The sequence below is a fragment of the Mycobacterium pinniadriaticum genome (assembly GCF_026242045.1).
Taxonomy (GTDB): Bacteria; Actinomycetota; Actinomycetes; order Mycobacteriales; family Mycobacteriaceae; genus Mycobacterium; species Mycobacterium pinniadriaticum.
The window spans coordinates 1-57,003 of sequence record NZ_JAPJDO010000023.1; the positions used below are offsets into that span (position 1 = coordinate 1).

Annotated in this window: 52 protein-coding genes and 1 pseudogene (1 of these 53 only partly in view); 27 read left to right on the forward strand and 26 right to left on the reverse strand. The window is 67.5% G+C overall.

The annotated features are described in order from the left end of the window. Positions 1-153: 153 nt before the first annotated feature. Both ORI27_RS21795 and ORI27_RS21800 read right to left on the reverse strand, forming a co-directional pair. Positions 154-1,383: an amidohydrolase family protein gene (locus tag ORI27_RS21795; protein ID WP_265999214.1), complete on the reverse strand. Its 1,230-nt coding sequence runs from the start codon at positions 1,381-1,383 to the stop codon at positions 154-156. 116 nt (positions 1,384-1,499) lie between these two features. Beyond that, entirely contained in the window at positions 1,500-2,120 is a 621-nt protein-coding gene (locus ORI27_RS21800) for a TetR/AcrR family transcriptional regulator (protein WP_265999213.1), read from the reverse strand. A 76-nt stretch (positions 2,121-2,196) separates the two neighbouring features. Between ORI27_RS21800 and ORI27_RS21805 the strand changes: the two genes are divergently transcribed. Beyond that, positions 2,197-3,087 carry an acyl-CoA thioesterase gene (locus tag ORI27_RS21805; RefSeq protein WP_265999212.1) on the forward strand — a complete coding sequence of 297 codons (891 nt, stop codon included), beginning with the start codon at positions 2,197-2,199 and terminating at the stop codon, positions 3,085-3,087. A gap of 5 nt (positions 3,088-3,092) precedes the next feature. Beyond that, positions 3,093-3,755 (forward strand): DUF427 domain-containing protein, encoded by a 663-nt coding sequence (locus tag ORI27_RS21810; RefSeq protein WP_265999211.1) that lies wholly within the window; start codon positions 3,093-3,095, stop codon positions 3,753-3,755. Here the strand turns inward: ORI27_RS21810 and ypfJ are convergent. Continuing rightward, positions 3,752-4,633, reverse strand: coding sequence for a KPN_02809 family neutral zinc metallopeptidase (ypfJ, locus tag ORI27_RS21815; protein WP_265999210.1), 882 nt, complete (start codon positions 4,631-4,633; stop codon positions 3,752-3,754). The genes ORI27_RS21810 and ypfJ overlap by 4 nt on opposite strands. Positions 4,634-4,705: 72 nt before the next feature. On the opposite strand from ypfJ, the gene ORI27_RS21820 reads away from it, so the two are divergent. Next, positions 4,706-6,184 carry a carboxylesterase/lipase family protein gene (locus tag ORI27_RS21820; protein WP_265999209.1) on the forward strand — a complete coding sequence of 493 codons (1,479 nt, stop codon included), beginning with the start codon at positions 4,706-4,708 and terminating at the stop codon, positions 6,182-6,184. On the opposite strand, the gene ORI27_RS21825 is transcribed toward ORI27_RS21820, so the two are convergent. Then, positions 6,178-6,672, reverse strand: a complete 495-nt coding sequence (locus ORI27_RS21825) for an SRPBCC family protein (RefSeq protein WP_265999228.1) — start codon at positions 6,670-6,672, stop codon at positions 6,178-6,180. The genes ORI27_RS21820 and ORI27_RS21825 overlap by 7 nt on opposite strands. A gap of 116 nt (positions 6,673-6,788) precedes the next feature. On the opposite strand from ORI27_RS21825, the gene aspS reads away from it, so the two are divergent. Both aspS and ORI27_RS21835 read left to right on the forward strand, forming a co-directional pair. Further along, the gene (gene aspS, locus ORI27_RS21830; RefSeq protein WP_265999208.1) at positions 6,789-8,567 is read left to right on the forward strand and encodes an aspartate--tRNA ligase; all 1,779 of its coding nucleotides are present in this window, start codon (positions 6,789-6,791) and stop codon (positions 8,565-8,567) included. Then, on the forward strand, positions 8,564-8,992 hold the full coding sequence (locus tag ORI27_RS21835; RefSeq protein WP_265999207.1) for a nitroreductase family deazaflavin-dependent oxidoreductase: 429 nt from the start codon (positions 8,564-8,566) through the stop codon (positions 8,990-8,992). The genes aspS and ORI27_RS21835 overlap by 4 nt, the downstream gene beginning before the upstream one ends. Positions 8,993-9,049: 57 nt before the next feature. Here ORI27_RS21835 and ORI27_RS21840 read toward each other — a convergent pair whose 3' ends face one another. Continuing rightward, a complete protein-coding gene (locus ORI27_RS21840) occupies positions 9,050-10,234 on the reverse strand; it encodes a thiolase family protein (RefSeq protein ID WP_265999206.1) in 1,185 nt (394 codons plus the stop codon). A gap of 94 nt (positions 10,235-10,328) precedes the next feature. Between ORI27_RS21840 and ORI27_RS21845 the strand changes: the two genes are divergently transcribed. The 4 genes from ORI27_RS21845 (at position 10,329) to ORI27_RS21860 (ending at position 15,783) form a co-directional block, all read left to right on the forward strand. Continuing rightward, the gene (locus ORI27_RS21845) at positions 10,329-10,823 is read left to right on the forward strand and encodes a winged helix-turn-helix transcriptional regulator (RefSeq protein WP_265999205.1); all 495 of its coding nucleotides are present in this window, start codon (positions 10,329-10,331) and stop codon (positions 10,821-10,823) included. Positions 10,824-10,848: 25 nt separating this feature from the next. After that, a complete protein-coding gene (locus ORI27_RS21850) occupies positions 10,849-12,180 on the forward strand; it encodes a condensation domain-containing protein (RefSeq protein ID WP_265999204.1) in 1,332 nt (443 codons plus the stop codon). Positions 12,181-12,460: 280 nt separating this feature from the next. Beyond that, a complete protein-coding gene (locus tag ORI27_RS21855) occupies positions 12,461-12,889 on the forward strand; it encodes an MmpS family transport accessory protein (protein ID WP_265999227.1) in 429 nt (142 codons plus the stop codon). After that, entirely contained in the window at positions 12,886-15,783 is a 2,898-nt protein-coding gene (locus ORI27_RS21860; protein ID WP_265999203.1) for an MMPL/RND family transporter, read from the forward strand. The genes ORI27_RS21855 and ORI27_RS21860 overlap by 4 nt, the downstream gene beginning before the upstream one ends. A gap of 10 nt (positions 15,784-15,793) precedes the next feature. Here ORI27_RS21860 and ORI27_RS21865 read toward each other — a convergent pair whose 3' ends face one another. Further along, positions 15,794-16,096, reverse strand: a complete 303-nt coding sequence (locus ORI27_RS21865; protein WP_265999202.1) for a hypothetical protein — start codon at positions 16,094-16,096, stop codon at positions 15,794-15,796. A 277-nt stretch (positions 16,097-16,373) separates the two neighbouring features. Further along, positions 16,374-16,622: a hypothetical protein gene (locus ORI27_RS21870; protein WP_265999201.1), complete on the reverse strand. Its 249-nt coding sequence runs from the start codon at positions 16,620-16,622 to the stop codon at positions 16,374-16,376. Positions 16,623-16,745: 123 nt separating this feature from the next. On the opposite strand from ORI27_RS21870, the gene ORI27_RS21875 reads away from it, so the two are divergent. The 4 genes from ORI27_RS21875 to ORI27_RS21890 all read left to right on the forward strand — a co-directional run bounded on the left by ORI27_RS21875 (position 16,746) and on the right by ORI27_RS21890 (position 24,844). Continuing rightward, a complete protein-coding gene (locus tag ORI27_RS21875; protein ID WP_265999200.1) occupies positions 16,746-20,093 on the forward strand; it encodes a transglutaminase family protein in 3,348 nt (1,115 codons plus the stop codon). 176 nt (positions 20,094-20,269) lie between these two features. Then, the gene (locus tag ORI27_RS21880) at positions 20,270-22,861 is read left to right on the forward strand and encodes a circularly permuted type 2 ATP-grasp protein (protein ID WP_265999224.1); all 2,592 of its coding nucleotides are present in this window, start codon (positions 20,270-20,272) and stop codon (positions 22,859-22,861) included. Positions 22,862-22,881: 20 nt separating this feature from the next. Beyond that, positions 22,882-23,790, forward strand: coding sequence for a transglutaminase family protein (locus tag ORI27_RS21885; protein WP_265999223.1), 909 nt, complete (start codon positions 22,882-22,884; stop codon positions 23,788-23,790). Next, positions 23,783-24,844: a zinc-binding metallopeptidase family protein gene (locus ORI27_RS21890; protein WP_265999199.1), complete on the forward strand. Its 1,062-nt coding sequence runs from the start codon at positions 23,783-23,785 to the stop codon at positions 24,842-24,844. The genes ORI27_RS21885 and ORI27_RS21890 overlap by 8 nt, the downstream gene beginning before the upstream one ends. Here ORI27_RS21890 and ORI27_RS21895 read toward each other — a convergent pair. Genes ORI27_RS21895 through ORI27_RS21905 form a run of 3 tightly spaced genes read right to left on the reverse strand, consistent with a single transcriptional unit; the run spans position 24,831 to position 27,599 of the window. Then, positions 24,831-25,859: an SDR family oxidoreductase gene (locus ORI27_RS21895; protein WP_265999198.1), complete on the reverse strand. Its 1,029-nt coding sequence runs from the start codon at positions 25,857-25,859 to the stop codon at positions 24,831-24,833. The genes ORI27_RS21890 and ORI27_RS21895 overlap by 14 nt on opposite strands. Beyond that, on the reverse strand, positions 25,852-26,319 hold the full coding sequence (locus tag ORI27_RS21900) for a MerR family transcriptional regulator (protein WP_265999197.1): 468 nt from the start codon (positions 26,317-26,319) through the stop codon (positions 25,852-25,854). The genes ORI27_RS21895 and ORI27_RS21900 overlap by 8 nt, the downstream gene beginning before the upstream one ends. A gap of 47 nt (positions 26,320-26,366) precedes the next feature. Then, a complete protein-coding gene (locus ORI27_RS21905; RefSeq protein WP_265999196.1) occupies positions 26,367-27,599 on the reverse strand; it encodes a serine hydrolase domain-containing protein in 1,233 nt (410 codons plus the stop codon). Positions 27,600-27,684: 85 nt separating this feature from the next. On the opposite strand from ORI27_RS21905, the gene ORI27_RS21910 reads away from it, so the two are divergent. Continuing rightward, entirely contained in the window at positions 27,685-28,524 is an 840-nt protein-coding gene (locus ORI27_RS21910) for a DUF3097 domain-containing protein (protein WP_265999195.1), read from the forward strand. 155 nt (positions 28,525-28,679) lie between these two features. Further along, the gene (locus ORI27_RS21915) at positions 28,680-29,891 is read left to right on the forward strand and encodes an acyl-CoA dehydrogenase family protein (protein WP_265999194.1); all 1,212 of its coding nucleotides are present in this window, start codon (positions 28,680-28,682) and stop codon (positions 29,889-29,891) included. Here ORI27_RS21915 and ORI27_RS21920 read toward each other — a convergent pair whose 3' ends face one another. The 3 genes from ORI27_RS21920 to ORI27_RS21930 are packed head-to-tail and all read right to left on the reverse strand — an operon-like array spanning position 29,892 to position 32,012. Beyond that, a complete protein-coding gene (locus ORI27_RS21920) occupies positions 29,892-30,668 on the reverse strand; it encodes an SDR family NAD(P)-dependent oxidoreductase (RefSeq protein WP_265999193.1) in 777 nt (258 codons plus the stop codon). It lies immediately after the preceding gene. Then, the gene (locus ORI27_RS21925; RefSeq protein ID WP_265999192.1) at positions 30,665-31,144 is read right to left on the reverse strand and encodes a nuclear transport factor 2 family protein; all 480 of its coding nucleotides are present in this window, start codon (positions 31,142-31,144) and stop codon (positions 30,665-30,667) included. The genes ORI27_RS21920 and ORI27_RS21925 overlap by 4 nt, the downstream gene beginning before the upstream one ends. A gap of 13 nt (positions 31,145-31,157) precedes the next feature. After that, positions 31,158-32,012: an LLM class F420-dependent oxidoreductase gene (locus ORI27_RS21930; RefSeq protein ID WP_265999191.1), complete on the reverse strand. Its 855-nt coding sequence runs from the start codon at positions 32,010-32,012 to the stop codon at positions 31,158-31,160. Between the two features lie 105 nt (positions 32,013-32,117). Here ORI27_RS21930 and ORI27_RS21935 point away from each other — a divergent pair, with 105 nt between their 5' ends. Further along, positions 32,118-32,843 carry an IclR family transcriptional regulator gene (locus tag ORI27_RS21935; protein WP_265999190.1) on the forward strand — a complete coding sequence of 242 codons (726 nt, stop codon included), beginning with the start codon at positions 32,118-32,120 and terminating at the stop codon, positions 32,841-32,843. Positions 32,844-32,848: 5 nt separating this feature from the next. Here ORI27_RS21935 and ORI27_RS33195 read toward each other — a convergent pair. Continuing rightward, positions 32,849-34,203 (reverse strand): annotated as a pseudogene (locus ORI27_RS33195) (HNH endonuclease signature motif containing protein). A 67-nt stretch (positions 34,204-34,270) separates the two neighbouring features. Here ORI27_RS33195 and ORI27_RS21945 point away from each other — a divergent pair. Both ORI27_RS21945 and ORI27_RS21950 read left to right on the forward strand, forming a co-directional pair. Further along, a complete protein-coding gene (locus ORI27_RS21945; RefSeq protein ID WP_265999189.1) occupies positions 34,271-34,633 on the forward strand; it encodes an ArsR/SmtB family transcription factor in 363 nt (120 codons plus the stop codon). After that, a complete protein-coding gene (locus ORI27_RS21950) occupies positions 34,633-35,547 on the forward strand; it encodes a cation diffusion facilitator family transporter (protein WP_265999188.1) in 915 nt (304 codons plus the stop codon). Before ORI27_RS21945 ends, ORI27_RS21950 begins: the two co-directional genes overlap by 1 nt. Here ORI27_RS21950 and ORI27_RS21955 read toward each other — a convergent pair. Then, positions 35,544-36,224, reverse strand: coding sequence for a hypothetical protein (locus ORI27_RS21955; RefSeq protein WP_265999187.1), 681 nt, complete (start codon positions 36,222-36,224; stop codon positions 35,544-35,546). The two genes, ORI27_RS21950 and ORI27_RS21955, sit on opposite strands and share 4 nt — an antisense overlap. 76 nt (positions 36,225-36,300) lie before the next feature. On the opposite strand from ORI27_RS21955, the gene ORI27_RS21960 reads away from it, so the two are divergent. Beyond that, on the forward strand, positions 36,301-37,821 hold the full coding sequence (locus tag ORI27_RS21960; protein ID WP_265999186.1) for a carboxylesterase/lipase family protein: 1,521 nt from the start codon (positions 36,301-36,303) through the stop codon (positions 37,819-37,821). Between the two features lie 83 nt (positions 37,822-37,904). Further along, positions 37,905-39,890 (forward strand): DUF7064 domain-containing protein, encoded by a 1,986-nt coding sequence (locus tag ORI27_RS21965; RefSeq protein WP_265999185.1) that lies wholly within the window; start codon positions 37,905-37,907, stop codon positions 39,888-39,890. 8 nt (positions 39,891-39,898) lie between these two features. On the opposite strand, the gene ORI27_RS21970 is transcribed toward ORI27_RS21965, so the two are convergent. Then, positions 39,899-40,786, reverse strand: a complete 888-nt coding sequence (locus ORI27_RS21970) for an SCO6745 family protein (RefSeq protein WP_265999184.1) — start codon at positions 40,784-40,786, stop codon at positions 39,899-39,901. Positions 40,787-40,878: 92 nt separating this feature from the next. Here ORI27_RS21970 and ORI27_RS21975 point away from each other — a divergent pair, with 92 nt between their 5' ends. Next, complete coding sequence (locus tag ORI27_RS21975) at positions 40,879-41,637, forward strand: DUF4333 domain-containing protein (protein WP_265999183.1); 759 nt, start codon at positions 40,879-40,881, stop codon at positions 41,635-41,637. 2 nt (positions 41,638-41,639) lie between these two features. Here the strand turns inward: ORI27_RS21975 and ORI27_RS21980 are convergent, their stop codons facing one another. Further along, a complete protein-coding gene (locus ORI27_RS21980; protein ID WP_265999182.1) occupies positions 41,640-42,359 on the reverse strand; it encodes a FadR/GntR family transcriptional regulator in 720 nt (239 codons plus the stop codon). Positions 42,360-42,482: 123 nt separating this feature from the next. On the opposite strand from ORI27_RS21980, the gene ORI27_RS21985 reads away from it, so the two are divergent. Both ORI27_RS21985 and ORI27_RS21990 read left to right on the forward strand, forming a co-directional pair. Then, a complete protein-coding gene (locus ORI27_RS21985) occupies positions 42,483-42,986 on the forward strand; it encodes a gluconokinase (RefSeq protein ID WP_265999222.1) in 504 nt (167 codons plus the stop codon). Further along, complete coding sequence (locus ORI27_RS21990) at positions 42,983-44,419, forward strand: GntP family permease (protein ID WP_265999181.1); 1,437 nt, start codon at positions 42,983-42,985, stop codon at positions 44,417-44,419. The genes ORI27_RS21985 and ORI27_RS21990 overlap by 4 nt, the downstream gene beginning before the upstream one ends. A 9-nt stretch (positions 44,420-44,428) precedes the next feature. On the opposite strand, the gene ORI27_RS21995 is transcribed toward ORI27_RS21990, so the two are convergent. The 5 genes from ORI27_RS21995 to ORI27_RS22015 all read right to left on the reverse strand — a co-directional run bounded on the left by ORI27_RS21995 (position 44,429) and on the right by ORI27_RS22015 (position 48,391). After that, entirely contained in the window at positions 44,429-45,019 is a 591-nt protein-coding gene (locus ORI27_RS21995; RefSeq protein WP_265999180.1) for an RDD family protein, read from the reverse strand. 87 nt (positions 45,020-45,106) lie between these two features. Next, positions 45,107-45,841: a DoxX family protein gene (locus tag ORI27_RS22000; RefSeq protein WP_265999179.1), complete on the reverse strand. Its 735-nt coding sequence runs from the start codon at positions 45,839-45,841 to the stop codon at positions 45,107-45,109. 43 nt (positions 45,842-45,884) lie between these two features. Then, positions 45,885-46,385, reverse strand: coding sequence for a DUF6328 family protein (locus ORI27_RS22005; protein WP_265999178.1), 501 nt, complete (start codon positions 46,383-46,385; stop codon positions 45,885-45,887). Between the two features lie 47 nt (positions 46,386-46,432). Continuing rightward, complete coding sequence (locus ORI27_RS22010; RefSeq protein ID WP_265999177.1) at positions 46,433-47,677, reverse strand: mechanosensitive ion channel family protein; 1,245 nt, start codon at positions 47,675-47,677, stop codon at positions 46,433-46,435. A 141-nt stretch (positions 47,678-47,818) separates the two neighbouring features. Continuing rightward, positions 47,819-48,391 carry a TetR family transcriptional regulator gene (locus tag ORI27_RS22015; protein ID WP_265999176.1) on the reverse strand — a complete coding sequence of 191 codons (573 nt, stop codon included), beginning with the start codon at positions 48,389-48,391 and terminating at the stop codon, positions 47,819-47,821. Positions 48,392-48,473: 82 nt separating this feature from the next. Between ORI27_RS22015 and ORI27_RS22020 the strand changes: the two genes are divergently transcribed. Beyond that, positions 48,474-49,154, forward strand: a complete 681-nt coding sequence (locus ORI27_RS22020; RefSeq protein ID WP_265999175.1) for a class I SAM-dependent methyltransferase — start codon at positions 48,474-48,476, stop codon at positions 49,152-49,154. On the opposite strand, the gene ORI27_RS22025 is transcribed toward ORI27_RS22020, so the two are convergent. Genes ORI27_RS22025 through ORI27_RS22035 form a run of 3 tightly spaced genes read right to left on the reverse strand, consistent with a single transcriptional unit; the run spans position 49,144 to position 52,203 of the window. After that, positions 49,144-50,220 carry a prenyltransferase gene (locus ORI27_RS22025; RefSeq protein ID WP_265999174.1) on the reverse strand — a complete coding sequence of 359 codons (1,077 nt, stop codon included), beginning with the start codon at positions 50,218-50,220 and terminating at the stop codon, positions 49,144-49,146. The genes ORI27_RS22020 and ORI27_RS22025 overlap by 11 nt on opposite strands. Next, positions 50,204-50,935, reverse strand: coding sequence for a class I SAM-dependent methyltransferase (locus tag ORI27_RS22030; protein WP_265999173.1), 732 nt, complete (start codon positions 50,933-50,935; stop codon positions 50,204-50,206). The genes ORI27_RS22025 and ORI27_RS22030 overlap by 17 nt, the downstream gene beginning before the upstream one ends. After that, positions 50,929-52,203 carry a glycosyltransferase family 4 protein gene (locus tag ORI27_RS22035; protein ID WP_265999171.1) on the reverse strand — a complete coding sequence of 425 codons (1,275 nt, stop codon included), beginning with the start codon at positions 52,201-52,203 and terminating at the stop codon, positions 50,929-50,931. The genes ORI27_RS22030 and ORI27_RS22035 overlap by 7 nt, the downstream gene beginning before the upstream one ends. 190 nt (positions 52,204-52,393) lie before the next feature. Between ORI27_RS22035 and ORI27_RS22040 the strand changes: the two genes are divergently transcribed. Then, a complete protein-coding gene (locus ORI27_RS22040; protein ID WP_265999168.1) occupies positions 52,394-53,110 on the forward strand; it encodes an MBL fold metallo-hydrolase in 717 nt (238 codons plus the stop codon). A 260-nt stretch (positions 53,111-53,370) separates the two neighbouring features. On the opposite strand, the gene ORI27_RS22045 is transcribed toward ORI27_RS22040, so the two are convergent. Next, a complete protein-coding gene (locus tag ORI27_RS22045) occupies positions 53,371-56,331 on the reverse strand; it encodes an aminotransferase (protein WP_265999166.1) in 2,961 nt (986 codons plus the stop codon). 95 nt (positions 56,332-56,426) lie between these two features. Here ORI27_RS22045 and ORI27_RS22050 point away from each other — a divergent pair, with 95 nt between their 5' ends. Together ORI27_RS22050 and ORI27_RS22055 are read left to right on the forward strand one after the other, a co-directional pair. Then, on the forward strand, positions 56,427-56,984 hold the full coding sequence (locus ORI27_RS22050; protein WP_265999221.1) for a nicotinamidase: 558 nt from the start codon (positions 56,427-56,429) through the stop codon (positions 56,982-56,984). Next, positions 56,984-57,003, forward strand: partial view of a ketosteroid isomerase family protein gene (locus tag ORI27_RS22055; RefSeq protein ID WP_265999165.1) — the 5' portion only. The gene runs 772 nt beyond the window's last position; the window shows 20 of its 792 coding nt (coding positions 1-20); the start codon lies at positions 56,984-56,986; its stop codon lies off the right edge, out of view. The genes ORI27_RS22050 and ORI27_RS22055 overlap by 1 nt, the downstream gene beginning before the upstream one ends.

The following is a 57,003-nucleotide window of genomic DNA, read 5'->3' on the forward strand; positions in this document are numbered from 1 at the left end:
CCCCCCCCACCCCCCTGGCGGGTGGGCGCCCCCCCCCCCGCTGGTTTGGGGGTTGGCCCACGCGGGTCTTGGGGCCGCCCTGGATTACCTAACCCGGGGGCGGGGGCGGCGGTTGGGCCGGCGCGCACGTCCGTCACGACAATTCCGATCGGCTCAAGCGATGACCAGCGCCGGGACGTCGGGCTTGTGAACCGACACGTTGGGGACCTGGAACAGGTCGACCAGGTTGCCGCCCATCACCTTTCGCTGGCCCTCCTCGTCGAGCCCCTGCGCGACCAGGTCGTCGACCAGGTTGATCGGGTCGGCCAGCCCCTCCGGGTGCGGCCAGTCCGAACCGAAGATGATGCGATCGATACCGCACAGTTCGGCCATCTTCTTGAAGTCGTCCTCCCAGAACGGAGCCACGTAGACGGCGCGCCTGAAGGCCTCGATCGGGTCTTCCGGGAACTCCTGCGGCATCTTCATGTAGACGTCTTTGAACTGGTAGAACAGGTACGGAACCCAGGACGCGCCATTCTCGATGGACAGGATGCGCAGATCCGGATTGCGGGTCAGCGCGCCGTGGCACACCAGGGCGGCCATGGTGTCCTCGATCGGTCGTTTGCCCATCGCGACCATCCGGAACGCGGTCGGCTTGAACGGCAGGAACTCGTCGGCGGGCTCCCAGTCGTTGAGGTACTGGGCGTAACCGCTGTCCGAGGCGTGCATGCACACCGGGATGCCGGCCTTCACGCAGGCGTCCCAGAACGGGTCGAACTCCGGGAGTCCCATCGAACGGGTGCCGCGGAAACCGGCGACCGGGGCCGGCCGGACCAGCACCGTCTTGGCGCCGCGTTCCAGGCACCACTCCAACTCCTCGAGCGCGCGGTCGACGATGCTGAGGTTGATCACCGGCGTGGAGAAGATCCGGCCCTCGTAGTCGAAACGCCAGGTCTCATACATCCACTGGTTGAGCGCGTGGACGATGTCCAGGATCAGCTCCGGGTCGTCCTTCATCCGCTCCTCGACCAGGCTGGCCAACGTCGGGAACATGATCGTGTAGTCCAGTCCCAGGCCGTCGAGCACCTCGATGCGGGCCTCCGGGTTGCGGAAGGCGGGGATGGCCTTCATCGGCTTGCCCATCACCTCGCGGTAGCTCTTGCCGCCGCTGCCATGCCGGAAGTACTCCTCCTGGGCACCGGGCCGGGCGACGACCTCGAAGGTGGGGTTGGGGATGTAGTCGCTGATGTGGTTACGCACCACGATCTTGGTGCGCCCGTGGACGTCGATGTAGTCGATGACGCCTTTGCGGGTGTCCGGCAGGAATTGCGTCAGCGCTTCCTTGGGCTCGTAGAAGTGATTGTCCGCGTCGAACACGGGGTAGGGGAGCTCGCGCGATGGCATGTCCGCCTCCAGAGAGTCTGATTTGTCGGTAGCGGTAATGACGTTACCACGCGAATAGCCGGGTATACACATCCGTCGAAAAGAGGGTCTCTAGCTGCGCAAACAGTATGGAGTGGCTACGGAAGCAGGCCGCGCACGCAGAAGTCGTAAATGTGCGCGCCGTCGATGGGCACGCCGTTGAGTTCGGCGCCCAGGCGGCGCAGCCGCATCGCCCCGAGCACCGCCTGCATGATAAGCGCGGCGGTGGTCTCGGACTGCAGGTCCGACCGGAACGTCCCCTCGGCGATCCCGCGTTCGAGGATCTCGCCGATCAGCTGGTGCAGCGGCGACAGCACGCGGGAATACTCCCGCGGCAGGGTCTCGGCGAGGTGGTCGTTGTAGTAGGTCAGGCCGCGGTTGATGCTGTCCTGCTTGGTGGATTCGGCCGGCGTGCAGATCCGGTCGATCAGCACGCGCATCGCCTCGCCGGCGGGCAGGTCCTGGGTCTGTTTGCGCCACCGCTTGGTGGACTCGGCCATGATCGTGTCGATCAGCGCCAGCAGCAGCTCGTCCTTGGTGGTGAAGTGCTGGTAGAACGACCGCAGCGAGGTCTTCGACCGCTCGACGACCTCCAGCACGGTGAAGTCGGTGCGGCCGGTCTCGGCGAGGATCGACAGGGCCGATCGCATGAAGCGGCTCTCCCGGGAGTCCGGATCGGCGCTCAGCGCGCCCGGAGATCGTTCGTTGGCCTTGGCCATCGGGTCAGCTTATCGGTCGGGTTACAGTGACGAGAATGACGTTACCGTCTTGGAACGCGACGAGGTGAGGGAACAGATGTCTTCGAATTCCGGGGATCCCGGCCAGAACCACTGGACAGTGGCGCGCCTGCTCGATCTCTTCGACGTCCAGGCCGACGGCCAGGACCGGTTCATCGCCCCGACCGGCATCGCCGATACCGACGAGCGGCAGGTCGTCGAGGGTACCCAGGTGCTCGCTCAGGTGATCGTCGCGGCGGCAAAGCGCTTCGAGGGCAAGTCGATTCGTTCGGTGCACAGTGTGTTCGCCCGCGCCGTGCTGGTCGGACCGCCGGTGGTGCTCGACTTCGACGTCGTCTCCGAGGGCCGGTCGATGGCCAGTGCGATCGTCACCGCCTCGCAGAACGACAAGCGTTGTATGACGTTCACGGTGCTCGCCGACGTGCCGACGCCCGATGTGATCCGCCACCAGTTGCCACGCCCGGAGGTGGCCGGACCGGATGCGGCCAACGTCTGCGAAATGCCGATGGAAGGCCGGCAGGTCAAGCTCGTCGACGTGGTCGACATCAACAGTCCCGACGAGGTGGGTCCGCCCGAGGTCTTCGCGTGGCTGCACTACGAGCCCATCCCCACCCGCGACGACCTGGCCAAGGCATTGATCGCCTACTTCACCGGGCATCTGGGCATCTCGACGACCATGCGCGCCCATGCCGGCATCGGCACCGCGCAGTCGCACTTCACCGTGTCGACCGCGCCGATGACGGTCACGGTGAGTTTCCACGAGCCGGTCACCTGGACCGGCTGGTTGCTCTACACCCACGAGAGCACTCAGGTCGGCGCCGGTATGTCCTACATCCGCGGGGCGGTCCACACCGAGGAAGGCGAGCTGATCGCGTCGTTCACCCAGGACGCGTTGATCCGCCCCCTGCGGACCACCGACAGCGCCATCGCCGCCGAAGCCCGGATCTAGCTCCGATGAGCCTGGTCGCCGGACGCGGCCCACTCGGCCCGGACCGGGCCGGCTGGTTTTCGGTACCGGTGGCCGACCCGATCGTCTACGTCGAGCCCCACCCGCGTCGGGTGCAGGCGTTGCGCGGTGGGCAGTGCGTCATCGACACCGAGAACGCGCTGATGGTCCACCGCGCCGGCGCGCCGCTGAGCTACGTCTTCCCGGTCGGTGAAACCGCCGATCTGCCAACCGAACCCGAAGGCGCCGCACCGGGTTACGTACGGGTGCCGTGGGACGCGGTCGATACCTGGCTGGAGGAGGGGCGGGTCCTGGTGCACTACCCGCCCAACCCGTATCACCGGGTGGACTGCCGGCCCACCCGGCGGCGGTTGCGCGTGGAAGTCGGCGGCAGTGTCTTGGTGGATACCGACGACACCGTGATCGTATTCGAGACTGCTTTGGCGCCAAGGCTTTATGTAGCACCGACGCACGTGCGGACCGACCTGATGCACCGGACGGCGACCTCGAGCTACTGCAATTACAAAGGGTACGCGACGTACTGGGCGGCAGGTGGTGTCGAGGACGTCGCTTGGAGCTATGGCGATCCGTTGCCCGAAACATCGCCGATCGCAGGCTACTTCAGCTTCGACGCCGAGCGCGTCTCGATGACTGCCGAACTGCCCGCCTAGCCCAGATCCCTGGCCTTGAAGGTGTCGCACTGATTGGGGTCGCCGGTCTGGTAGCCGGTGGTGAACCACTTCTGGCGCTCGGCCGACGAACCATGAGTCCACTGCTCGGGGTTGACCCGCCCGGTCGCCTGCTTCTGGATCCGGTCGTCACCCACCGACGCCGCGGCCGACAGCGCATCGGCAATGTCCCTATCGGTCAACGGTTCCAGATATGTCACGTCGGTGCCGGGTTGTTTGGTGATCGCGGCGTAGTGCGCCCACACCCCGGCATAGCAGTCGGCCTGCAACTCGGTGCGCACGCCGGCCCCGCCCGCGCCCTGTGCGCCCGACTGGGCGCGGCCCAGCACGCCCAGCAGATCTTGCACATGGTGGCCGTACTCGTGGGCCACCACGTACTCCTGCGCCAATGGTCCACCGCTGGAACCGAATTGGGTCTTGAGAACCTGAAAGAAGTCGGTGTCGAAATAGGCCGTCTTATCCACCGGGCAGTAGAATGGCCCGACATCGCTGGTCGCCGGGCCGCAGCCGGTCTGCACCTGTCCCTTGAACAACACCATGTTGGGGCGGGTGTAGCCCTTGAGCAGGTTCTCCCACACGCCATCCACGGAATTGCCGGTGGCCACCACCCGACATTCGACGTAGGTGTTAGCGTCGGCGCCGGTCTTGCACTTGCTCAGGTCGTAGCCCGAGGACTGCTCGGCACCCGGCGGCAGCCCTGGTTGCTGGGGGAGCACCTGGCTCGGGTCGACCCCGAGGAACACCGCCAGCAACACCACCACCAGGCCGCCGAGGCCGCCGCCGATGGCGATGCCGCGCCCGTGGCCGCCGCCGGTAGAGGTGGTGCTGGTGTCGATCTGCATACCTTCGTTGAAGGTCATGACCACTCCTCGAGATCGACACTTCGGCGCAGGTAACCCGCGAGGCTCAGCTTGCCACACTACGATTCACTCGTGACCGTCGTCGCGGATTCGTCGACCGTGGTTCACACCTCCCTTGGGGCCGTGTGTGGCACCACCGAACACGGTGTCCGGGTCTGGCGCGGCATTCCCTACGCCGAGCAGCCCGTCGGAGAGCGCCGGTTCCGGGCGCCGATCCCGGTGCAGCCGTGGTCGGGTGTGCGCGACGCGATCGAGTACGGACCCGTGCCGCCGCAGGGCCGTTCGTTCGTCGGCGGCGGGCGTGACGATCCCAAGATCCGCGACGAGGCCTGCCTGACGCTGACCGTCTGGGCGCCCGAGACCGACGTGCCGCTGCCCGTCATGGTCTGGATCCCCGGCGGTGCTTTCGTCTACGGCGCCGGACAATTGCAGATGTACAACGGCTCGCGGCTGGCCGCCAACGGAAACGTCGTGGTGGTCAATGTGACCTATCGGCTCGGCGTGTTCGGCGGGTTCGAGCTCGGCGACCTCGGCGCCGGTTTCGCCGACAATCTGTGCCTGCGGGACCAGATCGCGGCCCTACGCTGGGTGCAGGACAACATCGCCGCGTTCGGCGGGGACCCGCAGCAGGTCACCATTTTCGGTGAGTCGGCCGGGGCCACCTCGGTGCTGGCGTTGCTGGCCAGCCCGGCCGGCGAGGGCTTGTTCGCCCGGGCGATCGCCCAGAGCCCGGCGTTGCCGTTGATCGCCGACCGTGACACGCGCGCCCGCCGAGCACACGAGTTCGTCGACGTCGTCGGCGCCGACCCCGCCGCCTTCCCGGTTCTGCCGCAACGGGTGTTGCGCCGCGCGGCGGGGGAGATCCAGCGGCGCAGCGCGCAGACCTCCCCAACGCTCGCATACGGGCTCACCTACGGGGTAGACCTGTTGCCTCGGCATCCGATCGACGCGGCGCGGGCCGGTGAGGTCAATCCGGTGCCGCTGATCATCGGGACCAACAGCCACGAGGCGTCGATGTTCGCCTGGTCCAAGCCGCCGATGCTGCCGACCACCCAAGAGTCGATCGACGGGTACTTCGACCGGGTGGCTTCGGACGCACGCGACCGGGTGCTGGCCGGCTACCCCGACTACCCGCGGCGACGGGCCCAGATCGCGGTGGGTTCCGATGTCATGTTCGGGGCACCGACGTGGGCCTTCACCGACGCCTACAGCCCGCATGCGATCACCCATGTCTACCGGTTCGACCACACCACCTGGACCCTGCGGATGCTGGGGCTCGGCGCCACCCACGGCAGCGAGATCGTGCACATCCAGCACAGCTACGGGTCGTATCTGGGCCGCAAGCTGCACCCGCTGGGCCGGCGCGTGCTCCCCGCGGTGGGCCGACGCATGCAGCGCACCTGGCTGAACTTCGCCACCCAGGGGGTGCTCGACGACTGGCCGCGCTATGACACCGCCCGGCGGCGCACCCGGGTCATCCGCTCCAGCCGCGATGTCACCGTCGACGATCCCGACTCCCGGCGCCGCGAGGCCTGGGTCGGGATCTACTGAGTTCGATACCGCTTGTCGGTGTAGCGGCGCAGGTTGGCAAGAAACCACTTGAACGACAGGTTCATCAGCGGCCCGCCCAGCACCAGTCCCCAGCGCGCCGGGCCGTTCGCTTTCTGCGCCAGCGTCCAGGTCAGCCGGCAGCCGCCCGGTGTTTCCACCACGCGGTATTCCTCGGCGAAGGCGGCCACCACTTTGTTCGAGCAGGTGTTGAAGCGAAAGGCCAGGTACGTGAAGGGCTCCCAGGCCAGGAACTCCTCGTCGCCGACCAGCCCGCCGAGCATGTCGACGGTGCGGGTGGTGCCCACACCGTAGGGCTGCGGGCTGGTCCAGGTGACGTTGGTGATGACCTTGGCCCATTGCGGCCAGGATCCGGCATCGGACAGGACGTCGAAGAGCTGTTCGGGCGTGATCGCGAGGTCCACGCTGTTGGAGAAGCGGAACGGCGCGGTCTTGATCCAGTTCACATCGACGCGCTCGCAGGGATACATCGTGGTCATGGGGCTACCTCCGCGCTGACCATACACCGAGGTGACGAATGTCTGGTCGGGTCCACCTCATAGACTGATCCCGCCAATTTCCGATCCTCTATACCCAGGGAGTTTGAGTGCTGCGCAGTCACGCCGCCGGTACGTTGCGGGCCGCCGATGCCGGACGGACGGTCACGCTGGCCGGCTGGGTGGCGCGTCGGCGCGACCACGGTGGCGTCATCTTCATCGACCTGCGCGACGGGTCGGGGGTTTCGCAGGTGGTGTTCCGGGACGCGGACGTGCTGGCCCAGGCGCACCGGTTACGCGCCGAGTTCTGCATCGCCGTCGACGGCGTGGTCGAAATCCGTCCGGAGGGCAACGCGAACGCCGAGATTCCCACCGGCGAGATCGAGGTCAACGCGACGTCGCTGACGGTGTTGGGGGAGAGCGCCGCGCTGCCCTTCCAACTCGACGAGCAGGCCGGCGAGGAAGCGCGGCTGAAGTTCCGCTATCTCGACATGCGTCGCGAGGGCGGTCCCGGTGACGCGATCCGGCTGCGCTCGAAGGCGAATGCCGCGGCGCGTTCGGTGCTGGCCGGCCACGACTTCGTCGAGATCGAAACCCCGACGCTGACCCGCTCGACTCCCGAGGGTGCGCGCGACTTCCTGGTCCCCGCCCGGCTGCAGCCCGGCTCGTTCTACGCGCTGCCGCAAAGCCCGCAGCTGTTCAAGCAGTTGCTGATGGTCGCGGGCATGGAGCGCTACTACCAGATCGCGCGCTGCTACCGCGACGAGGATTTCCGCGCCGACCGCCAGCCGGAGTTCACCCAGCTCGACATGGAGATGAGCTTCGTCGACTCCGACGACGTCATCGCCGTCGCCGAGGAGATCCTGGCCGCGTTGTGGGCGTTGATCGGATACCAAGTGCCGCGGCCGATTCCACGGATGAGCTATGCCGATGCGATGCGGCTCTACGGCTCGGACAAGCCGGATCTGCGTTTCGGCCTGGAGCTCGTCGAGTGCACCGACTATTTCAAGGACACCCCGTTCCGGGTGTTCCAGGCCGACTATGTCGGGGCCGTGGTGATGCCGGGCGGCGCGTCGCAACCGCGGCGCACCCTGGACGGCTGGCAGGAGTGGGCCAAGCAGCGCGGCGCCAAGGGCCTGGCTTATGTGCTGGTCGGCGAGGACGGGGAGCTGACGGGCCCGGTGGCCAAGAACCTGTCCGAGGCTGAGCGCGACGGCCTGGCCGCCCACGTCGGCGCCAATCCTGGGGACTGCGTGTTCTTCGCGGCCGGCGGGGCCAAGGCGTCGCGGGCGCTGCTGGGCGCGGCACGCGGTGAGATCGCCCGGCGACTGGACATGATCGATCCGAACGCGTGGGCGTTCACCTGGATCGTCGACCCACCGCTGTTCGAGCCGGCCGGTGACGCCACCGCCGCCGGCGATGTCGCGGTCGGATCCGGGGCGTGGACCGCGGTGCACCACGCGTTCACCGCGCCCAAGCCGGAGTACCGGGATTCGGTGGATACCGATCCGGGCGCGGTGCTCGCCGACGCCTACGACATCGTCTGCAACGGGCACGAGATCGGTGGTGGCTCGATCCGCATACACCGCCGCGATGTCCAGGAGAAAGTGTTCGCCGTGATGGGGATCGACCATGCCGAGGCGACCGAGAAGTTCGGATTCCTGTTGGACGCGTTCACGTTTGGTGCGCCCCCGCATGGCGGCATCGCGTTCGGGTGGGACCGTATCACCGCGCTGTTGTTCGGCGCCGACTCGATCCGTGAGGTGATCGCGTTTCCGAAGTCCGGCGGCGGGGTCGACCCGCTGACCGACGCGCCCGCGCCGATCACCGCCCAGCAGCGCAAGGAATCCGGAATAGATTTCAAGCCCGAGAAGCTGGACCAGCCATGACATCGCCTGACAGTGCGTATATGAACGATTTCAACAAGAACATCGTCGAGGAGTTCCGGGCCAACGCCGGCGTCGTCGGCGGGCCGTTCGAGGGCCGGCCGTTGTTGCTGCTGAACACCACCGGGGCGAAGTCCGGCCAGCAGCGGCTGGCGCCGCTGGCCTACTTCAACGTCGACGGCAAGTTGATCATCATCGGCTCGAAGGCCGGCGCGGACACCAATCCCGATTGGGTGCACAACCTGCGGGCCAACCCGCGGGCGCACATCGAGATCGGCACGGATGCCTACGACGTCGTCGCCCGCGAGTTCTCGCGCGAGGAACGGGACGCGGCCTACCCGAAGATCGTGGCGGAGGCGCCCGGGTTCGGTGAATACCAGGCAAAGACCAGCCGAGTCATCCCACTGTTCGAACTGACCCGTCCCTGAGCGATTTCGGCGCGGAAACCGCCGCTGGGCGGCGGAAATCGCGCCGAAATCCCTAGATCACAGCCGTTCGATGATGGTGGCGTTGGCCATGCCGCCGCCCTCGCACATGGTCTGCAGGCCGTAGCGCCCGCCGCGTTGCTCCAACGCATTGACCAGCGTGGTCATGATCCGCGCGCCGCTGGCGCCCAACGGGTGCCCGATGGCGATCGCGCCGCCGTTGACGTTGGTCTTGCCCAGATCGGCACCGGTGTCGCGGGCCCATGCCAACACCACCGGGGCGAACGCCTCGTTCACCTCGAACAGGTCGATATCAGCCAGCGACAGGCCGGCCCGGGCCAGCACCTTCTCGGTAGCCGGGATGACCCCGGTCAGCATGTACAGCGGGTCGGAGCCCACCACCGTGGTGGTGTGGATGCGGGCCAGCGGTCGCCAACCGTGCTGACGGGCCACCTCCGATGAGGTGATCAGCACCGCGGCGCTGCCGTCGGACAGCGGTGATGAGTTGCCCGGCGTGATCTCCCAGTTGATCTGGGGGAAGCGCGCCGCCACGGCCTCGTTGTAGAACGCGGGCCGCAGGTCGGCCAGCGTGTCGATCGTGGTGCCGGGACGGATGATCTCGTCGGTCTGCAGCCCGGCGATGGGCGCCAGTTCGTTGTCGAACAGCCCGTCCTTGGTCGCCCCGGCCGCCTTCTCGTGGCTGGCCGCGGAGAACTCGTCGAGCTCGGCACGCGACAGCCCCCATCGTGCGGCGATCAGCTCGGCGCTGATCCCCTGGGGTACCAGCCCCTCGTCGTAGCGCTGGGCGAAGCGGGTGCCGAACGGATCGCTGCCCGGCAGCACCGACGACCCCATCGGCACCCGGCTCATCGACTCCACACCCGCCGCGATCACCACGTCATAGGCGCCGGCGATGACCCCCTGGGCGGCGAACGAGATCGCCTGCTGGCTGCTGCCGCACTGGCGGTCCACTGTCGCGCCGGGCACCGACTCAGGGAAACCCGCGCCCAGCAGCGCGTTGCGGGCGATGTTGACCGCCTGGTCGCCGACCTGTGTCACTGCGCCGGCGATGACGTCATCGACGTCGGCGGGATCGACCCCGGTGCGCGCCACCAGCTCGGACAGGCTGTGGGCCAGTAGATCGGCGGGCAGCACCCCGTGCAGTGCGCCGCCGGGCTTGCCCTTGCCGATCGGGGTGCGCACCGCTGAAACGATGACGGCGTCCCGCCCTGAGAAACCGGCCATGTTGTCCTCCTGAACTCGCCGCTGAGTATTGGGTTATATACCCAGCTATAACACCTGGGTATAGTGAAAACAACTCAGAAATGGAGTGACTTACGTGACAGTGCTGCAGGGCCCCCTGGCCGACCGCGATGCCTGGTCCGCGGTCGGCAAATGTCCGATCGAGAAGACCATGGCGGTCATCGGGACCAAGTCGGCGATGCTGATCCTGCGTGAGGCCTACTACGGCACCACCCGGTTCGACGATTTCGCCCGCCGGGTCGGCATCACGAAGGCGGCCACCTCGGCGCGGTTGGCCGAACTCGTTGAAGCCGGACTGCTGACCAGGCGCCCCTATCGGGAGCCGGGGCAGCGAGCCCGCGACGAGTACGTGCTCACCGATGCCGGCACCGATCTGATGCCGGTGGTCTGGTCGATGTTCGAGTGGGGTCGCCGCCACCTGGACAACGACAGCCGGTTGCGGCTGGTGCACCTCGGGTGCGGTGCCGATGCGACGGTCGAGATCCGTTGCACTGATGGGCATCTCGTCCCGCCAGCCGAACTCGGTGTGGAAATCAGGCGAAAGGGAAGTCCCGCGGCTACCTCGGAGTGAGACGGCCGCCCCGTACAGTGCGGGTGTGGACTCCACGTTGGCGTATATCGACCAGGGATCGTTTATGGGCCTGCGGGCGTTGGGGCGTGGACCGCTCGCCCAATACGGCTGGATCTATGAACATCCGGTCGATCTCGACGCCCTGCGCCGGTTCCACCACAACCTCGGTCACGGCTTGCTGGGGCGCCGGATCGAGCGATCGCCGCTGCCGTTCGGTCGCGACCACTGGGTGACCTGGCGAGGGCCTGCCGACGTCGACATCGCCGCAACGGCCCGCCCGCGCGCGGAGGTGATGGACTGGTTCGACGAGCAGCTGCGCATTCCGATCGACCCGGAGGGCGGCCCATCCTGGCGGTTGGCGATGCAACCGCTCACCGAGGGTGGGGCGGCGATCACGCTGGTGGCCTCGCACTCGATCTGCGACGGCCTCGCGATCACCCTGGCGATCAAACAGGCTGCCCGTGGCGAGACGTGGGAGCTGGGCTACCCCGAGCCGAACGCACGTACCCGCGGCCGCGCGCTGCGCGAGGACACCGCCGAGATCCTGCGTGCGGTACCGGACTTCGCCAAGGCTGTCGTCGCCGCGGTGCGGTTGGCCGGGAACAACCGCACCGAGATGACCTCCTCGCTCGGGCGGTCGGCCGCGCGGCCGGCGAAGCTCGACGGCGCGGCGCTGGTCACCGTGCCGGCGCTGGCTGCCTTCATCGACGAGGGACAGTGGCAGGCCCGGATGGAAAGCCTTGGCGGAACCAGTAATTCGCTGTTCGCGGGGATTGCCGCCAAACTGGGGCAAACCATGGGCCGGGTCGACGGCGCCGGCATGGTCAGGTTGCAGTTCCCGGTCAGCGAGCGCACCGAAGGCGATACCCGGGCCAATGCGCTGACCGGGATGACGCTGACGGTCGACCCGTCCGACGTCACAACGAGCCTGCGTGCGGTTCGCGCCGAATTGAAGAGAAGCCTGTCGGCGTTGTCCGAGGCCCGCTTCGAACTGCTGGGGCCGGTGGCGCTGGCGCCATTGATTCCGGCGGGTTTGGTGCGCCGGCTCGAGGGGATGGCCCTGGGCGCCGGGGCCCCGGTCGGTTGTTCCAATCTCGGGAAACTGGATGTCGCGGTAAACCGGCCCGACGGCACCGACGCCGAGTTCCTCGTCTTGCGGCAGCTCGAGTCCAGGGTCACTGCCGATATCCTGGACCGGCTCGGCGGGACGCTGTTCTTGGCGTCCGGTCAGGTGAACGGGAAAGTGACTCTCACGGTGTCGGCGTGGCGGCCCGGCGGGCCGAACAGCAAAGACCAGCTGAAGGCCACGGTGGGCCAGGTGCTCGACGATTTCGGGCTCACCGCCACCATGGAGTAACGGCGTCGCTGTGACCCCGGCCCGAACTCTTCGTGACCCATGACGCTCATCACCCGGGTTAGGATGACAAAGTCCGTTAGTCCTACTATGTAGCGGTGCTAAATGCAGCCGCGGTGAATCGACAGGCTGAACTGCGAAGCCAGAAGGGGGGCGGGTCGTGACTCTTGAAAGTCGGACCTACACCTCAGCGGGCGAGTCGGCGCCCGACGACACCCAGACGGGCCCGGTGCAGCAGGAATCCCAGCCCGGCGCCCAGCGCGCCAAACGGCGCGGCGGCCCGATGAAACTGCTGCGCAAGGCGTGGTTGCCCATCGTGATCCTGATCGTCGTCGCGGTCGCCGCGTTCGGCGTGTTTCGTCTGCACGGCGTGTTCGGCAAGACCGAACTCACCCGCCCGGGCAGCGGCCTGGCCAATGACACCAAGCCGTTCAACCCGAAGACGGTGGTGTATGAGATCTACGGCCCGCCGGGAACCGTCGCGACCATCAACTACCTCGACCTGGACGCCACGCCGCAGATCGCGCGGGACGTCACCCTCCCGTGGTCATTGACCTTGACCACCACCGCGCCGGCTGCCTCGGCCAACATCGTCGCCCAGGGCGACAGTGACACCATCGGCTGCCGGATCCTGGTCAACGGTGAACTCAAGGACGAAAAGACCTCGACCGGGGTGAACGCCCAGACATTCTGCCTAGTCAAATCCGCATGATCACCCTGAACAAGGGCGAGAAGCCGCAGGTCGACGAGCACGGAAACCGCCCGCATCTCGCGCACTGGATCCGGTGGCTGTCGGTCCCCATCATCCTGGGCTGGCTGGCGCTCACGGTCGTCACCAACGTGGTGGTGCCGCAGGTCGAGGTGGTCGGCGAGCAGCAGTCGGTGCCGATGTCGGCCGCCGACGCGCCGGCGACGATCGCGATGAACACGATCGGCAAAACCTTCCAGGAGTTCGACTCCAACACGTCGGTGATGATCGTGCTGGAGGGCGACCAGCCCCTCGGCGATGCCGCGCACCAGTACTACAACGAGATCGTCAAGAAGCTCGAAACCGACAAGACGCACGTCGAGCACATCCAGGACTTCTGGAGCGACCCGCTGACCGCCGCGGGTTCGCAGAGTGCCGACGGTAAATCCGCTTACGTGCAGGTCTACCTCGCCGGCAACATGGGCGAGGGCCTGGCCAACGAGTCGGTTGAGGCGGCCAAGCAGATCGTCGAGAGCGTGCCTGCGCCGCCGGGCGTCAAGGCGTATGTCACCGGACCATCAGCACTGATCAACGACACCCACATCGCCGGTGACCGAAGCCTCAAGATCATCACCAGTCTGACGTTCGGCGTCATCACCGTGATGCTGCTGTTCGTTTACCGCTCGATCGTCACTGTCCTGCTCGCGCTGTTCATGGTGTTCCTCGAGTTGGCCGCCGCCCGAGGCGTAGTCGCCTTCCTGGGTAACTACCACCTGATCGGGCTGTCGACGTTCGCGGTCAACCTGCTCGTCATGGTGGCGATCGCGGCCGGCACCGACTACGTGATCTTCCTGTTCGGGCGCTACCAGGAGGCTCGAAGTAAGGGCGCCGACAAGGAGTCGGCGTACTACGAGATGTACCACGGCACCGGCCACGTGATCCTCGGGTCGGGCATGACCATCGCTGGCGCGTTGGCCTGCCTGCACTTCACTCGCAGCCCGATGTTCAACTCGATGGGCATCCCGCTGTTCGTCGGCATGACGGTGGTGGTGGCCGCTGCGCTGACCCTCGGACCCTCCGTCGTCACCGTCGCCAGCCATTTCGGACTGTTGGAGCCCAAGCGTGCCTCCCGCGAGCGGTTCTGGCGGCGCATCGGCACAGCCGTCGTGCGCTGGCCCGGACCGATCCTGGTCGCGACGACCTTCGTCTGCCTGATCGGTTTGCTCGCCCTGCCCGGCTACCGCACCGACTACAACGACCGGCACTACCTGCCGCCGGACATCCCGGCCAGCGAAGGCTTCGCGGCCGCCGAGCGTCATTTCCCGGCGGCTCGTCTGAGCCCCGAGTTGTTGATGCTGCAAAGCGATCACGACCTGCGCAACTCCGCGGACTTCCTGGTGATCGACCGGGTCGCCAAGGCCATCTTCCACACGCCGGGGATCGGGCGGGTGCAGACCATCACCAGGCCGCTGGGCACCCCGATCGAGCACAGCTCGATCCCGTTCCTGCTGGGTATGCAGGGCACCACGCAGACGCTCAACCAGTCCTACATGCAGGACCGCATGAAGGACATGCTGAAAATGGGCGAGGACATGCAGGTGTCCATCAACACGATGACGCAGATGTACGACCTGATGGGTCAGCTCAACGCGGTCACCCACAGCATGGTCGGCAAGATGGACCTGACGCTGGCCGATATCCAGACGTTGCGCAACCACATCGCGGATTTCGACGACTTCTTCCGGCCCATCCGCAACTACTTCTACTGGGAACCGCACTGCTTCGACATCCCGGTGTGCTGGTCGCTGCGGTCGGTGTTCGACACCCTCGACGGTATCGACACGATGACCGACGACTTCCAGAACCTGGTTCCCGACCTGCACAAACTGGACCTGCTCACGTCTCAGATGCGCATGCTGATGCCGCCGATGATCGAGACGATGAAGTCCATGCGGACCATGCAGCTGACCCTGCAGAGCACCCAGGCCGGCCAGCAGGACCAGATCGCGGCCATGCAGGAAAATCAGAGCGCGATGGGCAAGGCGTTCGACGAAGCCAAGAACGACGATTCGTTCTATCTGCCGCCGGAGGCGTTCGACAATCCGGACTTCAAGCGCGGCATGAAGATGTTCTTGTCGCCGGACGGTAAAGCGGTGCGGTTCATCATCTCTCACGAGGGTGACCCGATGTCGCCGGAAGGCCTCAGCCACGTCGACCCGATCAAGAACGCGGCGTTCGAAGCCATCAAGGGCACCCCGCTGGAGGGCTCCAAGATCTACCTCGCCGGCACCGCGGCCAGCTACAAGGACATGCAGGACAGTGCCGACTACGACCTGATGATCGCCGGCGTCGCGGCGCTGTGCCTGATCTTCATCATCATGCTGATCATCACCCGCGCTGTGGTGGCCGCCGCGGTGATCGTGGGCACGGTCCTGCTGTCGCTGGGCACGTCGTTCGGCTTGTCGGTACTGATCTGGCAGGACTTGATCGGCCGGCCCCTGCACTGGATGGTGCTGGTGATGTCGGTCATCATCCTGCTCGCGGTCGGATCGGACTACAACCTGCTTCTGGTGGCCCGACTCAAGGAGGAGATCGGTGCCGGTCTGAGCACCGGCATCATCCGGGCGATGGGTGGTAGCGGCTCGGTCGTCACGTCGGCGGGGCTGGTGTTCGCGGTGACGATGGCGGCCATGGCGTTCAGCGAGTTGACGATCCTGGCGCAGGTCGGCACGACGATCGGCATGGGTCTGTTGGTGGACACCCTGGTGATCCGGTCGTTCATGACGCCGTCGATCGCCGCGCTGTTGGGGCGCTGGTTCTGGTGGCCGCAGCGGGTGCGCAAGCGTCCGGTGCCGAGTCCGTGGCCATCACCCGCGTCGGAGAAAACCCAGCCGACCGCCGCCGAATCCCAGTCTTAGCCAAAGAGATTCAGTGCATGGCGTTGTGGGCCCCGTCGATACAGCCACGTTCGTAGCTGGTGGCCTGGTGGGTGGCCTGAACGGCGCAATATCTGGCGATCGACTCGTCGTGGGCCCGGTAGCCGCCGGCGTCGACCCAGCGCTGCCCGTCGGCGTAGCCGGCCCAGTACGCGGAGTCCTTGCGGTCGGAGGTCAGCATGAAGACCACGCCGAGAAGCGCGAACAGTGCGATCACCAGCCCGGCCTGGACCCAGCGCATCTGCAGCCAGGGCCGTAGCGCGGCGGGTATCCAGCGCGGTTCGGGCCGATCCACATCCGCGATTGTCGCACCCCTGCCGCACTGGCTTCTGGTGTGCTGCATCTGGGGGCGATCGGGCCGGGAAGCAGACTGCGACCCGGCGCGGCCATCAGACCAGGCTCCGGCGGACCGACTAGTGTCTACCTACCGTGGGGTGGTTGACGAGCGTCGCGAACATGAAGCAACACCTATCGCTTCGCGGAATCGTGGTGACGATACTTGGCATGGTGGTGGCCGGTCTCGCGATTGCGACGCTGCGCTATCAACCGAGCCCGCCCCAGGAGGATTCGGTCTATCCCGAGCCGACCAGCACACCGGTCAACGTGGAGGCTCCACGGCTCGCTCCAGGGCCCGCTGTTGTGACGCCGCCTCCTACCACCGCCGCGCCGCCGACGGTTCCGTTCACGATCACCACGCCGGCGCAGACCCCGACTCCGACGTACACCCCGACTCCGACGTACACACCGACTCCGACGCCCGCTGCGAGCGCAGCGCCCACGTCCACGACGACGAGTCCCAGTACGCCGCCCGCTTTCCCCATCCGGCCTACACACGCGCAGTCTGACGTGCTTCCCAACGGGGGAAGGCGTAGCTAAAGAAGATTGCCGCTGAGAACGGGCGTGCGGTCTGCGCGTCGGTGTGGCATGTGGTGGGATTGCGCCCTATGGGTATCAAAGTGGCGCTGGAGCACCGCACCAGCTACACCTTCGACCGGTTGGTGGAGGTGCATCCGCACGTCGTCCGGCTGCGGCCGGCACCGCACTCCCGCACACCCATCGAGGCCTACTCGCTGGAGGTCGAGCCCGCCGACCACTTCGTCAACTGGCAGCAGGACGCGTTCGGCAACTTCCTGGCCCGGCTGGTCTTCCCGTCCCGGACCCGGCAACTGACCATCAAGGTCGGGCTGATCGCCGACCTGAAGGTGATCAACCCGTTCGACTTCTTCATCGAGGACTACGCGGAGACGTTCCCGTTCGCCTATCCCAAGGCGCTCAAGGATGACCTGGAGCCCTACCTGCGGCCCGTCGACGAAGCCGAGGAAGGCTCGGGGCCCGGCGATCTGGTGCGGTCCTGGGTGCGTGATTTCGTGGTCGAGCCCGGTACCAGGACCATCGATTTCCTCGTCGCGCTGAACCGGGCCGTCAACAACGACGTCGGCTACAGCGTGCGGATGGAACCCGGTGTTCAGACGCCGGATTTCACCCTGCAGAGCGGGATCGGCTCCTGCCGCGACTCCGCGTGGCTGCTGGTGTCGATCTTTCGCGAGCTCGGCCTGGCCGCCCGGTTCGTATCCGGCTACCTGGTGCAACTGACCTCCGACGTCGAAGCCCTCGACGGTCCCTCCGGGCCCGCCGCCGACTTCACCGATCTGCACGCCTGGACCGAGGTGTACATCCCGGGCGCCGGCTGGATCGGGCTGGACCCCACCTCGGGATTGTTCGCCGGCGAGGGACACATCCCGCTGGCGGCCACCCCGCATCCGTCGTCGGCGGCGCCGATCACCGGCACCACCGGAGTGGCCGAGGCGACGCTGGATTTCGCCAACATCGTCACCCGCGTCCATGAGGATCCCCGCGTCACGCTGCCCTACACCGATGCCGCGTGGGCGGCCATCAACGACCTGGGCGCTCGCCTCGACCAGCGGCTGGCCGATGGGGATGTGCGGCTGACCATCGGCGGCGAGCCGACCTTCGTTTCGGTGGACAACCAGGTCGACGACGAGTGGATCACCGCGGCCGACGGCCCGCACAAGCGCGAACGGGCCTCGGCGCTGACCGCGCGGCTCAAGGCGGTGTGGGCGCCGACCGGATTGGTGCAGCGCAGCCAGGGCAAGTGGTATCCCGGAGAACCGTTGCCCCGTTGGCAGATCGGAATCCATTGGCGCCGCGACGGCCAGCCGTTGTGGAACGATCCGGCACTGTTGGCCGACCCGTGGGGCGCCGAGCACGACGAGGTGGAGCCCGGTGCCGCCCAGCAGCTGCTGGCGGAGATCGCCGACGGTCTCGGCCTGCCGGCCACCCAGGTGCGGCCGGTCTACGAGGATCCGCTGAGCCGGCTGGCCCAGGCAGTCCGCATGCCATCCGGTGATCCGGTCGGTCCCGACGAGGATCTGGAAACCGACACCCCGGCCGCGCGCTCGGATCTGCTGGCCCGCCTGGAGGAGTCGGTGGTCGATCCGGCGGCCTACCTGTTGCCCCTGCACCGCCGCGAGGACGACGCGGGCTGGGCCAGTGCCGACTGGCGGCTGCGCCGGGGCCGAGTCGTGCTGCTGGAAGGCGACTCGCCGGCCGGCTTGCGGCTGCCGCTGGGCTCGATCAGCTGGCACCCGCCGCGACCGGCCGTGCACGCCGACCCGATCGCCAGCGGGTCCAGAACACTGCCCGTCGATCGCGAGAGCGCCGATGCGGCGCTGGAGGAGGCCGACAGCGCACCCACCACCGCCATGGTGGCCGAGGTGCGCGACGGCTTTCTATACGTTTTCGTCCCGCCGACCGAGGCGCTGGAACACTTCGTCGATCTGATCGCCAGGGTGGAGTCGGCGGCGGCGAAGGTCGGCTGCGCGGTGGTGATCGAGGGCTACGGCCCGCCGTCGGACGCGCGGCTGGAGTCGATGTCGATCACGCCGGACCCCGGTGTCATCGAAGTCAACGTGGCGCCGAGCAAGAGCTTCGCCGAACAGCGTGAGCAGCTGCAGACCCTCTACGAGGAGGCCCGCCTGGCCCGGTTGTCGACCGAGTCGTTCGACGTCGACGGAACCCACGGCGGCACCGGCGGAGGCAACCACATCACCCTCGGCGGTATCACCCCGGCCGACTCGCCGCTGCTGCGCAGGCCCGATCTGCTGGTGTCACTGCTGACGTACTGGCAGCGGCACCCGGCGTTGTCGTATTTGTTCGCCGGTCGTTTCATCGGCACGACGTCGCAGGCCCCCCGAGTTGACGAGGGCCGGTCGGAGGCGTTGTACGAACTCGAGATCGCCTTCGCCGAGATCGCCCGGCTTACCGCGGGGCCGCAGGACTCGAAGCGCGGACCCGGTCGCTCAGCAAGCTTCGCTCCGTGGGTCACCGACCGCGCCCTGCGCCACCTGCTCACCGATATCACCGGCAACACCCACCGCGCCGAATTCTGCATCGACAAGCTCTACAGCCCCGACAACGCCCGCGGCCGACTGGGCCTGCTGGAGCTGCGCGGTTTCGAGATGCCGCCGCACTTCCAGATGGCGATGGTGCAGTCGCTGCTGGTGCGCGCCCTGGTGGCCCGGTTCTGGGACCAGCCGTTGCGGGCGCCGCTGATCCGCCATGGGCTCAACCTGCACGGGCGATACCTGTTGCCGCACTACATCATCCACGACATCGCCGATGTATGCGCTGACCTGCGTGCGCATGACATCAACTTCGACACCAGCTGGCTGGACCCGTTCACCGAGTTCCGGTTCCCGCGGGTGGGCACCGCGGTGTTCGACCACGTGGAGATCGAACTGCGCGGCGCCATCGAACCGTGGAACACCCTGGGTGAGGAATCCACCGGCACCGGCACCGCACGCTACGTCGACTCCTCGGTGGAGCGGATCCAGGTCCGCGCGATCGGTGCCGACCGCCAGCGTCACGTGCTGACCTGCAACGGCTACCCGATCCCGATGCTGGCTACCGACAACCCCGATGTCCAGGTCGGTGGGGTGCGCTACCGCGCGTGGCAGCCGCCGAGCGCGCTACACCCCACGATCACCGTGGACGGCCCGTTGCGATTCGAGCTGGTGGACATGGCCACCGGGACCTCCCGCGGCGGGTGCACCTACCACGTCTCGCATCCGGGTGGCCGCGCCTACGACAGTCCGCCGGTCAACGCCGTGGAGGCCGAGTCGCGTCGCGGCCGGCGTTTCGAGGCCACCGGGTTCACGCCGGGCAAGGTCGACGTCGCGGACATCCGGGAGAAGCAGGCCCGGCAATCCACCGATGTCGGCGCGGCGGGGATCCTCGACCTGCGCCGAGTGCGTACCGTGCTGCAGAACTGATGGGTGAGGCCGACCCGGGCGCCGTCCGGGACGGAATGCTCCGTAGGTTTTAGCAGGTACGTCAACAGTCAGGAGGTGGGTCGGTGTCGTTGTCGGCCGCCGGTTCTGACATCGGTCAGCCCCGTCACGACCCGGACCGTCTGCTCGCCGCCTACCGGGCTGCCCGAGCCCAGGAAATGTTGTTCGACCTGCGGGCGGGCAGCGGGTCCGGGGTAGTCGGGGCGACCGGATACGACGAGTTCGTCGACGCCAGCGGAGACATCCGGCCGGCCTGGCAGGAGCTCGCGGACCTGATCGGCGAACGCGGGCGCGCCGGCCTGGACGAAATGCGGGCAGTGGTCGGCAGCCTGGTCGACAACGACGGCATCACCTACCTCCAGATCGACCGCAACGGCGAAACCGTCACAAACGGGCAGGGCGGGGAGATGCCCGGCCCGTGGCACCTTGACTCTTTGCCGCTGCTGGTATCGCCGACAGACTGGGAGATCCTGGAAGCGGGCCTGGTGCAGCGGTCCCGGCTGCTCGACGCGATCCTGTCCGATCTGTACGGCCCACAGCTCGCCATCACCAGTGGGGTGTTGCCGCCGCGGCTGCTGTTCGCCCACCCGGGCTACATCCGTGCCGTGCGCGGCATCGAGGTGCCGGCACGCCACCAGTTGTTCATGCACGGATGCGACGTCAGCCGGGCGGCCGACGGCTCGTTCCGGGTCAATGCCGACTGGACCCAGGCGCCGTCGGGCGCCGGATACGCCCTGGCCGACCGGCGCGTCGTTGCCCACACCATCCCCGACGTCTATGAGCAGATCGGCCCGCGCGCCACCTCACCGTTCGCCCAGGCCTTGCGATCGGCGCTGGTCAACGCGGCTCCCGAGGGCGCCGAGGACCCGGTGGTGGTCGTGTTGAGCCCGGGCAGCCATTCCGAAACCGCGTTCGACCAGGCCTATCTGGCGTCGGTGCTGGGGTTCCCGTTGGTCGAGAGCGCCGATCTGGTGGTCCGGGACGGCAAGCTGTGGATGCGGTCGCTGGGCACTCTCAAGCGGGTCGACGTCGTCTTGCGCCGCGTGGATTCCGCATTCGCCGACCCGCTGGACCTGCGGCCGGATTCCCGGCTCGGAGTGGTCGGATTGGTGGAGGTCCAACGCCGCGGTGCGGTTACCGTGGTGAACACGCTGGGCAGTGGGATCCTGGAAAGCCCCGGGCTGATGCGATTTCTGCCCGAAATGGCCGAACTGCTGCTGGGGGAGACCCCGCAACTGGCTTCGCCGCCGATGTACTGGGGCGGAATCGACCAGGAGCGCTCGCATCTGCTGGCCGCACTGTCATCGCTATTGATCAAATCCGTGGTCGGCGGCCGGACGTACGTCGGGCCGGCGTTGTCAGCCAACCAGCGCGCGGATCTGGCCGGCCGCATCGAGAAGGCTCCGTGGCAGTGGGTTGGCCAGGAACTGCCTCAGTTCTCGACGGCGCCGACCGACCATTTTCCCAACGGGCTGTCGGCGGCCGCGGTCGGGATGCGGCTGTTCACCGTGTCACAGCGCGGCGGCTATGCACCCATGGTCGGCGGGCTGGGCTGCGTGATGGCGCCCGGTGCGGCCGCCTACAAACTGAATACCGTTGCGGCCAAGGATATCTGGGTGCTTCCGTCGACCAGGGCCACGGCCGAGGTGACGGCGCCGTCGGTCGAGCTGCCGCCGCGGTTGCGGCCGCTGCGGCCCAGCGGCACCCGCGCGGTCAGTTCACCCCGCGTGCTGTCCGACCTGTTCTGGATGGGCCGCTACGCCGAACGTGCGGAGCAGATGGCCCGCCTGCTGACCGTGACGCGCGAGCGCTATCACGAGTACCGGCACCGGCAGTACACCGATGCCAGCGAATGTGTTCCGGTGCTGCTCACCGCACTCGGTGAACTCACCGGCACCGACACCGGGGCCGACGGCGACTCGGCCGAGATGATCGCCGTGGCGCCGACCACGCTGTGGGCGCTGACCGCCGACCGACGCCGGCCGGGTTCTCTGGCGCAGTCGGTGGAGCGGCTCGGGCTGGCGGTGCGCGGGGTGCGCGACCAGATGTCCAACGACACCTGGATGGTGCTCTCCTCGGTGGAGCGGGCCGTCCTGAGCCTTTCGGCCAGACCGCCGGAGTCCCAGATCCGTGGCGACGCGTTGATGTCGGCCGCACATGCAGCGACGCTGTCGGGCATGCTGGCGCTGGCCGGGGTGGCGGCCGAGTCGATGGTGCACGATGTCGGCTGGGCGCTGATGGACACCGGCAAGCGGATCGAGCGTGGTCTGTGGTCCTCGGCGTTGTTGCGGGCCACCATGACAACGGTTCGTGAACCCGAGCCGGAGCAGACGGTGACCGAGTCCGCGCTGGTGGCCTGTGAGTCCTCGGTCATCTACCGTCGGCGCACGTTGGGCCAGGTTAGTGTGACGGCTGTGGCCGACTTGGTCCTGTTCGACGCCGAGAACCCGCGATCGCTGATCTACCAGATGGAGCGGGTGCGCTCCAATCTGCGCACGCTGCCCGGCGCCTCGGGTTCGTCGCGCCCCGAACGACTCGCCGAGGAGATCGGCACCCGGTTACGCAGGCTGGACCCGGCCGAGCTCGAGGCTGCGGGTCCGGACGGGGAACGCACCGAACTACGTGGCCTGCTCACCGCGGTGCATGACGGGCTGCGGGAGCTGTCCACCGTCATCACCGCCACTCAGCTGTCGCTGCCCGGGGGAATGCAGCCCCTATGGGGCCCCGATGAACGCCGGACCGTGCGGTGAGCAACTTCTCCGAGGGTCCGATGCAGTCGCCGGGCGGGCGGACCTATCGAGTCAGTCACACCACGATGTACAAGTACTCCGATGTGGTGACCAGTTCGTACGGTCGCGGATTCCTCACCCCGCGGGACTCCGGCCGGCAGCGCTGCCTGTCCCATCAGCTCGTCGTCAACCCCGAGCCGGCGGACAGTTCCACCAGTCGCGACGCCTACGGCAACGTCAGCTCGTATTTCCATGTCACGCAGCGTCATCGCGCGCTGACGGTAACCAGCTCGGCGGTCGTCGAGGTGGACCCCCCACCGCCGGGGCTCTACGACACCGGCTCGGCGCTGGCCCCGTGGGAAGACGCCCGCCCGGTCGGCGTCGAGGGGGCGCTGGCCACCGAGTTCACCCTGGATCTGCAGCCGCCGGAAATCACCGACGCGGTCCGGGAGTACGCCGCGCCGAGTTTCGTTCCCGGGTCCTTGCTCATCGAGGTCGTGGCCGATCTCAACGCCCGGATCTTCTCCGATTTCACCTATCGGTCCGGTTCCACCACCGTCTCGACGCAGGTGGACGAGGTTTTGTCGGCGCGAGAAGGGGTATGCCAGGACTTCGCCCGGCTGGCAATCGCCTGCCTGCGTGCAAACGGATTGGCGGCGAGCTACGTGTCGGGATACCTCGCCACCGACCCGCCGCCGGGAAAGGAACGAATGGTGGGCGTCGACGCCACGCACGCGTGGCCCGCGGTGTGGACCCCACAGAACAAGTGGCTTGCTTTCGATCCCACCAACGACCAACTGGTGGACGAGCGCTACATCGTCGTCGGCTGGGGGCGAGACTATGCCGACGTGCCGCCGCTGCGCGGCATCATCTACACCGACTCAGAGCACAGCGAGATCGACGTGGCCGTCGACGTCGAGCCGTTCGAGGGCGGTGTACTGCATGCGTGATTTCATCTGCCCCAATTGCGGCCAGCACCTGGCGTTCGAGAACTCGGTCTGCCTGTCCTGCGGAAGCAGGCTGGGATTCTCCCTGCAGGACAAGGCGTTCATGGTGATCGCCTCGGGCGAGGACAGTGAGCATGGCGGGGCCGTTGATGCCAGCCAATACCAACTGTGCGCCAATCTTCACGCAGCCGAATGCAATTGGCTGGTCGAGGTGGCACCGATCCGAAGGTTGTGCCGGTCGTGTGTGCTGACGCGCACCAGGCCTAGCGATGCCGACGCCGTGGCCATGGCGGCGTTCGCGGACGCGGAGAAGGCCAAACGCCGGCTGATTGCCGAATTGTCCGAACTCAAGCTGCCCATCGTCGGCCGCGACGAGGATCCGCAGTACGGGCTGGCCTTCGACCTATTGTCCAGTGCGACCGAGCAAGTGTTCACCGGCCACGACAACGGGTTGATCACCTTGGATCTCGCCGAGGGTGACGACGTGCACCGTGAGCAGTTGCGCGTCGAGATGGACGAGCCGTATCGCACTCTGCTGGGCCATTTTCGCCATGAGGTCGGCCACTACTACTTCTACCGGCTGATCGAGTCATCGCCGAAGTACCTGCCCGCATTTCGCGAACTGTTCGGCGATCCCGACGCCGACTACCAGGCTGCGCTGGACCGGCACTACAGCGAGGGTGCGCCGCCGGGCTGGGCCAGGAGCTATGTCTCCTCCTATGCCACGATGCATCCAGCGGAGGACTGGGCCGAGACGTTTGCGCACTACCTGCACATCCGCGACACCCTGGACACCGCTGCGGCATTCGGTTTCGTGCCGGCGAACGCGACGTTCGACCGAAAGCAGCTGGGCCCCAGTGGATTCGACACGATCATCGATATATGGCTGCCGCTGGCCTGGTCGCTGAACATGGTGAACCGGTCGATGGGAAAGGATGATCTCTACCCGTTCGTGCTGCCCGTACCGGTCCTGGAGAAGATGCGCTTCATCCACACCGTCATCGACGAGGTCACCTCCGCGCCGGCCAACGCGGACGCGGCCGTCAGCGGCCAGTAGCAGCCGCGGCAAGCCGCAGCAGGCTCTGGGCTGTCGCGACGACGGTGTCGGCGACCGGGCGCGGCTGCCAGCCGAGCTGCGTGACGGCCTTGGCGCTGGTCAGTGTCTTCGGCTCGCCGAGCAGGCCGGTAAATTCGCGTAGCGACGGGACCAGCCGGGCGGCGGCGTGTATTACCCAGTCGGGCACTTCGCGGCGGGGTACATCGGCGGCACCAGGACCCAGCCCGGCACGGAGGATGGCGGCGATCTCCGGCAGCGCCACCGGTTGGTCCGCCGCGGCGAGGTACCGCTGTCCGGCGGCGAGGGGGTTGGTCATCGCGCGCAGAAGAAGGTCGGCGACGTCACGGACGTCGACGACGGCGAACGACGCGCGTGGCAGCACGGGCGGCCGGCCGTGCAGCAGGCCGTCGATGATGCGTACAGACGTCGACATGTCGCCACCCAGCACCGGGCCGAATACGCCGACGGGGTTCACCACTGCCAGTTCGGGCGTGCCCGACCGGGCCGCGAACTGCCATGCTGCCCGCTCGGCCAGGGTCTTGGATTTCACGTAGGGGCTCACCGGATCGCTGGCGTCGGTCCAATCGGTTTCATCGAAGGCTGTTCCCGAGGTTTTCCGGCTGTAGCCGATCGCCGCGAACGATGAGGTGATCACCACACGGCGCACCCCGGCTTCGGTGGCCGCCCGCAACACCCGGAGTGTGCCGTCGCGCGCGGGAACGATGATGTCGTCCTCGTTGTCCGGCCGGCGTGCCGGGAACGGGGATGCGACGTGTTGAACGAAGGAGCAGCCGCGTACCGCGTCGGGCCAGCCGTCATCGGTGGTGAGATCGGCGACGACAACCTGGAGCCGACCGCCGTCGGTGCCGGGCAGGATTGCGCGGATGTGCCTCTCGCGGTCGAGTTTTCGTACAGTTGTCCGGACCCGGTAGTCATCGGCGATCAGTTGCGCGATCAGGTGGCCTGCGATGAACCCCGAGCCGCCGGTGACCAGCACCTGTGGGGCGTCAGGCACGGGCTTTCTCCTCGGGCAGCAGTTGCTCGGCCAGCGCCATGACCTCGCCGCTGACATCTTGCTCGGCGGCCACATCGCCATTCACGCGCGCCGCCCACATCCGCGCCTTGGCGGCGACGTAGCGCTGACGCAGCCGGAGCCGGGCGATGTCGTCGGCCAGGCGCTGGGCGTGAGCGGCGAACAGTTGGTATTGGTCGGCGGCCGCCGGCGCGCCTCGGCGCAAATTGTCGGTATAGGCACGCATGTCGTGCACGCTCATCCCGGTACTGCGCAGACAACTCAGGGCTTCGACAGCGGCCACCAGATCAGGCGGGTACCGGCGATGACCGCTGCTGGCGTCGTGGGGCACCGGATGGATGAGCCCGATCCGCTCGTAGTAACGCAGCGCCGACTCGGCCAGCCCGGTCTGGCGGGACACCTCCTGGATGCTCAGATCCCTGGTCACGGGTGTGGTTGGCATAGATCATAACTTGAAGCGCTTCAAGTCAAATACCGATTGTGTGATCGCTACGACTGCGGACGAACCTCGAGCACGTCGCGGAACAACGCCTGGCGCAGCGCGAGTTCTCGGGGGTCGCTGTACAGGTGGAACCCCAGTCTGTTCATGACATAAGCGAATCCCACCCCGGTATCGGGGTCGGCGAACCCGAATGATCCTCCGAAACCCGGTGTGCCGAAGGCCTTGTCGCTGGAGCCGAAGCTGAGTTGGGGAAGCGGTTTGGCGAAGCCCAGTGAGAACACGGTGTCGACATTGAGGACTTTGTCGCGCAGACCCTTGCTGGGCGGGATCGGTGGCGCCGCGAGCGCTGCCAGAGTTGCGGCGCTGAGCCCGATCTCGGAACCACCCGTCGCCGCGCTCCCGTAGAGCGCAGCGACTGCCCTGGCGGTGCCGATGCCGTTGCTCGAGGGCATCTCGACGGCACGCACCGCGTCGCGGTTGTAGTCGCCGGCGAACGGGTCCACACCCTGAGGGAGGGCGGTGCTCCGGGCGGCGAGCCCGACGGGATTGAGTGCCGCGGCCAGGAACCCGGCCGGCATCTCCTTGAGGTGAAGCAGCGTCTCGACCCGTTTCCAGCTGTGCAGCGCGGCGACCCGTTCGCGGCTCACGGCGTCGGGCAGTCCGATGTGCAGATCCAGTCCGAGCGGTGTGGCGATCTCCTCGGCGAGAAATCGGCCCACCGTGCGCCCCGCCGGGTCGGTCCGGCGGATCAGCTCGGACTGGTACCAGCCCAAGGTGATTGCGTGATAGCCGTGCCGGGTGCCGGGCCGCCATGCCGGTGCTTGGGCGGCAAGCATGGGTGCGAGCAGGGCCGGGTTGGCAACGTCGTGCAGTGTCGGTTTGGGTGCCAGTGCCGACAAGCCTGCCTGGTGGGCCAACAACTGGCGCACCGTCACCTCATCCTTGCCGGCTTGCGCGAATTCCGGCCAGTAGTCGGCAACTTTCGCGTCGTAGGACAGCAGGCCGCGGGACACCGCCACGGCGAAGGTCAGCGCGGTGATGCCCTTCGTCGTCGAGAACATGTTCACCATGGTGTCGGGCCGCCACGGCGCCTTCGTCAGCCCGTTGCGGTAGCCGCCCCAGAGGTCGACGACCTTGACGCCGTCCCGGTAGACGGCCACGGCCGAGCCGATCTCCTTGCCGGAGGCCAGATTCGCCCGGAACGCGTCGGCGACTTTCCCATAACCCTCGGCGACGTCGCCGCTCATCGAGTCGGGCGGCACCGCAACTTTGAGAACCATCGAGCCCTTTCCGTTGCCGAGAGGATATGTCGACGCCCCGCGCGCCAAGGGCGCATTCGCCTGTGTCGGCCCCTACGATCGCCGGGTGGCTGATCGCTATGGCGCCGACGTACTGGCCAACAATCCGCACCATTCGCGCCGGGTTCGCTCGACGGAACAGGCCGTCGAGCTGGGAATGGTCGTCGAGGATCCGCAGTCGGGTTTCGTCGGCGCCGTCGTGGGTGTCGAGGGCAACCGGGTCGAGCTGGAGGATCGTCGGGGCCGGCGGCGGGTGTTCCCGCTCGGCCCCGGCTTCCTGTTCGAGGGCAATCCGGTGATCCTGACCGGGCCGCGCCGGTCCACGCCCCCCGGCGCGCAGCGCACCAAATCAGGGTCGGTGAAGGTGGCCGACGCTCGGGCCAAGGTGGCGCTGGCCAGCCGTATCTACGTCGAAGGACGCCACGACGCCGAACTCGTCGAACAGGTATGGGGAGAGGACCTTCGGGTCGAGGGCGTCGTCGTGGAGTATCTCGGCGGGGTCGATGACCTGGCCGGCATCGTCGAGTCGTTTCGGCCCGCCCCCGGGCGGCGCCTCGGCGTCCTGGTCGACCACCTGGTGGCCGGCTCCAAGGAGGCGCGGATCGCTGAGGCGGTCCGGCGTGGTCTGGGCGGAGAGCACACGCTGGTGGTGGGCCATCCCTATGTCGACATCTGGCAGGCCGTCAAACCCGAGCGGGTGGGTCTGAAGGAATGGCCATCGGTGCCGCGCAACGTCGAATGGAAGCACGGGATCTGCGCGGCGCTGGGCTGGCCCCACCGAGATCAGGCCGATATCGCCCGGGCCTGGCAGCGCATCCGCTCCTCGGTGCGGGACTGGACCGACCTGGAGCCGGCGCTGATCGGACGGGTCGAGGAACTCATCGATTTCGTGACGCAACCCGCCTGAGGTGCGTTCACGTTGTGTGACGCATATCGCAGGTCGGATCCGCCGACTTTCGGTGTACAGTCGTTCACTATACGAGCTTGACCGCCGACTGCAGTCTGGTCGTCCTCACCCGATGCCGGCCGACGCGGTACGACTTGATTCGGAGCCACACCGTTATGACTTTCGCCCTTGATGTGCCAGAAGACGTTGCCCACGTCCGCGACTGGGTGCACCAGTTCGCCGCCGATGTGGTGCGTCCCGCGGCCGCCGAATGGGACGAGCGCGAGGAAACCCCCTGGCCGCTGATTCAGGAGGCCGCCAAGGTCGGCCTCTACACCCCGGAACTCTTCGCCGAGATGTCCGCCGAACCCTCCGGCATCGGCATGCTGACCGTGTTCGAGGAGATGTTCTGGGGCGACGCGGGTATCGGTTTGTCGATCCTGGGCACCGGGTTGGCCGCGGCCGCGCTGGCCGCCAACGGCACCCCGGAGCAGATCGGGCAGTGGCTGCCCGAGATGTTCGGCACGCCCGGCGATCCGTTGCTGGCCGCGTTCTGCTCCTCTGAGCCGGGCGCCGGCTCGGATGTCGGCTCGGTACGCACGCGCGCCCGCTACGAGCAGGCCACCGACGAATGGGTGCTGGACGGCACGAAGACCTGGGCCACCAACGGGGGCATCGCCAACGTCCACATCGTGGTCGCCTCGGTCCATCCCGATCTGGGCACCAGGGGGCAGGCCACCTTCATCATTCCGCCGAACACGCCCGGGTTCTCCCAGGGGCAGAAGTTCAAGAAGCACGGCATCCGCGCGTCGCACACCGCCGAGGTGGTGCTGGACAACGTGCGCCTGCCGGGCAACCTGATCCTGGGTGGGATGGAGCGTTTCGAGCAGCGGATCGCCAAGGCCCGGGAAGGGCGGAGCACGTCCGGTCAGGCTGCGATGGCGACCTTCGAGCGCACCCGACCCGCCGTCGGCGCGATGGCGCTCGGGGTGGCCCGGGCCGCCTACGAGTACGCTCTCGAATATGCTTGTGAGCGTGAGCAATTCGGCCGGAAGATCGGCGACTTTCAGGCCGTCGGCTTCAAGCTGGCCGACATGAAGAGCCGTATCGACGCCTCCCGGCTGTTGATCTGGCGGGCCGGCTGGATGCAGCGCAACAACAAGCCGTTCACCTCGGCCGAGGGCTCGATGGCCAAGCTGCACGCCAGCGAGACCGCGGTGTATGTCACCGACGAGGCGATCCAGATCCTCGGCGGCAACGGCTACACCCGCGACTACCCGGTGGAGCGGATGCACCGCGACGCGAAGATCTTCACGATCTTCGAGGGCACCAGCGAGATTCAGCGGCTGGTGATCGCACGGCGGCTCACCGGTCTGCCGCTGCGCTGACTACGGTCCCAGGTCGGGTGCCCACGCCACACCGTTGATGTGGCTGCCGCCGTCGACGAACAGCGTGTTTCCGGTGAGATAGCGCGAACCCTCGCTGGCCAGGAACACCGCGACGGGGGCGATGTCCTCGTAGGGATCGCCCATCCGGCCCATCGGGTTGGCGGCGTCGGCGATCGCCTCGATCTCGGGATGCCCAGCGGTAACGGCCAGGAAGGCTTGGCTTTTGGCCGCGGGACAGATGGCGTTGACGGTCACTCCGGTCGGCGCCCATTCGCGCGCGGCGGTGCGGGTCAGCGTCCGCAATGCCTCCTTGGCCGAGTTGTACTCCAGCGATCCGATGTGGGCGTTGACGCCGTTGAGGCTGCACATGTTGATCACCCGGCCCCAGCCGCGCTCTTTCATGTGGGCGAAGGCCGCGCGCATCGCCCAGAACGGGCCGTAGTACCCCACCGCGAAGCCGTGGGCCAGCTCGTCGTCGGTCTTGTTCTCCACCCGCCCGATGGCCCCGCCGCCCCAGGCGTTGTTCACCAGGATGTCGATCGCTCCGAATTCGGAAACAGCTGTGGCGACCGCATTTTCGACCTGATCGTGGTGCGATACATCGGTGCCGACGAACAGCCCGCCGATCTCGTCGGCAACGGCCGAGCCGTTGGCGGGGTCGAATTCGGCGACCAGCACCCGGGCGCCCTCATCGGCGAATCGGCGGGCTATTCCCGCCCCGATTCCCGCGCCGGCCCCGGTGATCAGCGCGACCTTGCCGTCCAGTGCTCCGGTCATCGGGCGGCCAATCCCGTCGCGATGAGCTCGTCGGCCGCACCGCTGCCGTCGAGCTGGCGGGCGGTGCGCTCGACGATCTCCCAGCCGTGGCCGGCGCGGCGCAGCCGGATGAGATGCACGCCGGCGCGGGCTACGTTGTAGCCGTGCGACTCTCGCCGCACCAGCAGCATGGACTGGCAGATGGCGACGGCCTCGTCGCCGTCGACCGTCACCGCGGGCGGCCCGAAGAAATGGCAGCAGCCGCGGGCGATCAATCCCCGGTGCTCGTCGGAACGGACCATCGCGGCGATGTCGTCGCGGCTGGACATCGTCCAGTCGCCGGTGTCGTAGCCGCCGTCCACGGCCCAGAGCGCGGCGACGGCGTCAGGCTCGCCCGAGTCGACCAGTGGCCCGTACGAGGCGATGAGCCGGGCGATGTCGCGCTCATCCTCGAGCACGCGCAGGCGTCTCTCGAGTCGCTCCAAGGTGTCACTCACGGCGGTCTCCTCTCTACAACTCGTCGGCCAGTTCCCGAAGGGCGGCGAGCTGATCGCAGTAGTGGGCGGGGGAGTCGGCGGTCACCGACGCTGTGATGGCGGTGGCGCCGGCGTCGTGTAATGCTCTGAGACGCTTGGTGGTTCGCGTAGGCTCGGCAACCGGATCGACCGCGTGGCCGGTGGACAGTACGATGTCGAAGCCCGGCGGTGCGTCGACGGCGCTCAACATCGCCTCGATCTCGGCAGTGTTCAGGCCGAACGGGATCCAGCCGTCGGCCAGGCGGACCGCGCGGCGCAGTGAGCGCAGTGTGCGCCCGCCGACCCAGATCGGCACCCGCGGCTGCACGGCGCAGGGCTGCACCGCGAAGCCGCCGAACTGATAGTGGCTGCCCTGGTAGGCGGGCCTCGTGGTGGACAGCGATGCGCGCAGGGCCCGGATGGCGTCATCGGCACGTTCGCCGCGGCCATCGAAGGTCGCGCCGAGTAGATCGAATTCCTCGGCCAGCGAGCCGACGCCGACGCCGAGCACCAGCCGGCCCTCGCTGAGCCGGTCCAGCGTGCCGAAGCGCTTGGCGATTTCCAGAGGATGGTGGTAGCCGAGCACGATCACTGACGTGGTCAACGAGATTCGGCTGGTGTGGGCGGCCAGGAATCCGAACGTCGACAGCGGATCCCAGTAGGTCAGGCCGCGCTGGGCGCCTTCGTCGACGGGCACGGCGATGTGTTCGGCGCAGGTGAGATGGTCGAAGCCGAGTTCGTCGGCGGTGTGTGCGATGTGCGCCAGGTCGGCGACTCCTGCGTTGTTCTCCCACTCGGAGGATACCCCGGGCAGCTGCATCACCATCGGCGTCGACAGTCCGATCCGCACAGTGCTGTTCTAACCGGCGCCACACCCGCCAAATGCTTGCGTCCCGGTCATCGGGACCGCTACGGTGAGGTAGAACGAATTCTCGCCAGGCGGACAGGAGTGCTGATGACCGCGGCCCTGAGTGACACCGCTCCCGCATCGATGCTGGATCGGTTCACGGCCATCATCGATGCCTTTGAGGACACGTCCGCAGGGCTGACGCTGGACCAGATCGCCGCGCGGGCACACCTGCCGCGGTCGACCACACATCGCATTCTGGATCAGTTGGTGCGGTTGCAGTGGCTGACCCATTCCGGTCGGGGTTATCGGCTTGGGGCGCGCACATCGGCCTGGGGTGCGGGAGACAGCGCGGATGTCCGGCTGCGTTCCGTTGCGGCACCTGTTTTGCACGAGCTGCAGTTGCGCACCGGCGCCGTGGTGCATCTGGGACTGCTCGACCGGGGCGAGATCGTTCATCTGGACAAATTGGGCGGGCCGTCGGCGCGTCAGGTTCCGACATCGGTTGGCGTGCGGATCCCCGCACATCGGGTGGCCCTCGGTGTGGCGGCGCTGGCCGGGCTCTCTCCGGAGGACGTTGTCGCCGAATTGAGCCATGTGCGCGGTTGGGAGCCCGACGCCGCGTGGTGGGGCGAATTGCACAAGGTCCGTCGGCGAGTGGTGGTACGCCACGGTGACTATGCCGCGCCGATGCTGTCGGTGGCGGCGACGATCGGTTCGCGTGCGGCGATCGGAATCGTCACCTCCGACCGCGTGCTGGCGCAGCGTTGTCAGCCACTCGTCGCCGCGTCGGCGGCGCGGATCGCTCGGGTGTTGGCAGGCGCGACGAACTAGTTCACCTAGGCGGCGTCGCCGTCTTCGCCGTCGGGTGGGCGGTCGTCACTCAGCAACCGTTCGGGGTGGTGGTAGTCGTTGATGCCGCCGCGCAGCATGGGGAGTTGGGGGTGGTGGGATCCATTCGGTGTCGCCGCCTGCGAGTTTCCTTGTTTTCCAGCCGCCGGTTTCGATGAGTTCGTTGTCGGGGTGGCAGGCCAGGGTGAGGTCGTCGATGTTGGTGGTGCCGCCGTTTTTCCAGTCTTGGGCGGCGTGGTGGGCGCCGCTGTGGTAGCCGGGTGCGTCGCAGCCGGGCCGGGTGCAGCCACGGTCTTTGGCGTGCAGCATGATGCGTTGGTCGGCGGTGGCGATGCGTTTGGTGCGGCCCAGCCACAGGGCGCGTCCGTTCACCCCGTCGAAGAGCGCGAGGTAGTGGTAGGCGTGGGTGGCCATCCGGATGAGGTCCGGGATGGGCAGCAGGGTGCCGGCGGCGGTGACGGCGTGGCCGGTCTTGTTCTGCAGGTCCTGCACGGTGGTGATGACGGTGACGGGTAGGCCGTGGTGTTGGCCGAATGTCGGATCACCTAATTGTCCGCGCACCAGGGCTTTGAGGGCGTCGTGCTGGCGTTGGCCGTGACTGCGGACATCCCGGCCGGCGACCTCGCCGGTGGGTGTGGTGGTGGGATTTTCGTCGGCTGGGTTGTAGACCCCGGGGGCGGCGAATTTGGCGAACCAGGCGTCGAGCGGCGCGGAGTTCGGGGTCGGCGACCAGTGTGGCTTCACTCATGCCGTCGGGGCGTTGGCGGCCCTTCCAGGTGAAGCTGCGCCTGCGGGCGCGGTCTTCGTCGGAGAACAGTCCGTCCGGATTCAGCAGGACAGCCAACTGGGCGGCGACTTTGTCCAACTGGTCGGGGCGCAGGGTGATCGCGTGCTCGGCCAGCGTGCGTTCGGCTTTCTCGACCTCGGCGGGCGGCACGTGGTCGGGCAGGTCGCGGAAGAACTTCTCAATCACCGCCAGGTGCTCACCGTCCAACAACCCGGCTTGCCACGCCGCCGCGGCGTCGGGGAGCAGCGGGGGCAACGGTTCGCCGGTCAGCGTGGTGCGGGGTGCCAGCTGGGCGGCGTCGCGGATGCGGCGGCGGGCGTCGGTGGGGCTGATGCGCAGCACATCGGCCAGCGTGATCGGCAGTGGTGGGCAGCCCTCGAACCGCTCCAACCGGGCCACCACGGCGTGCGAGACGGCGACCTGGCGGCGCCGCGCGGTCTCCAACCGCTCCAACACCACGAACCGCTCCGGCGGCGACAACACGTCGAGATCGACCGCGGCCAGGGCCTCGACCGCGTCGTCGAGCGCCTCCAACACCGCATCAATCGAACTCATGTTCGAAAGACTACGTCGACCCGCCGACAGGAAATCGCACCGTGCTTCCATCCGCTACTATCTGCGTATGAATGCAGATAGGCAGCTTGCTGACGACCACGCTCATCTGGTCGTGGAAGTGTTCCGAATGCTGGCCGATGCGACCCGCGTTCAGCTGCTGTGGTCGTTGATCGACGGCGAACTCGCCGTCAACGACCTCGCTGAATGCGTTGGCAAGCCGCCACCTTCGGTGTCCCAGCACCTGGCCAAGCTGCGAATGGCCCGTCTGGTGCGCACCCGCCGAGAAGGTACTCAGGTGTTCTATCGGCTGGAGAACGATCACGTCCGCCAACTCGTCACCGATGCGGTGTACAACGCCGAGCACGCTGCGGGTGGGACGCCCGCGCATCATCGGGGTGTGCACGAACTGCCGGGCCGGGGGAGCGCCTGATGGGTCACGATCACAGCCACGACCATGCCGACCGGATTGACGATGCCTTGCGCGACAGCGCCGCCGGGATCCGCGCGGTCAAGATCAGCCTCGTCGCGCTCGGCATCACCGCAGCACTCCAGATCGTCATCGTCCTTGCGTCGGGATCCGTTGCGCTGTTGGCAGATACGATCCACAATTTCTCCGACGCGCTGACCGCGATACCGTTGTGGATCGCCTTCTCGCTGAGCCGGCGCACCGCGACCCGCCGCTATACCTATGGCCTCGGTCGTGCCGAGGATCTCGCCGGCCTGTTCGTGGTGGGCGTCATCGCGATCTCGGCGGTCGTCGCAGCCGTGCAGGCGGTGAACCGTCTGCTGCACCCGGTGCCCATGTCGCACCTGGGCTGGGTGGCCGCTGCCGGACTAGCCGGATTCGTCGGCAACGAGATCGTCGCCGTGTACCGGATCCGGGTCGGCAAGCGGATCGGGTCTGCGGCGTTGCGTGCCGACGGAATGCATGCTCGCGCAGACGGTTTGACCTCGCTGGCCGTGGTGCTCGGGGCGATCGGCGTGGCTCTGGGTTTTCCGGCCGCCGACCCGATCATCGGTCTGATCATCGCCGGGGCAATCCTCGCCGTGTTGGTTGCCGCGGCGCGTGAGGTCTTCGCGCGACTGCTGGACAGCGTCGATCCCGCTCTCGTGGACACCGCCTACCACACCCTGAAAGCTCAGCCTGGAGTCCTTGGCGTTCAACGGGTTCGGATGCGCTGGGTCGGTCTACGCCTCGACGCCGACGTCGAACTAGACGTCGACCCGCAGCTCAGTCTTCGGCAGGCGCACGAGCTCGCCCATCACGCCGAGCACGCACTGACTCACGCCATCCCGAAATTGAACACCGCCGTCGTGCACGCATATCCGGCGCACGCGCACTAGCAGACGTACTCTTCTCCGATCCCCGCGGGCGGCGTCACCTGGCGCGCGCACGCGTAGGCGTCGACGCCTTCTGCGCTCAGGCGCACCGCCGCCTGGTGGGCGTAGTTCACGCAGAACAGGGCGTTGGTATCGGTCCGACAGCGGTAATCGCCGAACGACAGCGAGGTGTCGTAGGGCAGTGAGCGGCCCTGTCCGTACGCGAAACGGCCCGGGTCACCGTGTGCCGAGCCGACCTGGACACTGCCCCCGTCGAAATCGACCCAGCCGCCCTTCCACTGACCGTACGCATCCGGCGGCCGCGGCGGAGGGTTGGTCAGGTCCACGAGGCAGGCCAGCGCCGGGGAACCATGCTTGGCGTCGGTCATGCACGTCGTCCCCGCCGGCGTCGTGAACGCCACGTCCTCGCCGAGCTCGGTGGTGACCCCACCGCGCAAAGCGATGTGATACTGGCTGGCATCGATCGGTGGGGCGGCCTCGATCCACTTGATCGCGTCGGCGATCGGCATGCCGGCGGTGGGCGCGGGTGTCGACGAGGTCGTCGACGTCGTCTCAGACGGCGAGGTTGCCGTGCGTGACGGCGTGATCGGCGTCAGCTGGGTTTGGCCCACCTGGCTGCCTGTCGACCCGGAGCATCCCGCGACCAGCAGCGACGCGGTGAGCAACACGGCGATCCGCATCCCGACAGGCTAGCGGTCCGACGGCGTCGGGGTTGTCAGGCACGTCGGGGCGCGAGATGTTCGCTACCGTCGAGAGATGCACGAACACACCGTCCGCGCCACCACGGCCAGCGGCGTCGTCGAGGGGTTCACCCGTCACGGGGTGAACAGGTGGCGTTCGATTCCCTACGCTCGCCCACCGGTCGGGGCACTGCGATTCCGGGCGCCGCAGCCCCCGCAACCCTGGCGTGGGGTGCGCTACTGCCACGGTTTCGCCAACTGTGCCCCGCAGCAGCGGCGCTACACGATGTTGGGGGTGGGCAAGTACCAGCCGATGGGCGAGGACTGCTTGACGCTCAATGTCGTCACCCCGCAGTGGTCGGGCACCGAACCCGACCACGAGCCCCTGCCGGTCATGGTGTTCGTCCACGGTGGTGGCTACCTCATGGGCAGCTCGGCCACCCCGATCTACGACGGCGCCGCGTTGGCCCGCCGTGGCTGCGTCTATGTGTCGGTGAACTATCGGCTCGGCGCCCTCGGGTGTGTCGACTTGTCGACGCTGTCGACCCCGGACACCCCGATTGACAGCAACCTGTTTCTGCGTGACCTCGTCATGGCGTTGCGGTGGGTGCGCGACAACATCGGTGCGTTCGGCGGTGATCCCGACAACGTGACGATCTTCGGTGAGAGTGCCGGCGCACACGCCGTGGCGACCCTGTTGGCTGTTCCGGAGGCCGAAGGTCTTTTCGTCCAAGCCATTTCCGAAAGTCCCGCGTCCGGATTGGTGAGCGGCCCGGAAACCGCCGCGAAGATCGCCGGGAAGTTCGTCGCGCTGCTCGGGGCGGGTGCCGATGACGGGGCCGAGACGCTGATGCGGGCTCGGCCCAGGGATCTGGTCGATGCGCTGGACACCCTGCTGGTGCGCAGCCTCGACGACATGGACGGCGCCTTCTCGCTCGGACCGACCTTCGGCGACGACATCCTGCCCGACGATCCGGTCGTCGCGATGCGACGAGGCACGGCCCACAAGGTGCCGCTCATCGTCGGCACCAATGCCGACGAGGGCAAGCTGTTCACCCGGTTCCTCAAATTGTTGCCCACCACCGAGTCGGCGATAGAACGACTCCTGTCGAGTGCCGAACCCGAAGCGCGGGAACGCATCACCGCCGCGTACCCGGGGTATCCGCGACCCGAGGCGTGCGTACAGCTCGGCGGCGACTTCGCGTTCGGCACGGCCGCCTGGCAGATTGCGGAGGCGCACAGTGCGCACGCGCCCACCTACGTCTACCGCTACGACTACGCCCCGCGCACCCTGCACTGGTCGGGGCTGGGCGCCACTCATGCGACCGAACTGCTGGCAGTCTTCGACATCTACCGAACCCGGCTCGGGGCGGCATTGACCGCGGCTATCGACCGGCGTTCGGCGCTCAAGGTCAGCCACCAATTGCAGAGCCGGTGGCGCAACTTCAGCCGCACCGGCGTGCCGAGTGAGGACTGGCCGCGCTACAGCCATCCGGAGCGCGCGGTGCTGGTATTCGATCGGCACACCCGCGTCGAATACGACCCGCACCCTCATCGGCGGATGGCGTGGGAAGGATTTTCGCTAGCCAGTCGATAGCCTGGCCAGGCCTCAATTGACACCCGTCAAGAAATGGCCGCAAAACCCCTCGTGGGACGGCAAATCTGTCCTAGGTTGGTCGCGTGCAGACCAACGACACCGTCATCGAGCGTCCCAGCGATCTGACCGCCGAGTGGCTCGCCGCCGCCGTCGGGGCCCCGGTGAACGGATTCACCGTCGACCGCATCGGCACCGGCCAGATGAGCGAGTGCTACCGGATCGGGCTGAGCTACGCCGACGGTGGTGACGGACCGGCCTCGGTGGTGCTGAAGGTCGCGGCGACCGACCCGATGAGCAGGCAGACGGGACTTGCGCTGGGGCTCTATGAACGGGAAGTGCGGTTCTACTCCGACCTCGCGCCGCGCCTCGGTGGCCCGGTCGCGGAGTGCTATCACACCTCCTACGACCCCGAGACGGGCGTCTTCGCGCTGCTCCTCGACGACGCTGCTCCCGCCGAAGTCGGGGACGAAATCCGCGGCGCCACAATCGATGACGCCGTACTCGCGCTCACCCAGCTGGGCCGCCTTCATGCTCCGGTGATTGGCAGCCAGAGTCTTGCCGACGCGGAATGGCTCAACCGGGCCGCACCGCTCGACCAGGCGATGATCGGTCAGCTCTACGCCGCGTTCGCCGACCGGTACGGCGATGCGATCACCGCGGATCAGCGCCTGGTGTGCGAGCGCCTGGTGGAGAGCTTCGACGCATACCTGGCCGCGGAGTCGGTTTCCGACCGGATCAAAGGCCTGGTGCACGGCGACTACCGGCTGGACAACATGCTGTTCGGTCGCCCCGGTTCCCGGCGCGACCTCACCGTGGTGGACTGGCAGACCGTCACCTGGGGTCCGGCGATGACGGACGTCGCCTACTTCATTGGCTGCGCCGTCGCCGTCGAAGACCGCCGGGCGCACTACGACGAGCTGCTGCGCGCGTATCACCAGGGGCTCGGCCCTGATTCGGGGCTCACCCTCGACGACGTCCGGGAGGGAGTGCGGCGCCAGACCTTCGCGGGAGTGATGATGGCCGTGGTCTCGTCGATGCTTGTCGAGCGCACCGATCGCGGTGACCAGATGTTCTTGACGATGCTGGAGCGACATACCAGTCATGTGCTCGACACCGGCGCCCTTGACGTCCTGCCGGCGCCGGAGGCGCAGCCGGCGCTGACTCCCGACCCGGCCGATGAGGGCGCCCACCAGCCCGGTGAGGAGCCGCTCTGGAACGAGAGCTGGTACTGGGATTTCGCCGACCCGGCGCAGGGGATCGGCGGCTGGATCCGCCTCGGCCTGGTGCCCAACCAGAACGTCGCGTGGATCAACGCGCTGGTGTGCGGCCCCGACATGCCGACCGTCGCGCTGTTGAACTTCGAGGCACCGTTGCCCGCCGACCCGTCGGTGGCTGAGGCCGACGGCGCCGAACTGCGACACGGTGCGATCACGCCACTGCAGTCCTACCGGGTCGAAGTCCACGGCACCGCACAGGAATACGACGATCCATCGGCGCTACTGCGCGACGAGCCGGGTCGGCCGGTGGACCTCGCGATGGACCTCACCTGGACATCTGTGGGTGCACCCTACGCGTATCGCATCACCACGCGATATGAAATCCCTTGCACCATAACCGGAACTATCACCATCGCCGGGCGGGCCTACGAGTTCGAGGCGGTCCCGGGTCAGCGTGACCACTCCCACGGTGTGCGGGATTGGTGGAGTATGGACTGGGTCTGGAGCGCGCTGCACCTCGAGGACGGCACACATCTGCACGGTGTCGACATCCGGATCCCCGGCCTGTCACCGGTCAGCGTCGGCTACATCCAGCGCCCTGGTGCACCGGTCACCGAAACCACGGCTGTCACCGCCGATGCGACCTTCGCCGACAACGGATTACCGCTGACCACCAGCATTGTCTACGAGCCCGGCCCGGTGCAGACGACGATCGACATCCGTGGCCACGCGCCGGTCCGGTTGGTCGGACCAGAGGGCCAGATCAGCCAGTTTCCGCGGGCCTGGGTGGCTGTCGAAACCGCCGACGGCAGAAGTGGGGTCGGCTGGGTGGAGTGGAACCGCAACCTCTGAGTCGCCGATCAGAGCCGCGCGGAGTCGTCGTCGAGTTCGTCCCGGCGCAGAGCCATCGGAGTGGCCGCCGGAAGGTCACCGCCAGCGATGACCTTGCGGGTGATCGGCGTGAGCACTCCGAACAACCGCTCGACCGCGGAATCGTCGAGCGCGCTCAACGCGCTCAGTGCAAGGGTGTCGGTCCGCAGCTCGACATGGTCCTTCAACGCGCGGCCGGCGTCGGTGAGGGTGCCCGTGGAGGTGAGCAATCCGCGCTCACCGAGGGAATGTAGGCACCCGTCCCATTCCTCGTCGGAGTAGTCCCGGCTGCGCTTGATGAAATCGGCGGGCACTGCTCCGGCGGCCACGTGCAAGACGTTGGATTCGCGGCCGCTGATGCCTTCGCTCACCAGAACCGCCACATGACCGTCGCCGCGATGCTCGCGCAACAGGGTGGTGGCATGCCACAGGCTCGCCAGCGGACTGTCGGGCCAGGCAAGGGCGAGGTTCGCCGCGAACAGTGGGCGGCCGTCGACCGGAGCGTTGCGGGCCGCCCGCCCGGCCAGTTCCGCGGCCTCGGCCAGGCCCGGCGTCGCGTCGGCCAACCCGTAGCCCCGCAGCGCGGCGACCGCGGTCTCCTGGCGTACCCGGAGCATCTCGTCCGGTGTGGCGACCTCCCAGATCGCCGGCACCGCCTTGCGCACCCGTTCGGCGGAGAAGTTGTAGAACACCGCGGTCACCATTTCCGCCGGCACCTGCCCCAGCGGTGCGGAGCGAGCGGCGAAGTAACCCCGCCAGAACCCGACGAACCCCATGGCGTCCAGCACGGTCCGTACGCCCGGGGCGAAGTAGGTGACGGCGTGGACGGGTTCGTAGCGGTCGAAGAAACGGCGCGCCAACCCAGGTGTTCTGCTCACTGCTGTAGTGAACCACCACCGATGAACCCCTCGTCACAACGGGTTGCTTGGTATCTTGCACCCTGGCGAATGGCTATCCCGGGGAGGTCGTGATGCAACGGACAATGGTGCTTCCGCGGCTGGGCGCCGCGCTGGCGGCGGCCCTTGCCGGTGTGGCGTTGGCCGGATGCTCGTTCCATGTCAGCACCGGGGGCCTGTCGGTGTCGAAAACCGATCTCGAAAAGGACATCTCCCAGCGCCTGGAGAAGGCCGAGAAGAAGCCGCAGACGGTGACCTGCAAGGAGAATCTGCAGGGTGAGGTCGGCAAGAGCACCCGCTGTGAGGTGGTGATGAGCAGCACGAACAGCTTCGACCTCATCGTCACCGCCACCAAAGTCGAGGGCACCACGGTGAGTTACGACATGAGGCCGGCGATGTCGAAGGACCAGCTCGACAAGGAAGTTGCCGACCTGGTATCCCAGAGGGTCGCCCCCAACGTCACGATCGACTCGGTCAATTGTGAGGGCGGTCTGGACGGTAAGAAGGGGGACGAGACGCAATGCGAGATCACGGCCGGCGGCGTGACCTCGCAGCGGACCGTCGCCGTCACCAGGGTCAAGGGTCTGATGATGTACTTCAACGTGCTGCCCGTGCTGGACAAGGCGCAGGTCGAGAACTCGCTGTTGTCTCAGCTCGCGGCGCAGCTGGGGAGCCGGCCGGATTCTGCGGACTGCACCGACGACTTGGAGGGCAAGGTCGGCAATTCCATCACCTGCACCGTGGTCGCCGGACCGGAGACCCAGGACTTCACCGTGACCGTCACCGATGTCAACGGAGACCGGATCAACTACGACTACAAGCCCGCCGGTTGATCTCAGCCCTGCCCGAGGGACAGATCCTCAGCCAGCGCAACCGCCGATTCGTCGATGATGGCCCGCATCGCGCGCTCGGCTGCTACCTCATCTCGCAGTCGCACCGCCCGCGCCACCTCGTCGTGCAATTCGATCGCGGCCGGGTTGGGCCGGGTCGGCATCATGCCGTGGTGGGTTCGTCCCGCGAGTACCTCGCCGACCACGTCGTTGAGAGCCCGGAACATCTCGTTGCCACTGGCTTCCAGTAGCGTGCGATGAAAGATTTTGTCGGCCAATAGATATGCTTCCAAGTCGCCGGAGCGGCCATGGACCACCATGTCGGATACGGCGGCCGCCATGATCCGGCACTGATGCGGATCGGCGCGCCGGGCGGCGAGCGCTGCGGCGGCGGGCTCGAACCCTCGGCGCAACTCCGACAACGACATCAACTGCGCCGCACGGTCACCGGCATCCAGCCGCCAGCGAATCACCCTGGGATCGAACACATTCCATTTGGTGGACGGTTGAATCGTGATGCCCACCCGCCTGCGGGGCGCGACCATCCGCATGGATTCCAGTACTCGGATGGCTTCTCGGGCCACGGAGCGGGACACGCCGTGCTCGGCACTGACGCCGTCGAGGGTCAGAACCTGGCCGGGCTGGTAACGCCCGGAGACGATGCCCTCGCCGAGCGCGGTCAACACACTGCTGTGCAACTCGCTCACCACGGACTCTGACGTCACGGATACATCCTGTCATACCTAACAGCTAGTCCAATAAAACAGACTCATGTCAAGAACTGCTTGCAAACGTATGATCATTGATGCACTCTGTGTGGCATGGCGCACAGCAGGGTAGTCGCAGGCCTGACTCCACCGATCGTCGTCATGGGGGTGTCCGGTTCGGGGAAGTCGACGGTCGGCGCAGCGCTGGCCCAGCGGCTGCGGGTGCCCTTCGCCGACGCTGATGACTTCCACCCGCCGGCCAATATCGCCAAGATGACCGCCGGACACGCATTGGACGACGACGACCGGCATCCGTGGCTGGAGGCCATCGGCGAGTGGCTCGCCGCGCACTCCGACGGCGGCGTGATGAGCTGTTCAGCGCTCAAACGCAAATACCGCGATCAACTCCGGCGACACTGCGCCGACGTCACGTTCCTGCATCTGAGCGGGACCGAGGAGGTCATCGCGCGCAGGCAGGCCAGCCGCCCCGGTCACTTCATGCCGGCCTCGTTGCTGGCCTCGCAGTTCAACACCCTCGAACCGCTCGACGTCGACGAGCACGGAATCAGCATCGACGTCGACCAGAACATCGATTCGATCATCGACAGCTACCTGACCCGCACCGAAGGAGAACCACGCCGATGAACCTCAACGCGACGCTTCTGGCCGAAGCGCCCAAGTTGCCGACGCCGGTGGCCCCCGGCTGGCAGCTGATCCTGGCGTTCCTGGCCGGTATCGCGGTGATCGTCGTGCTCATCACGGTGCTGCACCTGCACCCGTTCCTGTCGCTGATCTTCGGCGCGCTGACCGTCGGCATCGTCGCCGGCGAGAACCTCGAGAAGGTCCTGAAGTCGTTCTCGGACGGCTTCGGTTCCACCGCAGCCGGCGTCGGCATCCTGATCGCGCTCGGTGCGATGTTCGCCAAACTGCTGGCCGACTCCGGCGGCGCCGACGAAATCGTCGACACCATCATCGGACATGCCTCCCCGCGAGCCCTGCCGTGGGCGATGGCCCTGGTGGGCGCGATCATCGGCCTGCCGATGTTCTTCGAGATCGGGCTGGTCCTGCTGATGCCGGTCATCTATCTGGTTGCCCGGCGCTCCCGGCTTTCGCTGATCACCGTCGGAATCCCGGCGCTGGCCGGGCTTTCCGCGATGCACGGTTTCGTTCCCCCACACCCCGGTCCGCTGACCGCGATCTCCTTGTTGAACGCCGACCTGGGCCTGACTCTGGCTCTCGGTGTGGTGGTGGCGATCCCGACGATCATCGTGGCCGGGCCGCTGTTCGGCAGGCTGGCCGGGCGATGGGTCGTCGTGGAGGCGCCCGATACGTTCGGTTCCGGCGCGGCGGCGCTGCGGGACGCTGGACCCGAAGCCGAGGTGATTCCCGACGAGAACCGCGGCACTCGCCGCCCGTCCTTCGGCGTGACGCTGTTCAGCGTGCTGCTGCCCGTCGTCCTGATGCTGGGCAAGGCGCTCGTCGACATCTTCATCGACGACGAAAACCAGTGGTTCCGAGTGACTTTCGACGTGCTCGGCACGCCGCTGGTCGCACTGCTGATCGCAGTCATCGTCGGCATCTTCACCCTCGGCGGCGGCGCCGGAATGTCCCGTCCCGACGTGATGAAGTGCGTGGAATCGGGCTTGCCGCCGGTCGCCGGCATCATTCTGATCGTCGCCGCGGGTGGCGGCTTCAAACAGGTGCTGGTCGACAGCGGTATCGGCACTCTGCTGGCCGATTGGGCCAAGGACGTGAACATTTCGGTGATCCTGCTGGCCTGGGTGCTCGCGGTATTGATCCGGCTGGCGACGGGCTCGGCGACGGTCGCCACCATCACCGCCTCGGCTCTCGTGCTCGGGTTGGTGGAGGGCCTTGGCAGCAGCCAGGTCTCGCTGGTCGTGCTCGCCGTCGGGGCAGGCTCGCTGTTCTTCTCCCACGTCAACGACGCCGGATTCTGGTTGGTCAACCAGTATTTCCGGATCAGCGTCGGTCAGACCATCAAAACCTGGTCGCTGATGGAGACAGTCTTGTCGGTGACCGGCCTGGTCGTCGTCCTGCTGCTCAGTCTGGTGATCTGAGGGCGGCGATCAGCCCTTGACCACCTGTGTGCCGCCGGCCAACTCATCGTGCTTGCCCTGCTTGGTCGGACTGTTGCTGATAGTCACGGCGATCACGATGTAGGCGATGAAGGCCAGGACACCACCCAGGAACGGAATGATCGTGAGCAGCGTGAACGAATTGCGGATCGCCGACTGTTGCAACGTCGGCTTGGGCGCCCCTCCGGGGCCGTGGACGCTGAGGCCCAGCAGTTTCTTTGCCGGGGTCCAGCCCTGGGTTATCTCGAACACGACGAAGTAGATGAACGTCAGCAAGCCCGAAAACAGGCCTGTGACAAGGATATTACTGGTTGCATCGACACCCAGCGCGAGCAGGAACGCGACGATCGAGACAATGATCCCGTCGATCAGGCGCGCGGCGAACCGCAGTCCAAGCCCGCCCGGCTGGCCGCCACCCGGTACCGGCGGCGGGTAGCCGCCCTGCCCCGGCTGGCCATACGGATTGGGCGGGGGATAGGCGCCGGGCGGTGGCGGGGGAAAGCCCCCGGCCGGGCCCGGCTGCGGCGGGGGGTAGCCCCCGGGCGGACCGTACGCGTTGGGGTCGTGGTCACCCGTGGTCATAATCGCTCCTCCCGCTGACGTTGGTCTGGCCCAATCTACCCTCCGGGCCAGATCCAGCAGGGTTTCGCCGCGGCTCGATCCGACGGGTCAGCGGCCGGCCAGTTTCCCAGCCCGCTTCTTGGCCTTCTTGGCGCGGGTGGCGTCCACCAAGTCGCCACCGTGATCCCTGGCGATGTCGGCGAATTGGGCGCCGCGCTTGCGCGCCGTCTCCAGTAGTGGAGCCGCCCGCTCACCGGCAACCACCGCTAGCTCTCGGCCCCGCTCGGCGCCAAGCTGAAGACCATGGCCCACCTTCGGGCCCACCTTGTCCAGCAGGTCGTTGTCCAACATGGTGTGAGTCGATCCAGGCAGACCGGCCGAGACCGCTTCGCTGACCTTGCGCGCGGCACGGCGACCACGCCATCCCAGCGACGGCTTGCCCGCAGTGTCGGCCGAGGCGATGATCAGACCGCCGAGCAGGCTCAGATCGGTCAGGAACGCGCGGCGCTTCTCGGCCTTGAGTTGTTGGTTGGACTCGTCCCAGAACATGTGCGCGCCGAGGTTGGCCGGTATCACCGTTCCCGCCAACGCGGCCGAGGCCAGGCGGGGCAACCGCCCCGAGGCCAGCAACAGCCCCCCGCCGATCTGCACCGCCGCGGTGATCGTCGCGAACGTCTCGGCATCGCTCGGGACCCCCGAGCCGACCGGCTCGGGCAGCTTCTGGAGGCCTTCGAGGGCGGGTCGAGCCGCTTCGGCGGCCGGTTTCGGGCTCCGGAAGGCCTCGAATCCCTGGCCGATGAACACCGCTGCCAACATGGGCCGGGCGATTCTGCGAATCAACATGGCGGCGGAGTTCCCTGCCCACTATGTGATCAAACCCGAGCGGTCACCCGTCGAAGTGCCGCGTCCATACCGGAAATACCACCCAACCGCTGAGTATCGCCACCACGGCCACGCCACCGGCGACGACGCCGGCCGTCTCGCCGATCACGGCTCCGAACACCACGACAGCGACACCCGCCAGCGTGGCACCCAGTAGCAGGAGTCCGCAGAATGCGAACCGGTGCGCTGCCGATACCAACGGCCGAAGCTTGTGCCGGCGAAACAGCAGCCGATGCATGCCGACCGGGGCGACCAACAGGACCGTGGCCGTCAAGGAACACGCCACCGTGACCAGATATGCGGCGTGCAGCCGGGAGCCGAGCTCGGCGAATCTGGACTGAAACGGCAGCGTGAGGAGAAATCCGGTGAGCAGTTGAACACCGGTCTGGGTGACCCTGAGCTCCTGCAGCAGACTGGTCCAATTGCGGTCCAGGCGCTCGACCTGGGTTTCCGACCGGGCCTCGGCGTTCCAGTGCTGATCCAGTTCGGGGTGGTCGACATCCACGTGATGGGCATTCCCCACTCGGGAATGGGCAAACCCCCGGCGCCGAGCTAGTCACCGCGCAGCGAATGCGCCATATCGGGTGAGCCGGCTCGTTCGGCCTGGGCCTCGGGCCCCGGCCCCTCGAAAGCGCGCCCCCGCTCCTCGGCCTGCGGGCTGCCGGTGAACAGGGTGGAGTCCGCGCGACCCCGTCGAGCGGTGCCGTCGCGGTGCTCCAGCGCGCCCGACGGCCCGCGGAACTGCTCGACCCGCCAGCGGGGAAGGGCGCCTGGGTTGGTGTCTTGCAGCCACCGGACCATGCCTTCGCGCACAGCGCATCTGAGGTCGAACAGCGCGCCGGCGTTGCTGGCGCTGACCAGCATCCGCACCCGCACATGACCGCCCACGGCGTCGGTGACCTGCAATACGCCGACGCGTCCGTCCCAGAGGTCGCTGGCCGACAAGAGCCGATCCAGTTCCGCGCGCATGCCATCCAGCGGGACGGTGAAGTCCACGTCGAGTTCGGCGGTGCCGAGCAACTCGGTCGCCTGTCGCGTCCAGTTCTGGAACGGGGTCGTCGTGAAATAGGTGCAGGGCAGTACCAGACGCCTCTCGTCCCACAGGTGTACGACCACGTAGGTGAGGGTGATCTCCTCGATCCGCCCCCATTCGTCCTCGAGCACCACTACGTCTCCGACCCGGATCGCGTCGGAGAAGGCGATCTGTATCCCGGCGAACGCCGCCCCAAGCGAGGTCTGCGCTGCCAGCCCCGCGACCACCGACAGCACGCCGGCGGATGCGAACAATGTTCGACCGAGGTCGACGAATGCGGGGAAGGTCATCAACGCCGCCGCGGTCCCGATGAGGATGACGACGGCGATCGCGATTCGGCGCAACAGGGTCACTTGCGTGCGGATCTTGCGGCGGTGGCGGTCCGCGTCGGTCATCTGGGTGTCCCCGCCACCGAACCGGCTGATGACCCGCTGCTCGGCGACCATGACCAGGCTGCTCAGCACCCAGGTCATCGCCGCGATGAGCATGATCACCAGGATCTGGTGGACGGGGTTGCGCCAGGGCGCGTCTTCATCGGTGACGCGGTCGAAAGCCGTCAGCGCGGCGATCATCATCAATGCCGCACGGGCCGGTCGGCGGGTGAGTGTGGCCATGTCGTCGAGCAGGGCGCTTCGCCGGCCCAGGCGGTGCAGCGTCCAGGACAATGCGACTCCGCACAGATATGCCAGGGCGATCGCCCCGGCGACCCAGGCGGCCATGATGGCGAACGTGGCGGCGGAGTTCAATTCACTGGTTTCAGACATCAGGCGGTTGCTTCTCCCGAAATCGGAACGTCATCGGTGTGGGGCCGACACTGGCCCTGATGAGGCGTACCCGTCCGACCGGCGTTTGAGAGGTGCGCCGAATCATTGAGACAGCTATCACACTGTGCGGCGCGGGTGATCTCAGGTCAGTAGCATCCGGGCCGAGGCCTCCAGCCTGCTGGCGATCTCCGTATAGGAGGCATAGCCCATCCCGGCGCGCACCAGCGCACCCGCGTAGAGCTGCTCGAGAGATTCGACCACGTCCGAATCGCATTGCGTGCCAAGCGCAGAGGTCAACCGCTGGTGAATTTCGCGGCCGATGCGGAATCGGAGGTGCTCGACATCGGGATCCTTGCCCAGTAGGGCCGTCGTGACCGCGCCGGCCAGTTCCGGCTCGTCGGCGACGAGCAGCGCGATGTGGCGGAGTACACCCACCACGCGGTCGACCGGATCGGGGGAGTCGTCGGGCGGGGCGGGTGTCGAGGCCAGCCGGCGCCAGAAAACCTCGGCGACCAGATGCTCCTTGGACGAGAAATAGGTGTAGGCCGTCGCCGCGCCGACACCCGCCTCGGCAGCCACCATCCGGATTGTCAGGCCGGAGAAGCCTTCCCGGCTCAGCACGTCCACCGCGGCGCGACCCAAGCGGTCGACCGTGGCGGCCTGCTTCGCTGTCAACCGGCGTCGCGTCGATTCCCGAGCTACCGGATCAGACACATGTCCGGACGCTACTACAACGTACCTGCACCGACAAGGTGCGCGCTGGCCATAGACCATCCCGGCGGGTTAGGTTCGGACCATGAGCCGCACTGACACCGCCCTTGCCGCGCAAACTTCCCGCCTTTTCGAATTGGCCGAGCAAGTGGTGGGCTTCATGCCCGCAGATGAGGGGCGCGCGCTCTACGACGCGGCGATGCGCTATCTGGACGGCGGCGTGGCGGTCGAGATCGGGACGTACTGCGGCAAGTCGACCGTCATGCTGGGCGCTGCCGCGGCGGCGACCGGCAGCGTGTTGTACACCATCGATCACCACCACGGATCCGAGGAGCACCAGGCGGGCTGGGAATTCCACGACACGACGATGGTCGATCCGGTCAGCGGCAGGTTCGACACGCTGCCGACCTTCCGCCGGACGCTGGACGCGGCGGGCCTCGACGACACGATCGTCGCGGTGGTGGGTAAGTCGCCGATCGTGGCCCGCGGCTGGCAGACTCCGCTGCAACTGCTCTTCATCGACGGCGGACACAGCGAGTCCGCCGCACAACAAGACCTCGAAGGATGGGCGAAATGGGTCGCCAGCGGTGGCGCGTTGGTCATCCACGACGTCTTCCCCGACCCTCGGGACGGAGGTCGACCCCCGTACAACATCTATTGCCGCGCTGTGGAATCCGGCCACTTCACCGAGGTCGGGGCGATGGGTTCGCTGCGGGTGCTGGAGCGCACCGGCGGCTCGGCGGGCGAGGATCCGGTCAGCGGCTGACGCATTCACAGTCGTAGTCGCCCTCCAAGCCGCGGGGCAGGTCGGCGGCGCGGAAGATGCCGCTGCCTCCGGTCGTCCAGGACAGCGCGTCCGCGGCCAGGATCATCGCGGCCCCGGTCCAGGTGGTTCGCTCGACCGGCCAGCGCTTGCCGTCGGCGAAGACCAGCCCGGTCCAGTACGAGCCGTCCCGTTCGCGCAGGTGCTGCATCGCGGCGAACTGGGTGAGGGCCCGATCCCGATCACCCATTGCATCCAGCGCCATGACCAGTTCGCAGGTTTCAGCTCCGGTCACCCACGGCCGGTCGTCGACGCAACGGATGCCCAGCCCGTCGACCACGAAATCATTCCAGCGCCGGGCGATTCGGGCGGTAGCGGCCGCACCGCGCAGCGCGCCGCCGAGAATCGGGTAGTACCAGTCCATCGAGTGGTGCGGCTTCTCGGTGAACGCGTCCGGGTGGTCGGCGATGGCGTGGCCGAGCCGGCCCAGGGCGACTTCCCATTCCGGCTGCGGGTCGTCGAGGTGGTCGGCGAGGGCAACCGCGCACCGGATGCTGTGGTACACGCTGGCGCATCCGGTCAGCAGGGCTTCCGGAAGAACTCCGGCCGGGCTTTGCGCCCAGTATATTTCGCCAGTACCGGCTTGTAGGTCGAGGACAAAATCGACGGCCGCGCGAACAGTGGGCCACATATGCTCGGCGAAGCGCTGATCACCGGTCACCAGGAAGTGATGCCAGACGCCCGCGGCGATATAGGCGCAGAAGTTGCTGTCGCTGTTGGCGTCTTCGATCACACCGCGGCGGTACTGGATGGGCCACGATCCGTCGGCACGTTGCTCGCGGCGGCACCATTCGTAGGCGGCACGCGCCGGCTCGAGCAGGCCGGCCACGGACAGGGCCATGGCGCACTCGACGTGATCCCACACGTCGGTGTGCCCGGTCTCCGACCACGGGATCTCGCCGGATGATTCCTGCACGGCCGCGATGGATTCCGCCGTCTGGCGGCACTGCTGCGGCGTGAGGATGCCGGCGACGCCCGGCACACCCTCGAGATCAGACGGGTGCGGCATTCGTGATCGGCTTCTCGAAGTAGAGTGCCACGCTCTTGCCGACAAGCGGATTGAGCGCGGCTTCGGCGATCCGGGTCAGCGCGGGCCGGGACATCATGTCCCACACCAGCAGCTGGTGGTAGGCCTTGACGGCCGGGTGGTCGGGCTTGTCCACGCCGACAGCGCATTTGAGCCACCAGAATGGGGAGTGCAGCGCATGAGCGTGATGGGAGTGGGTGAAGGTGAGACCACCGCGAACCAGCTTGGCCTGCAGCTCGTCGGCCTTGTAGATACGGATGTGACCGCCCTCGTTGGCGTGGTATTCGTCGGACAGCACCCAGCAGACCAGTTCGGGAAGCCACCGCGGCACCGTCACCGCGAGCTTGCCGCCGGGCTTGAGGACCCGGATCAGTTCGGCGATCGCGGCGTCATCCTCCGGCACATGCTCGAGGATCTCCGAGGCGATCACGCAATCGAATGTCGCGTCCGGATAGGGCAGCGCCAGCGCATCGCCGACGACGACCTGCGCCTTGGCCGATTTCGGCGCCTCGCCGGCCTGGCCCATCGCCTGCAGGAGCGTGTCGACTTCTGCCAGCTCGGCGGCATCCTGATCGAAGGCGATGACATCGGCTCCGCGCCGGTAGGCCTCGAAGCTGTGCCGACCGGCGCCGCAGCCGACGTCGATGACCTTGGTTCCCGACCCGATGTCGAGCCGGTCGAAGTCGACGGTCAGCATGGTTCGTCCACCGCCTCGATGCTGTCGGTGCGGCGGTGCCCGGCCCGCGCGATGGCCTTCTCGTAGACCCGCACCGTCTGCGCGGCGACCGATTCCCAACTGAACACGTCGAGCGCGCGGCGGCGTCCCGCGGTGCCCAGCCACTGCCGGCGCGCGGGGGATTCCAGCAGCCTGCCGAGCGCGGAGATCAGCTCGGTTACGTCGCCCGGCGTCACCAGGTCGGCGCATTCGCCGTCGGCGCCCAGGACCTCGGGCAGTGCCCCGGCGCGGCTGGCCACGATCGGCGTTCCGCTGGCCATTGCCTCCACTGCGGGCAGTGAGAAACCTTCGTAAAGCGAAGGAATACAGGCGATTTCGGCCGACGCGAATAGTCCCGCGAGTTCTTCGTCGGACAATCCGCTGGAGGTGTGCACGATGTCGCTGATGCCGAGATCGGCGATGAGTTTCTCGGTCGGCCCGTTCGGTTCCAGCTTGGCCACCAGCTGAAGCTGCAGGTCGTGGTCGGCGCGTAGCTTGGCGACCGCGTGCAGCAGGTGGCCGATTCCCTTGAGCGGTCGGTCCGCGCTGGAGATGGCGATGATGCGGCCCGCGACGCGCTGCTGATCGGACGGCTTGAACAGGTCGGTGTCCACCCCCAGTGGCACGACACGCAGTTGCTGCGGGCTGACTCCGAAGTCGTCGGCGATGTCGGTTGCCGACGATGACGACACCGTCAACAGGTCGGGGATGCTCCTGGCCACCTTCTTCTGCATTTCCGCGAAGCCATACCACCTGTGCACCAACGGCTTTCGCCACCACTTGGCGGCCGCCAGATCGAGCATCCGGTCTCGGGTTATCGGGTGGTGCACGGTGGCCACCACGGGAAGGCCCATCTCGGCGATTCGTAGCAGTCCGGTGCCCAGGCACTGATTGTCGTGCACGATGTCGAACTGGTCGAGACGGGCCGCCAGCAGCCGTGCGGCGCGCAGGCTGAAGGTGCGGGGCTCGGGGAAGCCCGATGTCCACATCGTGGCGAGCTCGAGCAGGTCGATTCGGTCCCGGATCTCGCTGGGCCGCGGCACCCGGAAGGGGTCGGGCTCACGGTAGAGATCCAGGCTGGGGACCTTCGTCAGCCGAACCCGCGGATCGAGGATCTCGGGGTAGGGCTGGCCGGAGAAGACCTCGACGTCATGTCCCAGTTCCACCAGCCCGCGGCTGAGGTGCCGGACGTACACGCCCTGCCCGCCACAGTGGGTCTTGCTGCGGTAGGACAGCAACGCAATCCGCATATTCACGCTCCTGCAACGTCCATGACCGATACGGCCGAGTTACCCGCCGGGCTCGCATATGTCATCGTGTAAATAACCGGACACGGTCAGCGAGCTGTCTGGACATGTGTCTGGACTATAATTCGCTTAGCTACATACTGCAACGTAAGTGCCCGGTGACAGCCTAGGCCAGGGTCTATCTTCTCCAGTGATGCACTACGACTGGGAAATGCTCTCCGACGGTGTCTGGCGCTGTCGGCTGCCATTCCTCGACGTCACGGTCGGGCTGGTCCAGGGCGGTAATCGGGTTCTACTGATCGATTGCGGCACAACACTTTCTGAGGCAGCTCACATCGCGCGAGACGTCGGAGTGCTCACCGGTGGCGCGGTGACCGATGTGGTGTTGACGCATCACCATTTCGACCACATTCTCGGTTCGGCCGGCTTCGGTTCGGCCGTCCGGTACGCCCCGGCCGCCGTCGCCGAGGCGATGACCACCCGGATCGGTGTTGTTCGCGAGCACGCCCTGGCGTACGGCGTCGCCCCGGAGCGGTTGGATCAAGCCATCGCCGGAATCCGCGCGCCCGATCACATCGTGACCGCCGCGGACCTGGATCTGGGTGGCCGCGGCGTGCACCTGGAATCGCCCGGGCCCGGCCACACCGACCACGACCTGGTCGTTGTCGTCCCGGCGGCCGCGCCGGCCCAGCGCACCGTCGTCTTCTGCGGCGACTTGGTCGAGGAATCCGCCGACCCGGCGATCGACGCGGGCTCGGACGTGCCCGCGTGGCCGCGCGCCCTGGACCGGGTGTTGGCGCTCGGCGGACCTGATGCGCTCTACGTCCCGGGCCACGGGGCGGTGGTGGACGCGTCGTTCGTGTGCGCACAGCGGGACTGGTTGGCGGCGCGGGCGCAGAACCCGCGGTGACGGTAGCCGTTGACGAAAACCGGAAATTAGGTAAGCCTTTCCTATGCTTCCGATCGATCCCGACGCCGACGCGAGTCGGCGGGCCTGGCTAGCCTGTCCCAACTGCGACCACGGAGCACGGTGTGGTGATTGCCTGGGTGGCCGCAACTGCCGCGCGCACTGGCAATACCTGCTGAGTAACCGGGGCGCTCTGGTCCACCTGCAGTGCCCGACGTGCACGCACCTGTGGTCGGTCGACACCCGGCCCGGCGCCGCCTGACTCACCAGCCGGTGGACAGCACCCGGTCCAGCATGTCGACGAAGAAATCGGCCGATTCGCGGCCGATGCACATCGGGGGCTTGACCTTCAGGACGTTCTGCCGGTCGCCGGTGGGCTGGACGATCACACCGAGTTCGCGCAACCGCTCGCAGATCGCCGCGGTCTCGGAGACCGCGGGCTCCAGCGTGGCGCGGTCGCGGACGAGCTCGACGCCCATGTACAGCCCACTGCCGTGCACGGTGCCGATCAGCTCGTGACGGGTCGCCAGCTCATCGATGCGGGCCTTCAGGTGGTCGCCGATGGTCAGGGCGTTGCGCTGCAGCCCCTCGGATTCCAGTAGGTCGAGCACCGTCAGGCCGACCACACAGGACACCGGGCTGCCCCCGGCCGAGGAGAAGAAGTAGCCCTGGGTGCGGTACCGCTCGGCGATCTCACGCGTGGTGATCACCGCCCCGAGCGGCTGGCCGTTGCCCATCGCCTTGGCGACGGTGACGATGTCGGGCACCACGTCCTGCTGCTGGAAGCTCCAGAACCAGCGGCCGGTGCGGCCGTAACCGACCTGTACTTCGTCGGCGATCGCCAGCCCTCCCGCGGCGCGCACCGCCGAGTAGACGGCTGCGAGGTATCCGTCGGGCAGCGCCATCCCGCCGGCGTTGCCGTAGAACGGCTCACAGATGAAGGCTGCGGGCGGCTTCCCTTGTGCGGTAAGGGATTCGATGATCCCGACAGCCTCAGGGGCGTAGCGCGCAGCATCCGGGCCGCGATACTGCCCGCGGTAGGCGTTGGGCGACGGGACGGTGTGCACCCAGCCGGGCCGAGTAGCGAGCGCGTTCGGGTTGTCGGCCACCGACGTCGACACGGCGTCGGTGGCGTAGGTCCAACCGTGATAGGCCTCGGCCACCGCGACGACGTCATGGCGTCCGGTCGCGGCCATCGCCAGCCGCAGGGCCAGGTCGCCGGCCTCCGAGCCGGAGTTCACCAGGAACACCGTGTCCAGCGGGCCGGGCAGGGTGGCGGCCAGCCGTTCTGAGAGCGCGACCACGGCACCGTAGTTGAACCGTGAATTGGTGTTGAGCCGCCGCCACTGGCGGGCGACGGCGTCGGCGAGCACGGGATGGCCGTGGCCCAGGATGGCGACGTTGTTGACCATGTCCAGGTAGCTGCGGGCGTCGTTGGCCAGCATGTGCTCACGCCAGCCGCGCTCGATGCGGGGTGGGTTGAGGTAGTAGTGCTCCTGGACGGCCGCGAACGAATCCGTGCGACGGCGCCAGAGCGCCTCGCTGTCGTCGGTCGCGGGGGCCACGGGCGGCAGGCCGAGCAGCGCGCTGGGGTCTTCGACCAGGCTCAGCCAACCCGCGGCGTATTCGGCCCGGACGAAGTCGGGGACCGCCGGAGCCGCTGGGCCGGCGACATCAAGCAGCGCCTCCGGCTGCCTGCGCCACTGAATCCACGCGCGGCCCTCGAGGATGCCCAACAGGGTGCCCGCGGACACGGTGTGACCCTGACGCACCGCGTCGCCGATGCGCAGGACACCCCGGACCTCCACCGTCCCGGCGGTGCCGGTCAGGGTGACGGTGTCTCCGGTGGCCGTGTCCACGACACCGTCCCAGGGTGCGGTGATCGGCATCGGCGCACCCGGCCACAGGTCCATGCCGGTGCCGACGGTGGCCGCCGATTGCGGGCTCAGCGGCACCGACCGGGTCAGGCGCGGCTGGCCGAACGTGCTGATGACCGCACCGGCATCACCGGCCAGGGATTCGGCGGCAAGGTCGTCCTCGCAGCCGGCGACCAGCCACCGCCCGGCATCCATCCCATCGGATTCGCTGGACAGGTCCAGTCGCCGCACCGAGGCTGTGGTCAGCCCGTCGATCAGCGGGGCCGCCACCGGCAGCGGCTCGACCGGGTAGGCGGTGCCCAGCGCGGCGCGGATCTGGGCGGTCATGACCTCGGTGGGTACCTCGGTGGCGCGTTCGAAGATCCGCCACTCGTAGTCCAGAGCGCTGGTGGCGTAGACGTTGTCGGCGTCGATCGAGGCCTGGTGCAGGCCGCTGACCACCAGCACCGACGCGCGCAGCACGACCAGCGGCCACAGCGCCTCGATCTCGGCGGGGCTGAGCGGGCGTACGGCGTGAAAGGCGGCGATGGCGGGCAGGGTGGCCGCGGGTTCACCGCCCTCGTGGCGCAGCAACGACGACACCGCGATCGCCAATTCCCCGACGGTCCACGATCGGGTGAGATCGCCCAGGTCGATGATGCCGTCAGGGTTCCGGCCCGTCTCGGCTGAACTGCACACCACGTTGTCGTCGGTGAGGTCGCCGTGGATCACCTGAATCGGCAGATCCTCGCTCAGGTCGGCGACCGTCCGCCAGGCGGCGGCCGCCGCGGACTCGACGGCCGCGCGGCGGCCGATGTCGGTGACGTGACCGGCGAGCACCTCGACCGTGCGCTGGGCATGCCGCAGATCCCATTGCAGGACCCGGTCGACGCCGGGGTGCTCGAACCCGGCCAGCGCACGGGCGGTCCGGCCGGCCAGTGTGCCCAGCGCGGCCACACGGCTGGGGGTGATGTACCGCTCGCCGCTCATGGCGCCGCCGGCCAGGTAGGCGATGATCCGCGCGTAGAGCGTGGTGCCGTCCTCGCCTTGCACTTCGGCGATCGGTGCGGCACCGGCGAACCCGACATTTGTCGCCGCGCGCACGGTCGGCTCGGTCTGGCACAGGTAGGCCGCCGCGGCGTCCTGAGCCTCCAACTCGACGCGGGAGAACGCGGGGTTGGCGATCTTGAGCACCCCGATCGGAGCACCTTCGGCGTTGCTCAGCAGGAAGTTGGCGTCCTGTTGGCTGCCCAGCGCGGTGACCTGGGCGTCGACCCCGAAATGTGTCTCGGCGATCTCGCGGGCCCGCGCCGGGGTGACCGCAGGCACCGGAAGTTCCTCGGCCTGGAAGAAGTCGAACAGTGTCATCTGGCTACGGCGTCCTCATCTGGCGGTTCGGCGTTTCACTGTACTGCCGCCACGACTCGGTAGTACGGCATCGGATCAGCCGATACGGTGGGCAGATGCGGGCGTTGATCGTCGTCGATGTGCAGAACGACTTCTGCGAAGGTGGGTCCCTGGCGGTGACCGGGGCCGGCGCGGTGGTGCGGGCGATCAACGCTCTGTTGGCCGGGGACCACGGCTACGACCACGTGGTGGCGACCAAGGACTACCACGTGAACCCCGGCGAGCATTTCGCCGACCAGCCCGACTACGTCGACTCGTGGCCGCGGCACTGTGTGGCGGGTACCGGCGGTGCCGACTTCCATCCGGAACTGAACACCGAGCCGATCGAGGCGGTCTTCCACAAGGGCGCCTACACCGCCGCCTACAGCGGGTTCGAAGGTGCGAGTGATCACACCTCGCTGACCGATTGGTTGCGCGCCCGCGGGGTCGACGAAGTGGACATCGCCGGAATCGCCACCGACTACTGCGTACGCCAGACCGCGGCCGACGCCAGTCGCGCCGGGTTCAAAACCCGTGTCCTGGTGGATCTCACGGCCGGAGTGGCTCCCGGCACGACCGCAGATGCGTTGGACGAGATGCGCGGTCACGGGATCGAACTGGTTCGCACCGCCTGATGTCAGCACCTCGCTCGGC

Excerpts from the sequence above, each read along its gene's own strand:
- ORI27_RS21795 (WP_265999214.1), bottom strand. The coding sequence starts at position 1,383 with ATGCCATCGCGCGAGCTCCCCTACCCCGTGTTCGACGCGGACAATCAC.
- ORI27_RS21800 (WP_265999213.1), bottom strand. The coding sequence starts at position 2,120 with ATGGCCAAGGCCAACGAACGATCTCCGGGCGCGCTGAGCGCCGATCCG.
- ORI27_RS21805 (WP_265999212.1), top strand. The coding sequence starts at position 2,197 with ATGTCTTCGAATTCCGGGGATCCCGGCCAGAACCACTGGACAGTGGCG.
- ORI27_RS21810 (WP_265999211.1), top strand. The coding sequence starts at position 3,093 with ATGAGCCTGGTCGCCGGACGCGGCCCACTCGGCCCGGACCGGGCCGGC.
- ypfJ (WP_265999210.1), bottom strand. The coding sequence starts at position 4,633 with ATGACCTTCAACGAAGGTATGCAGATCGACACCAGCACCACCTCTACC.
- ORI27_RS21825 (WP_265999228.1), bottom strand. The coding sequence starts at position 6,672 with ATGTATCCCTGCGAGCGCGTCGATGTGAACTGGATCAAGACCGCGCCG.
- ORI27_RS21835 (WP_265999207.1), top strand. The coding sequence starts at position 8,564 with ATGACATCGCCTGACAGTGCGTATATGAACGATTTCAACAAGAACATC.
- ORI27_RS21840 (WP_265999206.1), bottom strand. The coding sequence starts at position 10,234 with ATGGCCGGTTTCTCAGGGCGGGACGCCGTCATCGTTTCAGCGGTGCGC.
- ORI27_RS21855 (WP_265999227.1), top strand. The coding sequence starts at position 12,461 with ATGAAACTGCTGCGCAAGGCGTGGTTGCCCATCGTGATCCTGATCGTC.
- ORI27_RS21860 (WP_265999203.1), top strand. The coding sequence starts at position 12,886 with ATGATCACCCTGAACAAGGGCGAGAAGCCGCAGGTCGACGAGCACGGA.
- ORI27_RS21870 (WP_265999201.1), bottom strand. The coding sequence starts at position 16,622 with ATGGGGAAAGCGGGCGGCGTACTGGGACTCGTCGTCGTGGACGTGGGC.
- ORI27_RS21875 (WP_265999200.1), top strand. The coding sequence starts at position 16,746 with ATGGGTATCAAAGTGGCGCTGGAGCACCGCACCAGCTACACCTTCGAC.
- ORI27_RS21880 (WP_265999224.1), top strand. The coding sequence starts at position 20,270 with ATGTTGTTCGACCTGCGGGCGGGCAGCGGGTCCGGGGTAGTCGGGGCG.
- ORI27_RS21885 (WP_265999223.1), top strand. The coding sequence starts at position 22,882 with ATGCAGTCGCCGGGCGGGCGGACCTATCGAGTCAGTCACACCACGATG.
- ORI27_RS21890 (WP_265999199.1), top strand. The coding sequence starts at position 23,783 with ATGCGTGATTTCATCTGCCCCAATTGCGGCCAGCACCTGGCGTTCGAG.
- ORI27_RS21900 (WP_265999197.1), bottom strand. The coding sequence starts at position 26,319 with ATGCCAACCACACCCGTGACCAGGGATCTGAGCATCCAGGAGGTGTCC.
- ORI27_RS21905 (WP_265999196.1), bottom strand. The coding sequence starts at position 27,599 with ATGGTTCTCAAAGTTGCGGTGCCGCCCGACTCGATGAGCGGCGACGTC.
- ORI27_RS21915 (WP_265999194.1), top strand. The coding sequence starts at position 28,680 with ATGACTTTCGCCCTTGATGTGCCAGAAGACGTTGCCCACGTCCGCGAC.
- ORI27_RS21920 (WP_265999193.1), bottom strand. The coding sequence starts at position 30,668 with ATGACCGGAGCACTGGACGGCAAGGTCGCGCTGATCACCGGGGCCGGC.
- ORI27_RS21935 (WP_265999190.1), top strand. The coding sequence starts at position 32,118 with ATGACCGCGGCCCTGAGTGACACCGCTCCCGCATCGATGCTGGATCGG.
- ORI27_RS21945 (WP_265999189.1), top strand. The coding sequence starts at position 34,271 with ATGAATGCAGATAGGCAGCTTGCTGACGACCACGCTCATCTGGTCGTG.
- ORI27_RS21950 (WP_265999188.1), top strand. The coding sequence starts at position 34,633 with ATGGGTCACGATCACAGCCACGACCATGCCGACCGGATTGACGATGCC.
- ORI27_RS21955 (WP_265999187.1), bottom strand. The coding sequence starts at position 36,224 with ATGCGGATCGCCGTGTTGCTCACCGCGTCGCTGCTGGTCGCGGGATGC.
- ORI27_RS21960 (WP_265999186.1), top strand. The coding sequence starts at position 36,301 with ATGCACGAACACACCGTCCGCGCCACCACGGCCAGCGGCGTCGTCGAG.
- ORI27_RS21975 (WP_265999183.1), top strand. The coding sequence starts at position 40,879 with ATGCAACGGACAATGGTGCTTCCGCGGCTGGGCGCCGCGCTGGCGGCG.
- ORI27_RS21990 (WP_265999181.1), top strand. The coding sequence starts at position 42,983 with ATGAACCTCAACGCGACGCTTCTGGCCGAAGCGCCCAAGTTGCCGACG.
- ORI27_RS21995 (WP_265999180.1), bottom strand. The coding sequence starts at position 45,019 with ATGACCACGGGTGACCACGACCCCAACGCGTACGGTCCGCCCGGGGGC.
- ORI27_RS22000 (WP_265999179.1), bottom strand. The coding sequence starts at position 45,841 with ATGTTGATTCGCAGAATCGCCCGGCCCATGTTGGCAGCGGTGTTCATC.
- ORI27_RS22010 (WP_265999177.1), bottom strand. The coding sequence starts at position 47,677 with ATGTCTGAAACCAGTGAATTGAACTCCGCCGCCACGTTCGCCATCATG.
- ORI27_RS22020 (WP_265999175.1), top strand. The coding sequence starts at position 48,474 with ATGAGCCGCACTGACACCGCCCTTGCCGCGCAAACTTCCCGCCTTTTC.
- ORI27_RS22025 (WP_265999174.1), bottom strand. The coding sequence starts at position 50,220 with ATGCCGCACCCGTCTGATCTCGAGGGTGTGCCGGGCGTCGCCGGCATC.
- ORI27_RS22030 (WP_265999173.1), bottom strand. The coding sequence starts at position 50,935 with ATGCTGACCGTCGACTTCGACCGGCTCGACATCGGGTCGGGAACCAAG.
- ORI27_RS22035 (WP_265999171.1), bottom strand. The coding sequence starts at position 52,203 with ATGCGGATTGCGTTGCTGTCCTACCGCAGCAAGACCCACTGTGGCGGG.
- ORI27_RS22040 (WP_265999168.1), top strand. The coding sequence starts at position 52,394 with ATGCACTACGACTGGGAAATGCTCTCCGACGGTGTCTGGCGCTGTCGG.
- ORI27_RS22045 (WP_265999166.1), bottom strand. The coding sequence starts at position 56,331 with ATGACACTGTTCGACTTCTTCCAGGCCGAGGAACTTCCGGTGCCTGCG.
- ORI27_RS22050 (WP_265999221.1), top strand. The coding sequence starts at position 56,427 with ATGCGGGCGTTGATCGTCGTCGATGTGCAGAACGACTTCTGCGAAGGT.